This is a genomic window from Streptomyces sp. NPDC045968 (assembly GCF_056430475.1).
The window spans coordinates 431,508-488,942 of the sequence record NZ_JBWKLF010000004.1 but is presented as its reverse complement, the minus strand read 5'-3'; the positions used below and the strand labels follow the sequence as shown (position 1 = coordinate 488,942).

52 protein-coding genes and 2 pseudogenes (2 of these 54 running past the window's edge) are annotated in these 57,435 nt (G+C 70.6%); 35 read left to right on the top strand and 19 right to left on the bottom strand.

From position 1 onward, the window contains the following. On the top strand, positions 1-820 hold the 3' portion of the coding sequence (locus AC07FA_RS15080; RefSeq protein ID WP_479075756.1) for a LysR family transcriptional regulator. It extends 560 nt beyond the left edge of the window; 820 of the gene's 1,380 nt are visible here — the last part of the coding sequence; its start codon lies off the left edge, out of view; it ends in the stop codon at positions 818-820. A 41-nt stretch (positions 821-861) separates the two neighbouring features. On the opposite strand, the gene AC07FA_RS15075 is transcribed toward AC07FA_RS15080, so the two are convergent. Further along, positions 862-1,539, bottom strand: coding sequence for an HAD family hydrolase (locus AC07FA_RS15075; RefSeq protein WP_479075755.1), 678 nt, complete (start codon positions 1,537-1,539; stop codon positions 862-864). 218 nt (positions 1,540-1,757) lie between these two features. Here AC07FA_RS15075 and AC07FA_RS15070 point away from each other — a divergent pair, with 218 nt between their 5' ends. Together AC07FA_RS15070 and AC07FA_RS15065 are read left to right on the top strand one after the other, a co-directional pair. Next, a complete protein-coding gene (locus AC07FA_RS15070; protein ID WP_479075754.1) occupies positions 1,758-2,552 on the top strand; it encodes a phytanoyl-CoA dioxygenase family protein in 795 nt (264 codons plus the stop codon). After that, positions 2,549-3,511: a GNAT family N-acetyltransferase gene (locus AC07FA_RS15065; RefSeq protein ID WP_479075753.1), complete on the top strand. Its 963-nt coding sequence runs from the start codon at positions 2,549-2,551 to the stop codon at positions 3,509-3,511. The genes AC07FA_RS15070 and AC07FA_RS15065 overlap by 4 nt, the downstream gene beginning before the upstream one ends. Before the next feature lie 60 nt (positions 3,512-3,571). Here AC07FA_RS15065 and AC07FA_RS15060 read toward each other — a convergent pair whose 3' ends face one another. Then, a complete protein-coding gene (locus AC07FA_RS15060; RefSeq protein ID WP_479075752.1) occupies positions 3,572-4,381 on the bottom strand; it encodes an enoyl-CoA hydratase/isomerase family protein in 810 nt (269 codons plus the stop codon). A 298-nt stretch (positions 4,382-4,679) separates the two neighbouring features. On the opposite strand from AC07FA_RS15060, the gene AC07FA_RS15055 reads away from it, so the two are divergent. Next, entirely contained in the window at positions 4,680-5,720 is a 1,041-nt protein-coding gene (locus AC07FA_RS15055; protein ID WP_479075751.1) for a hypothetical protein, read from the top strand. A 13-nt stretch (positions 5,721-5,733) separates the two neighbouring features. On the opposite strand, the gene AC07FA_RS15050 is transcribed toward AC07FA_RS15055, so the two are convergent. From AC07FA_RS15050 to AC07FA_RS15035, 4 genes are all read right to left on the bottom strand, one after another. Beyond that, positions 5,734-6,273: a DUF1697 domain-containing protein gene (locus tag AC07FA_RS15050; protein ID WP_479075750.1), complete on the bottom strand. Its 540-nt coding sequence runs from the start codon at positions 6,271-6,273 to the stop codon at positions 5,734-5,736. A gap of 120 nt (positions 6,274-6,393) precedes the next feature. Beyond that, complete coding sequence (locus AC07FA_RS15045) at positions 6,394-6,768, bottom strand: type II toxin-antitoxin system VapC family toxin (RefSeq protein ID WP_479075749.1); 375 nt, start codon at positions 6,766-6,768, stop codon at positions 6,394-6,396. Next, positions 6,768-6,953 (bottom strand): hypothetical protein, encoded by a 186-nt coding sequence (locus AC07FA_RS15040; RefSeq protein WP_479075748.1) that lies wholly within the window; start codon positions 6,951-6,953, stop codon positions 6,768-6,770. The genes AC07FA_RS15045 and AC07FA_RS15040 overlap by 1 nt, the downstream gene beginning before the upstream one ends. Before the next feature lie 74 nt (positions 6,954-7,027). Beyond that, positions 7,028-7,741, bottom strand: coding sequence for an ATP-binding protein (locus AC07FA_RS15035; RefSeq protein WP_479075747.1), 714 nt, complete (start codon positions 7,739-7,741; stop codon positions 7,028-7,030). 121 nt (positions 7,742-7,862) lie between these two features. On the opposite strand from AC07FA_RS15035, the gene AC07FA_RS15030 reads away from it, so the two are divergent. From AC07FA_RS15030 to AC07FA_RS14985, 10 genes and pseudogenes are all read left to right on the top strand, one after another. Beyond that, positions 7,863-8,747, top strand: a complete 885-nt coding sequence (locus tag AC07FA_RS15030) for a helix-turn-helix domain-containing protein (RefSeq protein WP_479075746.1) — start codon at positions 7,863-7,865, stop codon at positions 8,745-8,747. Further along, positions 8,744-8,944, top strand: a complete 201-nt coding sequence (locus tag AC07FA_RS15025; RefSeq protein WP_479075745.1) for a DUF397 domain-containing protein — start codon at positions 8,744-8,746, stop codon at positions 8,942-8,944. The genes AC07FA_RS15030 and AC07FA_RS15025 overlap by 4 nt, the downstream gene beginning before the upstream one ends. 155 nt (positions 8,945-9,099) lie before the next feature. Then, entirely contained in the window at positions 9,100-10,455 is a 1,356-nt protein-coding gene (locus tag AC07FA_RS15020) for a hypothetical protein (protein ID WP_479075744.1), read from the top strand. Between the two features lie 179 nt (positions 10,456-10,634). Beyond that, positions 10,635-10,850 (top strand): annotated as a pseudogene (locus tag AC07FA_RS15015) (MarR family winged helix-turn-helix transcriptional regulator); the annotation flags it as partial. A 680-nt stretch (positions 10,851-11,530) separates the two neighbouring features. Further along, a complete protein-coding gene (locus tag AC07FA_RS15010; protein ID WP_479075743.1) occupies positions 11,531-12,037 on the top strand; it encodes an SseB family protein in 507 nt (168 codons plus the stop codon). After that, a complete protein-coding gene (locus AC07FA_RS15005) occupies positions 12,034-12,681 on the top strand; it encodes a hypothetical protein (RefSeq protein ID WP_479075741.1) in 648 nt (215 codons plus the stop codon). Before AC07FA_RS15010 ends, AC07FA_RS15005 begins: the two co-directional genes overlap by 4 nt. Next, a complete protein-coding gene (locus AC07FA_RS15000; RefSeq protein ID WP_479075740.1) occupies positions 12,681-17,324 on the top strand; it encodes a putative T7SS-secreted protein in 4,644 nt (1,547 codons plus the stop codon). The genes AC07FA_RS15005 and AC07FA_RS15000 overlap by 1 nt, the downstream gene beginning before the upstream one ends. A gap of 9 nt (positions 17,325-17,333) precedes the next feature. Further along, positions 17,334-17,783 carry a hypothetical protein gene (locus AC07FA_RS14995; protein WP_479075738.1) on the top strand — a complete coding sequence of 150 codons (450 nt, stop codon included), beginning with the start codon at positions 17,334-17,336 and terminating at the stop codon, positions 17,781-17,783. A gap of 214 nt (positions 17,784-17,997) precedes the next feature. After that, positions 17,998-18,267 carry a type II toxin-antitoxin system Phd/YefM family antitoxin gene (locus AC07FA_RS14990; RefSeq protein WP_189273361.1) on the top strand — a complete coding sequence of 90 codons (270 nt, stop codon included), beginning with the start codon at positions 17,998-18,000 and terminating at the stop codon, positions 18,265-18,267. Beyond that, positions 18,257-18,742 (top strand): PIN domain-containing protein, encoded by a 486-nt coding sequence (locus tag AC07FA_RS14985; protein WP_479075736.1) that lies wholly within the window; start codon positions 18,257-18,259, stop codon positions 18,740-18,742. Before AC07FA_RS14990 ends, AC07FA_RS14985 begins: the two co-directional genes overlap by 11 nt. Before the next feature lie 200 nt (positions 18,743-18,942). Here AC07FA_RS14985 and AC07FA_RS14980 read toward each other — a convergent pair whose 3' ends face one another. Then, positions 18,943-20,217, bottom strand: coding sequence for a serine hydroxymethyltransferase (locus tag AC07FA_RS14980; protein ID WP_479075735.1), 1,275 nt, complete (start codon positions 20,215-20,217; stop codon positions 18,943-18,945). A 304-nt stretch (positions 20,218-20,521) separates the two neighbouring features. Here AC07FA_RS14980 and AC07FA_RS14975 point away from each other — a divergent pair, with 304 nt between their 5' ends. After that, positions 20,522-22,180, top strand: coding sequence for a hypothetical protein (locus AC07FA_RS14975; RefSeq protein ID WP_479075733.1), 1,659 nt, complete (start codon positions 20,522-20,524; stop codon positions 22,178-22,180). A gap of 59 nt (positions 22,181-22,239) precedes the next feature. Here the strand turns inward: AC07FA_RS14975 and ku are convergent, their stop codons facing one another. Beyond that, on the bottom strand, positions 22,240-23,349 hold the full coding sequence (gene ku / locus AC07FA_RS14970) for a non-homologous end joining protein Ku (RefSeq protein WP_479075732.1): 1,110 nt from the start codon (positions 23,347-23,349) through the stop codon (positions 22,240-22,242). Positions 23,350-23,410: 61 nt separating this feature from the next. Between ku and ligD the strand changes: the two genes are divergently transcribed. From ligD to AC07FA_RS14925, 9 genes are all read left to right on the top strand, one after another. Next, a complete protein-coding gene (gene ligD, locus AC07FA_RS14965; RefSeq protein WP_479075731.1) occupies positions 23,411-24,307 on the top strand; it encodes a non-homologous end-joining DNA ligase in 897 nt (298 codons plus the stop codon). 171 nt (positions 24,308-24,478) lie between these two features. Next, positions 24,479-26,602, top strand: coding sequence for a HEAT repeat domain-containing protein (locus tag AC07FA_RS14960; protein ID WP_479075730.1), 2,124 nt, complete (start codon positions 24,479-24,481; stop codon positions 26,600-26,602). Continuing rightward, positions 26,599-26,922 carry a zinc ribbon domain-containing protein gene (locus tag AC07FA_RS14955; protein ID WP_479075728.1) on the top strand — a complete coding sequence of 108 codons (324 nt, stop codon included), beginning with the start codon at positions 26,599-26,601 and terminating at the stop codon, positions 26,920-26,922. Before AC07FA_RS14960 ends, AC07FA_RS14955 begins: the two co-directional genes overlap by 4 nt. 138 nt (positions 26,923-27,060) lie before the next feature. Then, positions 27,061-27,741: a hypothetical protein gene (locus tag AC07FA_RS14950; RefSeq protein WP_479075727.1), complete on the top strand. Its 681-nt coding sequence runs from the start codon at positions 27,061-27,063 to the stop codon at positions 27,739-27,741. After that, positions 27,738-29,087 carry an ATP-binding protein gene (locus tag AC07FA_RS14945; protein ID WP_479075725.1) on the top strand — a complete coding sequence of 450 codons (1,350 nt, stop codon included), beginning with the start codon at positions 27,738-27,740 and terminating at the stop codon, positions 29,085-29,087. Before AC07FA_RS14950 ends, AC07FA_RS14945 begins: the two co-directional genes overlap by 4 nt. 82 nt (positions 29,088-29,169) lie before the next feature. Then, positions 29,170-30,549, top strand: a complete 1,380-nt coding sequence (locus AC07FA_RS14940) for an FtsW/RodA/SpoVE family cell cycle protein (RefSeq protein WP_479075723.1) — start codon at positions 29,170-29,172, stop codon at positions 30,547-30,549. Continuing rightward, the gene (locus tag AC07FA_RS14935) at positions 30,546-32,003 is read left to right on the top strand and encodes a peptidoglycan D,D-transpeptidase FtsI family protein (RefSeq protein ID WP_479075722.1); all 1,458 of its coding nucleotides are present in this window, start codon (positions 30,546-30,548) and stop codon (positions 32,001-32,003) included. Before AC07FA_RS14940 ends, AC07FA_RS14935 begins: the two co-directional genes overlap by 4 nt. A 40-nt stretch (positions 32,004-32,043) precedes the next feature. After that, entirely contained in the window at positions 32,044-33,147 is a 1,104-nt protein-coding gene (locus tag AC07FA_RS14930; protein WP_479075721.1) for an amidase family protein, read from the top strand. Next, positions 33,135-33,647: a DUF3291 domain-containing protein gene (locus AC07FA_RS14925; protein ID WP_479075719.1), complete on the top strand. Its 513-nt coding sequence runs from the start codon at positions 33,135-33,137 to the stop codon at positions 33,645-33,647. Before AC07FA_RS14930 ends, AC07FA_RS14925 begins: the two co-directional genes overlap by 13 nt. Here AC07FA_RS14925 and AC07FA_RS14920 read toward each other — a convergent pair whose 3' ends face one another. From AC07FA_RS14920 to AC07FA_RS14910, 3 genes and pseudogenes are all read right to left on the bottom strand, one after another. After that, a complete protein-coding gene (locus AC07FA_RS14920; RefSeq protein WP_479075717.1) occupies positions 33,648-34,502 on the bottom strand; it encodes a hypothetical protein in 855 nt (284 codons plus the stop codon). Positions 34,503-34,557: 55 nt separating this feature from the next. After that, positions 34,558-34,816 (bottom strand): annotated as a pseudogene (locus AC07FA_RS14915) (ADP-ribosylglycohydrolase family protein); the annotation flags it as partial. Between the two features lie 119 nt (positions 34,817-34,935). Next, the gene (locus AC07FA_RS14910) at positions 34,936-36,042 is read right to left on the bottom strand and encodes a ferritin-like domain-containing protein (protein WP_479075715.1); all 1,107 of its coding nucleotides are present in this window, start codon (positions 36,040-36,042) and stop codon (positions 34,936-34,938) included. Positions 36,043-36,225: 183 nt separating this feature from the next. Between AC07FA_RS14910 and AC07FA_RS14905 the strand changes: the two genes are divergently transcribed. After that, positions 36,226-37,161: an AurF N-oxygenase family protein gene (locus AC07FA_RS14905; protein ID WP_479075714.1), complete on the top strand. Its 936-nt coding sequence runs from the start codon at positions 36,226-36,228 to the stop codon at positions 37,159-37,161. Positions 37,162-37,199: 38 nt separating this feature from the next. Here AC07FA_RS14905 and hemC read toward each other — a convergent pair whose 3' ends face one another. Beyond that, entirely contained in the window at positions 37,200-38,132 is a 933-nt protein-coding gene (gene hemC / locus AC07FA_RS14900; RefSeq protein WP_479075712.1) for a hydroxymethylbilane synthase, read from the bottom strand. Positions 38,133-38,381: 249 nt separating this feature from the next. On the opposite strand from hemC, the gene AC07FA_RS14895 reads away from it, so the two are divergent. The 4 genes from AC07FA_RS14895 (at position 38,382) to AC07FA_RS14880 (ending at position 43,570) form a co-directional block, all read left to right on the top strand. Then, entirely contained in the window at positions 38,382-39,149 is a 768-nt protein-coding gene (locus AC07FA_RS14895) for a TetR/AcrR family transcriptional regulator (RefSeq protein WP_479075711.1), read from the top strand. 4 nt (positions 39,150-39,153) lie between these two features. Further along, positions 39,154-39,429, top strand: coding sequence for a hypothetical protein (locus tag AC07FA_RS14890; RefSeq protein WP_479075710.1), 276 nt, complete (start codon positions 39,154-39,156; stop codon positions 39,427-39,429). 108 nt (positions 39,430-39,537) lie between these two features. After that, positions 39,538-42,132, top strand: coding sequence for an outer membrane protein assembly factor BamB family protein (locus tag AC07FA_RS14885; RefSeq protein ID WP_479075708.1), 2,595 nt, complete (start codon positions 39,538-39,540; stop codon positions 42,130-42,132). 163 nt (positions 42,133-42,295) lie between these two features. Continuing rightward, positions 42,296-43,570 (top strand): C40 family peptidase, encoded by a 1,275-nt coding sequence (locus AC07FA_RS14880; RefSeq protein ID WP_479075706.1) that lies wholly within the window; start codon positions 42,296-42,298, stop codon positions 43,568-43,570. 63 nt (positions 43,571-43,633) lie between these two features. Here the strand turns inward: AC07FA_RS14880 and AC07FA_RS14875 are convergent, their stop codons facing one another. The 5 genes from AC07FA_RS14875 to AC07FA_RS14855 are packed head-to-tail and all read right to left on the bottom strand — an operon-like array spanning position 43,634 to position 49,377. Beyond that, positions 43,634-44,878 carry a styrene monooxygenase/indole monooxygenase family protein gene (locus tag AC07FA_RS14875; RefSeq protein ID WP_479075704.1) on the bottom strand — a complete coding sequence of 415 codons (1,245 nt, stop codon included), beginning with the start codon at positions 44,876-44,878 and terminating at the stop codon, positions 43,634-43,636. A gap of 39 nt (positions 44,879-44,917) precedes the next feature. Continuing rightward, entirely contained in the window at positions 44,918-45,568 is a 651-nt protein-coding gene (locus AC07FA_RS14870; RefSeq protein WP_443038145.1) for a GTP-binding protein, read from the bottom strand. Continuing rightward, positions 45,549-45,962: a DUF742 domain-containing protein gene (locus AC07FA_RS14865; RefSeq protein WP_382727395.1), complete on the bottom strand. Its 414-nt coding sequence runs from the start codon at positions 45,960-45,962 to the stop codon at positions 45,549-45,551. Before AC07FA_RS14865 ends, AC07FA_RS14870 begins: the two co-directional genes overlap by 20 nt. After that, positions 45,959-46,438: a roadblock/LC7 domain-containing protein gene (locus tag AC07FA_RS14860; protein ID WP_479075703.1), complete on the bottom strand. Its 480-nt coding sequence runs from the start codon at positions 46,436-46,438 to the stop codon at positions 45,959-45,961. Before AC07FA_RS14860 ends, AC07FA_RS14865 begins: the two co-directional genes overlap by 4 nt. Further along, positions 46,435-49,377 carry a sensor histidine kinase gene (locus AC07FA_RS14855; RefSeq protein WP_479075945.1) on the bottom strand — a complete coding sequence of 981 codons (2,943 nt, stop codon included), beginning with the start codon at positions 49,375-49,377 and terminating at the stop codon, positions 46,435-46,437. Before AC07FA_RS14855 ends, AC07FA_RS14860 begins: the two co-directional genes overlap by 4 nt. Positions 49,378-49,740: 363 nt before the next feature. On the opposite strand from AC07FA_RS14855, the gene AC07FA_RS14850 reads away from it, so the two are divergent. Beyond that, positions 49,741-50,526 carry a protein phosphatase 2C domain-containing protein gene (locus AC07FA_RS14850; RefSeq protein WP_479075701.1) on the top strand — a complete coding sequence of 262 codons (786 nt, stop codon included), beginning with the start codon at positions 49,741-49,743 and terminating at the stop codon, positions 50,524-50,526. Positions 50,527-50,592: 66 nt separating this feature from the next. Here AC07FA_RS14850 and AC07FA_RS14845 read toward each other — a convergent pair whose 3' ends face one another. Further along, complete coding sequence (locus AC07FA_RS14845) at positions 50,593-51,090, bottom strand: MarR family winged helix-turn-helix transcriptional regulator (RefSeq protein WP_479075699.1); 498 nt, start codon at positions 51,088-51,090, stop codon at positions 50,593-50,595. 234 nt (positions 51,091-51,324) lie between these two features. Here AC07FA_RS14845 and AC07FA_RS14840 point away from each other — a divergent pair, with 234 nt between their 5' ends. Together AC07FA_RS14840 and AC07FA_RS14835 are read left to right on the top strand one after the other, a co-directional pair. Then, positions 51,325-52,149: a lysozyme gene (locus tag AC07FA_RS14840; RefSeq protein WP_479075698.1), complete on the top strand. Its 825-nt coding sequence runs from the start codon at positions 51,325-51,327 to the stop codon at positions 52,147-52,149. Between the two features lie 208 nt (positions 52,150-52,357). Then, a complete protein-coding gene (locus tag AC07FA_RS14835) occupies positions 52,358-53,122 on the top strand; it encodes a polysaccharide deacetylase family protein (protein ID WP_479075696.1) in 765 nt (254 codons plus the stop codon). 115 nt (positions 53,123-53,237) lie between these two features. Here the strand turns inward: AC07FA_RS14835 and lon are convergent, their stop codons facing one another. Next, positions 53,238-55,661, bottom strand: coding sequence for an endopeptidase La (lon, locus tag AC07FA_RS14830; RefSeq protein WP_479075695.1), 2,424 nt, complete (start codon positions 55,659-55,661; stop codon positions 53,238-53,240). Between the two features lie 162 nt (positions 55,662-55,823). Between lon and AC07FA_RS14825 the strand changes: the two genes are divergently transcribed. The 3 genes from AC07FA_RS14825 to AC07FA_RS14815 all read left to right on the top strand — a co-directional run. Continuing rightward, positions 55,824-56,408, top strand: coding sequence for an isochorismatase family protein (locus tag AC07FA_RS14825; RefSeq protein ID WP_479075694.1), 585 nt, complete (start codon positions 55,824-55,826; stop codon positions 56,406-56,408). 65 nt (positions 56,409-56,473) lie between these two features. Further along, positions 56,474-57,088 (top strand): RNA polymerase sigma factor, encoded by a 615-nt coding sequence (locus AC07FA_RS14820; protein ID WP_479075692.1) that lies wholly within the window; start codon positions 56,474-56,476, stop codon positions 57,086-57,088. Continuing rightward, positions 57,085-57,435, top strand: partial view of a zf-HC2 domain-containing protein gene (locus AC07FA_RS14815; RefSeq protein ID WP_479075691.1) — the 5' end (the start) only. 606 nt of this gene lie beyond the right edge of the window; the window shows 351 of its 957 coding nt (coding positions 1-351); its start codon is at positions 57,085-57,087; its stop codon lies off the right edge, out of view. Before AC07FA_RS14820 ends, AC07FA_RS14815 begins: the two co-directional genes overlap by 4 nt.

The window sequence follows — 57,435 nt, the reverse complement described above, 5'->3', positions numbered from 1 at the left end:
CGACCTGCACGACCTGGCCGACGCGGAGTGGGTGGCCACGGTGGGCGGCGACGCCTGCGACGACCAGGGCTGGGCCTTCTCCCTGCTCTCGCCCGCTCCCCGCGTCAGCTTCACGGTCCGCTCGCAGAGCGCCGCCCTGGAGCTGGTCGGCCGCGGGTACGGCGTCGCGCTGGTCTCCCCGCTCTCCCCCGAGCCGGAGCACGAACTGAGCCTGGTGCTGCGCCCGTTGCGCCAGCGGCTGGTCCGCAGGCTCTCCCTGGCCGTCGACCCGCTCGTCGTCCCGCTGACGCTCGCCCATGAGCTGTGCACCTGGCTGCGGTACGGCTACGCGCAGCGCGCGGCGAAACGCAATCCCCTGTACGCCGCCTCCGCCTCCTTCCCTCCGCTCACCGAGGGGCCGGGACGTCCGATACGGTCCCGCCCCGAGGCCGACGCGTCGTCCTCCGGCTCCGACGAAGCGCTTCCCGTCCTGCTGTCCGAACTCCACTGGGCGGGGGCGGACTCGGACAACCGGTTCGAGGCTGAGCACCTGCATCTGCTCCGGGTCATCGACCGGATCGGCAGCCTGAACCGCGCCGCCGCCACCCTGCTGGTCACCCAGCCCGCGCTGACCCGGCGTATCCACCGCCTGGAGAAGGGCTGCGGGCTGCCGCTCGTCTACAGCACGGCACGCGGCACCTCCCTGTCCGCCGCCGCCCGCCGGCTGCTGGACTGTACGGGGCCGGCCGAGAGCCGGCTCGACGAACTGGTGGGCCGCATGCGACAGATCGCGGCGGCGCAGCAGATCGGCACCCCGACCAGTAACCGGGCCGCCGCGTAGGGGGCCTTTCACCAACCGGCCCGCCGCGTAGGGCCCTTTCCTCAAGCCCGTCCCGCGGTTGAGGACATCCCGGCGATCAGCCGGACCAGGGCGTCCTCGGTCTCCGCCGCCGCACTGTGGTGCACCGTGGCCATTCCGAGCGCGGACGCGGCGCGTACGTTGCGGCCCAGGTCGTCCACGAACACGCACTCCTCGGGCCGGCGGCCCAGCAGGCGGGCGGTGTGCCGGAAGATCTCAGGCTCCGGCTTGCGCATCCCCACCTCGCACGAGATCACCACCGCGTCGAAGAGCTCGTCCCAGCCCTCGCGGTCGTACCGGTGCCCCCAGGAGTTGGACAGCAGCGCCACGGGCACCCCGGCACCGCGCACCCGGCGCAACAGCCCCGTCATGACCGGGTCCATGGCGAACGGCGCGAACATGCGCTGCACGAGGCCACCGGCCGTCACCGGCGTCCCGTCGGTGCGTCGCAGGAGCGCCGCCAGCGCGGCCTCGAAGTCCGTCACGGACAGCTCGCCCCGCTCGACCCGGTGGAACGGATTGGGACCGCCGTCCGGCACCGCGTCCGGCCCCAGCAGCCGCCCCAGGACCGCGGCGAACTCCCCGGCGGCCACCTGCTCGGCGGCGGCCCACACCGCGATCGCCTCGTCGAAGGACTGCGTCAGTACGCCGCCCCAGTCCACGATCAGCGCCGAGACGGGCGCGGACCCCGTTCCCGCCATGCGAATCCTCCAGCCCCCGGGTAACAGTCCACCCACCCTAGGGCCGGACAAGCCCCTTCCGAGCCCCTTCAAGCCCCCTGGCCCCTATGCCATTTGGGGCCTGCTCCGAACCGTCCGCGGCCGTTCCGTTGCCGGTGCACCGGCGCCTTGCACATAGTCGAGTCACACACAGAGTTCTTGACGTCGCACGCCCGTGCGCGTACAGAAAGGTGGAGCCGATGCCCCTCAGCCCGTCGATCGCAGACCTCGCCGGCGAACTGGAGGAGCGCGGCGTCATCCAGCTCGACGACCTGGTGCCCGAACCAGCCCTCGACCTGATGCGCCGCGGCTGCTCGGATCTGATCCGGCGGACCGAGGACATGCGCTACAGCACCTTCGGATGGCAGCTGGAGTCGGACGGCGAGGGCGGCGGATGGGCCGCGCGCGCCTCCGGAAAGGAGTGCATCCCGGGCAAGGTACGGGTCGTGGGCATGGCCCACGAGCACTCCCCCGAACTCGCCTCGATCCCGGAGCTGATCAACCTCAACGAGGGCCTGGTCAGGCCGCTGCACGGTGTCGCGGGCGACTTCTACAACACCTACCTGTGGGCGAAGCCCTCGCAGGTCGGCTCGGAGAAGCCGTGGCACCAGGACGCCCTGTTCCTCAAGGAGGAGTTCTACGAGAAGTACGAGGACGTCTACACCATCTGGATCGCGGTGGACGACGCCCGCGAGGACAACGGCTGCCTGCAGTTCCTGCCCGGCTCGCACCGCGAGCGGATCGCGTACAAGCCGGACGGCATCAACCAGGACGACCTCTTCGCCTCGCCGCGCGAACCCACGCTCGACATCAAGAGGCTCTGGCCCGAGCTGACCCCGGTCACACTCCCCCGGCGTGCCGGATCGGCGGTGCTGTTCGGCGGCTTCACCGCCCACACCTCGTCCCCCAACACCACCGATGACGAGCGCCGGGCGGTCAGTTACGTCTACTCGCTCCCCCGCCGGGACAAGGGCGGCGCGGGCGCCGCGCGATGACGGCCCTCACCGGCCGGGCCCGGGAGGCACCCGCTCTGGTCCCGCTCGACCCGCGCGCCCACACGGACGCCGTGTGGCAGCTCGCCCGCGACCGGGATCTGGCCGCACTGGGCAGGGCCGAGACGACACGGGCCTGGATCACGGGCCGGCTGACCGCCCCGGGCCTGAACCCCCGGACCGACGCCCGGCTGCTGCCGGGCGCCGACGGCAGCCCCGTTGGCGCGGTGTGGCTGAGCAGCGCCTCGGGGATCTCCGGGTGGACGGCGGAGCTGGTGCTCGGCCCGGGCGCCACCGCCGACGACGGGGCCCGGCTGCTGGAGTTCGCCGAGCGCCGTTGCGGCGAGCAGCTGGCCGGTGGCGAGGGCGAGGTGTCCTGCTTCGTCTCGGAGGGCGAGAAGGCCGCCCGCGCCGCCCTGCACACCCGCGGTTACGGCTCCCCGCACCCGTACTACCGCATGGCGGTGGCGCTGGACGACGGGCTGCCGCCGACCCCCGGTGTGCCGGGCGCGGTGGTACGCCCGCTCGACGGCGAGCAGGACCTGCGCACGTTCCACGCGGTGAAGAACAAGGCGTTCGCCGCGGAGGAGGCCGGCAAGAGCGAGGACGGGTTCGACACCTGGCTGGAGTGGTGGAAGACGGACCCGGGGGTCGATCCGGCGCAGTGCGCGCTGCTGGAGACGGACGGCTCGGCGGTCGGCTTCGCCAACATCACCGACCGCATGCTGGACAGCCGCAACGCGGCGTACGTCCGGCAGATCGGTGTCGCGCCGCAGGCCCGGCAACGGGGCCTGGGATGTCTGCTGCTGCTGTCGGTGATGCACGCGTCACGGAGCCGGGGGCGTACGGCCATGGTCCTGACCGTGGACACCGCCAACACTCCCGCGCTCGCCCTCTACCAGCGTCTCGGCTGGCAGGTGGAGGCCCGCTTCGACGACTTCCGCCGCACCGTGAAGCGCTGAGGACCCTGCACCGGTCCGGGGAGTCAGGGGCGCCGGCCCGTGACTCCCCGGACCGCACGGTCAGCTCCGCCCGATGATGCGGCGCATCCGGACCTGCGCCTCGCCCGCGGCGAACGCCTTGCGGTGCGAGTCCTTGGCCTCGGCGCGGAGCCGCTCCAGCCCCTCCACGAACGGTGCGTTGACCCTCGGCCGGGTGCCCTGCACGGCCTCCGGGGTGTAGCGCGCCAGGGTGCGCGACAGCTCCAGCGCACGGCCCAGCGTGTTCTCCACGGGCTGCACCTCGTGGAGCAGGCCATCGGCCAGCGCCCGGTCGGCGGGCCACTCCTCGCAGGTGTAGAGCATGCGCTGCATGACGGTGGTGCCGACGGTGTACCGCAGCATGAATCCGCCGAAGTTGCAGGCGATGCCCACCTTCAGCTCGGGCATCACGAGCCGGGCGTTCTCACTGCCCACCCGGTAGTCGCAGCACAGGGCGATCTGGAGGCCGACACCGATGGCATAGCCGTCGATCGCGGCGACGACCGGCTTGGAGATCCCCGCGATCGTCGCGTACAGATCGGTGATGTCGTCGATCCAGCCGTTCACCTCGTCGCCGCCGGTGAACATGGAGACCTCGTTGAAGTCGCCGCCGACGCCGAAGGAGCGCCCGGGGCCGCCGTACAGCAGGACGCACCGCACCTGGTCGTCCGCGTCGATGTCACGCATCAGGGCGGTGAGTTCCCGCATCCGGGCGCGACTGAAGGGGTTCTGCTCGTGCGCTCCCGTGAATTCCGCGAGAAGGACTCCGTCGTCGTGCTTGGAACACGCTATGGACTCACCGGACTGGTTGGAAACGCTCGATTCACTGGGCTGTGACGTCTGATTCACCATCGGACTCTTTCCCTCGGGTCGGCCCCCATGGCCTGCGGTCACCGTCGAATGGCTGGATCACACCGCCGAAAAGCTCCTTGCACCTCACCGGCCAATTCCCCATTGGCCGAATTCACGCCCATGGCAAATCGCAAGGAAGCCTAAGGACGGTGTCAGGACCAGTCAACGCCCAATTCGGTCAACCGTCCTGGATTCAACGGAACTTCCTCAGTAGAGCCGGCGAAGAGGCCCGGAAGAGCCGGCGGAAAGACGATCTCCCTGCGTGCGCTAAGTCTCCGCCGACGGAAGGAGCGCGAAGGTGGCGCCACTCACCATCGTCCTGGGCACCGGCCGTTGCGGCTCGACCATGCTCTCGGATCTCGTGAACGAACACCGCGAGGTGCTCAGCCTCAGTGAGTTCTTCGCCTGCCTGGATCCGTGGGGCTTCACGGGCGGGGAGCTGGACGGCCGGGCGTTCTGGGACCTGCTCAGCACCCCGCGGCTGAAGCCGAACACACTGATGCGCAAGGGCGTGACGGTCCCCGAGTACCGCTACCCGCTCGGTCTCGGCCGCTACGCCGCCGGAGACGTGCCCGCCCTCTCGGTGATGACACTGCCCCCGCTCACCGACGACCCGGACGCGCTGCTCGACAGCATCCACGACGAGGTGACCGGCTGGCCGGTGGCCCCGCTCCCCCGTCAGTACCTGCGGCTCTTCGCCTGGTGGGCCTCGTTCCACGGCCGCGAGGTCGTGATCGAGCGCTCGGGGGCCGCGCAGCGCTTCCTGCCCGATCTCCTCACGTACTTCCCCGAGGCGCGCTTCGTCCACATGTACCGGCACGGCCCCGACTGCGCGGTGTCGATGAGCCGGCACCCCATCTTCCGTCTCGCGGTGAAGATCAGGGAGATGCGCAAGATCCTGGGGGTGGACCCGTACGCGGTCCACGACCCCGAGCACCCGCAGAAGCTCCCGGAGGAGCTCCGCGCCTTCGCACCGGACACCCTGGACGCCTCGGCGCTCGCGCACGCCGATCTTCCGCTGGAACGGTTCGGGACGATGTGGTCGTACAGCACCGGCGCCGTCAAACACCTCGTCGGGCTGCCCGAGGACCGGCTGCTGCACATCTCCTACGACCGGATCGTGGCCGACCCGGTCCCGGAACTCACCCGCTTCGGCCGGTTCACCGGCATCCCGGAGGCGGAGGCCTGGGCGGCCCGGGTGGCCGGCCGGGTGGACGCGGGCCGCAGAGGAGCCTCCGCGGCGCTCTCCCCGGAACAGACCGAGGAACTGCACCGCGCCTGCGCCCCCGGTATGGACCGCCTCGCCGCGTTCGTGGGCGAGCCCCTGCCGGCAGTCTGAGCCCGGTCCGGCGTCAGCCCTTCTTGGCCGCGGCGAGGATCTTCCCGACGGTGTGGAAGAACCGGGTCGTCGCGTCCTTCCCGAGAACCCGCTCCTGGAAGCCCTTGGCGGCCGGAGCCCTGCCGCCGATCAGATGCCAGACGACGAACGCCTCGTACGGCCGGGCACCGATGATCTCGATGTCCTTCTTCGGGGACATCAGCGGCAGTTCCAGCGCCGGATCGATCCGCTCGGTCGTGAACACGACACAGCAGCGCATGGCGTCGGTGACCGTGACGTCCTTGAACGGATCGAGCGCGAGGAGTTCCTCCAGCTCGGGAACCGTACGCAGACAGACCGCCACCTCGTACCCGAGCGCGTCGCCCAGACCCCGGCGAATGGTTGCGCCCAGCACCTCCCGGTCGTCCTCCTCCGACTCGAAGAAGACGTTCCCGGACTGGATGTGACTACGGACCGAGGCGAAGCCCATCTCGGTGAACAGCCCGCGCAGGTACTCCATCTTCACCGAGCGGCCGGGAACGTTCAGGCCCCGCAGAAACGCGATGTACAGCACACCCAACCACCTTGCCCCACCTTCGGAAACACAGCTGGCCCGACGGTACCGCCGCACAGGCCGCACGCTTGCGGAGTCTTCGTAGCGAGTCACGCTCCGTTCGCTCCGGAGGACGGCCGGTCAGACCCGCATCACCTGTACGTCGTACTGCGGTATCCACGTGTTCCGGGTGACCAGCACCATCCTTTCGGCCTGCGCCTGTGCGATCAGCATCCGGTCGAAGGGGTCGGTGTGCACCATCGGCAGCCGGCCGGCCCGCACCCCGTGGGCGGCGGTGACGGGCACGGCGGCGAAGGGTGCATCGCGCACCTGCTCGGCCAGTTCGCCGGGGCCTTCGACCGTCCCGAGATACTGCCTGATCGTGATCTCCCACGCCGACACGGCACTGACGTGGACACCGGGCCGGGTGTCCAGGAGCTCCTTGACTTCGGGAGACAGCTCGGGCGAGTCGTCCAGCCACCACATGACCACCCGGGTATCGAGCAGAAGTCGCATCAGCGCACTCCGAAGGCTTCGGCGATGGAGACGGGCGGGTCGTCGAAGTCAGCGGCGATGCGGATACGGCCCCGGAGCGAGCCCCGGCCCACGCGCAGCACCTTCGGCCGTGGAGGGGGCGCAGGGGGCGTCCTCGGCACCGGCTCACCGGCGTGACTGATCACGACCAACCTGCCTTCGGTCATCTGCATCAGAATGCCGGTAAAGCGCGGCCCGGCGCTGCGCACGGCGCGCCGCCGGAACCTCGTCCACAGCCCCCTCATGACGCGGCCACCGGCCCAGTGGTCCGTACGGTCACCGGTTCCGCCGCATCGAGACGCAGTGCCGGACCGCCGTCGTCGAGGGCGATGACGACAGCGAGCCCTCCCGACGCGTACCGCTCACTCCGAACCGTTCGCACCAAGTGCCAGGCGCCCCAGGCGCGTACGCACTGACCGGGGCGGACGGTGACCGCCGCGATCTCCAGGTCCGGGGGTGCGGGGTCGACGCCGGGGGCCAGCAGTTCCGCCCAGACGGTCTTGCCGATCCCGGCCGGGCGTTCGTCGACGCCCCAGCGATGGGCCAGGGCCTCGACGAGCAGGAGCCCGCGCCCGGTGGTGTCCATCTCACGGAGCTGCTGCACCTCCGGCCGCCCCGCCCCCGCGTCGCTCACTTCCAGGCGAAGGCGTTCGCCCTTGTCCCTGCACACGATGCGTACGCCTACCAGCCGGTCGCCGGGCACGGGAACCCGAAGCGCATTGGTCACAAGCTCAGAAAGCACCAACTCGCCGTCAGCCAGCGTGCCGTGACCGGCTCGCCACTCCCCGAGCTTGGCCCGCAGGACAGTCCGAGCTCTGGGGACGCTGCCGTGGCAGCGAGGGAGCCTGAAGGTCACTTCGTTCGGTGTAGCCACGGCAGCTCCAAGAAGATCGATGCTCGGCCGGAATCCCCTACAGGTATGGGGAGTTCGCGTCGGACGACGCCGCCTCCCCATCACCAGCAGAATGAACGAGCCACACATCAATCTGCAACGTTGCCGATCGATGTAGCGGCTTTTTTCCCTCGTTCGGGTAACCTCGCCGCGTCTGAGCGGCCACTTTGATAGAGGTGTTCACATGTACGCGAAGAGCACTACTGCGAACCCATCAACCGTTCTCGGCCGCCAACTCGGTGATGAGTTGCGGAGGTTGCGGGAGGCGGCAGGCATGACCACCGCACAGTCGGCCGAGGCTCTTGACTGCACCAAAGGGAAGATCAGCCGGATCGAGAATGGCCGCGTGGCGCTCCGGCTCCCTGACCTCGCAGCGATGCTGCTCGCGTACCAAGTCTCGGACGACGAAGTCCGAGAGCGGCTGGCATCGCTCGCACGGAAGGCCAACCGGAGGCGCAGGGAAGGGTGGTGGAACGAGTACGGCGATGTGCTCGCAGACACCTACCGCGACCAGATCGAGATGGAGGCCATCTCCGACAGCATTCGCACCTATCAGGTGCAGCTGGTTCCGGGTCTCCTTCAGACAGCCGCATACGGGCGCGCAGTGACTGTGGCTTCGCGCGCATGGCAGACCCCGGAGGAGATCGAGCAGTTCGTCGAGGTGCGGCTTGCCAGGCAGAAGCGGCTGACCGGCGAGGCACCCATGGAGCTGTGGGCGGTACTCGCCGAAGGCGTCCTCCGCCAACAGGTGGGAGGGCCTGACGTGATGCGAGCGCAGCTGGAACACATGGCGGCAATGGCCGAGCGACCGAACATCACCGTGCAGGTGCTGCCCTTCGAACGTGGCGCCCACTCGGGTATGTTCGGCCCATACCTGCTGCTCAGCTTCCCGCAGGCGTCGTCCCTCGACCTCGTCCTGTCGGAATCACCAACGGGCAACGTCTGGACCGAACGGGAGCCTGATGTGGCGCGCTACCGAACTCTCTTCGACGACGCGCGCACAGCGGCACTGCCACCGACAGAATCACTCGCACTGATCCATCGCATCGCCAAGGAGTATCAGCCATGACCCCTGCTGGAATAGCGCCTGACGTGGCCGGCGCGACATGGCGCACGAGCAGCTACAGCGGTGGGCAAGGTGACTGCGTCGAGGTCGCCGACAACCTCCCCCACCTCGTCCCCGTACGCGACAGCAAGCGCCCCGCCGGCCCGGCCATCGGCTTCAGCCCCGACGCCTGGCGCACGTTCATCGGTCAGCTGGTCTGAACCGCTCGGGCCGAGGGAAGGCAGCGGCTGCACCTGCCGCTGCCGCTCTCCCTGAAGAAGCTGGACGTGGGCCCCCGCACGGCCGACCTGGCGGACTGAAACCGGCCCTCCTCCCCCCGTACAACCATCCGCCGATCTCCGCTGTCTTGATCCCCGTGAAGAAGACGCTCATCGCCTCCGCCGCCGCACTCGGCGCGCTCGCCGCCGTCACCGGCCCGGCCGCGGCGCCCGCCGCGGCCGCCTCCGACGCCCTGTGGCTCTGGTCCGACCCATACGAGATCACCCTCGCGGGCCCGTCCGAGGACGGCTCCCCCGCACCGTCGCAGTCGCTGACCGTGCAGATCAGCCACGACAACACGGCGACCACCGTCCCGGCCGGCACGCTCACCGTCGACGCCTCCGGAGTCGCCTCGTTCGCCGAGGTCACCTGGCCCGCGAACTGCCGCCCGGAGAACGAGACCACCGCCGTCTGCACCACCCCCGAACTCCCCGGCGGCGCCAACGCCCCCGCCGCGCGGATCGGCCTGACCACCAAGCCGGGCGCCACCGACGGCAACGACGGCTACGTCCGCTACACCGCCCAGGCCGGCGGCATGAACGCCTACCCGAGCGAGACCTACGTCGCCGTCAACGACGGCCCCGCGCTCGGCCTCACCCAGGCCGAGTACCGCACCGGCATGGCACCCGACCAGCCCTTCGACTCCTCCGTCGTCCTCGGCAACCAGGGCAACCGCACCGCCGACCGCACCCTGCTCACCGTCTTCACCTCCCGCGGCATCCGCCTCGGCATGTCCGTCCCCTCCAACTGCGAGTCCACGAACGCCGTCACCGGCCGTACGTTCCTCTGCGTCCTGGACGAGCGGACGACCCCGGGCTCGTACCACTCCCTCCCGCTGAAGTTCCGCACCAAGGACATGGCCCTCTTCGACCGCGTCGACTATTCGGCGCAGCCCTACTCCGAGCAGGCGCTCGCCGAGGCCCGCGCCGGCCGCGCCTTCACCCCGGGCGCCGGCCCGGAGCTGAACCTCACCCCGGCCGCCGCCCCCTCCGACGAGCTCCAGCCGTACCGCAGCTTCACGGTGAAGACCGTCAACCAGGCCGACTACCGGCTGACCGCCTCCACCGTCTCCGGCGCGGCCGGCGACACCGTCCCCGCCACCGTCACCGTCCACAACGCGGGCCCCGCCTGGGTCGCCTCCCTCGGCGCGGGCGAACCCGCCGCGACCGTCGACATCGACATCCCCGCCGGCACCTCGGTCGCCTCCGCCCCCGACGCCTGCTGGTCCCAGTCCGAGACCCGCTACCGCTGCAACACCCCCATCTACCTCACCGAATCCGGCAAGGCCGCCACCCACACCTTCCCCTTCACCCTCCACATCGACGAGGTCATCCCGAACGCCACCGCCCGCGCCGCCCTCTACAACGACGCCTACGAACCCGCCGTCCGCACCTTCGACCCCGACCTGTCGAACAACACGGCCACCCTCACCGTCAACCCCTCGACGAGCTGACGCACGCCCCCTCCGGCTGCCCGGCCCGACCCCTGCGCCGGCCCTGTACGAGCCGGGCAGCCGACCCCCGCACCGCCCCGGTAACCCCACCCGCACCACCCGTGGGCGACTGGCCTGACTTCCCTGACGCCCACCACTCGCACCTCCCCCACCCCCGACCTCTCCTACCTCCTCGACCAGACCAGACCACGATGGTCGTCACCGTCGACGCGCTCGAAAAGGCCGGCCTGGCCGAGCGCCGCCCCTCCCGCACGGACCGCCGCGCTCGCATCATCGCGGTCACCGAGGCCGGCGCGAAGCTCGCCGAGCGCAGCCAGGCGATCGTCGACCAGGTCCACCGCGACGCCCTCGAATCCCTCCCCGCCGGCGACCGCGAAGCCCTTCTCTCCGCCGTACGTCTTCCACCCCTTCCTCCCCTCCACCGCCCTCGGTGTCATCCTCAAGGCCGCCGCGTTCGACCACATCGACTACCCCGACGCCAAGCAGGCCCTCCAGATCGTCCGCTGGAGGATGGACCCAAGCACCGGGCAGCTGTCGATCGAACGGTCTACCTGATCACCAGCCTCGACGCCGGCGCCGCAACCGGCACTGAACTCGCCTCCTGGATCAGAGGGCACTGGGGCATCGAAAACCCCCTGCACCCCGTCCGTGACCGGACCTTCCGCGAGGACGACTCCAAGATCCGCACCGGCCACCTGCCCCGCACGATGGCCTCCCTGCGAAACCTCGCCGTCGGCGTCCACCGCCAGAACGCCCAGACCACCATGGCCGCCGCCCTCCGCCGTGCTCCCGCGACTACCGTCGCCCCCTGACCGCCCCCGGCCTCCCCTGACGAACCCGGACAAGATCACTTCACGCCATGACCCTGATGCCTCTGCGCCGTGGGTGCAGCTCACCAACCGTGGCCGATTTCAGTGTCCGCAATAGTGAAGAGCGACTCCGGCCCGCAGAGTCAGGGCCCTCCTCCCTGCCGATCCCGGTCTGCGCCTCGGCCCGGCACGGCGCTCCACTCGACGACTGGCCGGCCACTTTCATGCGTTGCTTCTGAGAAGCGCACCATGACAGCATTCGACGGGTGTTCGACAACGGGGATGACATAGCGAAGCCCGCGCGGCGTTCAAAGATCGCCGACTTGGCCGACTGGCCGGCTACCGAGGCGCCACCGGTACCGCCTGAGGCGCCCGCGCCGGCCTCTGCCGTGGCGCCCACAGATGATCCGTCGGCTGCGTCCCGTCACGAATTCGCGGTGCTGCTGGGTGAGTTCCGGCGTACAGCGGTGCTGGTGCCGTTCGACGCGTACGACAGCCTCTGGACGGCGGAGCAGAACGGCGTCCGGTGGATCTGCGCGTTCTCGGACGAGGAGGCCCTCGCACGCTTCGCGCGCGCCCGGGGGGATGCCGAGCGGGAGTGGACGTACCGGACGGTGCTGGGTGCGCGCTTGCTGGATGTGATGGTGCCGATGCTGCCGGGCCCTGCGGGAGTGGCACTGGATGCGGGCAGTGAGGACGGCGGGATGTTGTTCCCGCCGGTGGCGGGCATTGTGCCGGAGGCGGTTGCGGTGGATCTCGGGGGGATGCGGTGAGCGGGGAGACTCCTGATCTTGATGTGCCGCCGGAGGCGTTGGCTGCGATCGCGAAGGGGATCGATCTGGCGCACACGGAGTTGAAGGAGCTCGGGTTCGTCGGCCAGGCGTCGACGGGTCGGGGGTTCTCGGACCTCGCCTTGTCGGGGCTGGAGTTGGGGCACGGCGGGCTGACGTCGGAGTTCGAGACGTTCTGTAACCGCTGGGAGTGGGGTGTGCGGGCCCTGACGCAGAAGGGGAACGGCTTCGCGCTCGGGGTCGGACTGTCGGCGGGTTCCTTCGCGGAGCAGGAGCAGTACGTCAAGGACTCCTTCAAGGTCGGTGTGAACTCCCTGAACGGCAATCCGCACCTGTCCGAGGACGACGTCAAGAAGATGAGCTGGGACACGATCAGCAGCCAGACCGCGTACGACAATCCGGACTACAGCGCGGAGTCGATGATCGAGGCCCACGGTGAGGTCAAGCAGAACTGGCAGAACACCGTCTACGACGTGGAGGACTCCGCGCTCGACTCCATGGAGCGCAGCGGGCTGATCGACCCGGCGGTCCGGGCGGCGGCGGATGAACGGCTCAAGGAGCAGCTTGATCCGTCGCAGGAGACGATCGATCAGGCTGAGCAGCCGCGGTGGGGGGAGAGTCGCTGATGGTGGACTGGGGAAAGCTCGGCGGAGACCTGTACGACGGGGCCGGCAACCTGGTCGACAAGGGCAAGGAGCTCGTCGGCGAGGGCATCGACAAGGGCACCGATGTGCTCGGCTCCGGTCTGGAGAAGGTCGGTGCCGACTCGTGGGCGGACTCGGTCGAGGACTGGGGCGATGAGACCGCATCGTCGCTGGGTGCGGAGGTCGGGGAACAGCAGCTCGGGCAGACCGAGGAAGCGAACGAGCTGATCCACGGCAGGCCGGAGAAGATCACCGCGACGGTGAAGAACCTCCGGGACTTCCAGAAGGCGTTCGATCTCGTCGGCGGCGGGATGAAGCGGCTCGACTCCGGTCACTGGAAGGGCGTGGCCGCCGATACGTTCCGGGAGAAGTTCCAGACGCTGCCCACCGACTGGCTGCGCGCGGCGGCTGCGTTCGAGGATGCCGCCACGGCGCTGGAGACGTACGCCGCGACGGTGACCAGCGCGCAGGGCAAAGCCCGTGAGGCGATCGCCCTCTACAAGGAGGGCAAGCAGGACTACGAGACGGCTGCTGCCGCGTTCCGGAAGAAGGCGGCGGCGTACAACGCGGTCCGCGACACCGAACACCCGCTGCCGCATCCAGGGGAGTTCTCCGATCCGAGCGTGGCTAAGCGCCAGCATGCTCAAGAGATCCTGGATGGTGCCCGCCGGGCGCGCAACGAGGCCGCCGAAGCGGCCAAGGGTGCGATCACCGCCGCGATGGCGCACGCTCCGAAGGAACCCACCGGCCTGGACCGGGCCAAGCAGGAGTTCCTGGACTACGGCGTGGGTCAGGGCATCGAGCTGGCCCACTTCGGTGGCGGTGTCATCAAGGGCACCGCGGGACTGGTGAACTTCGTCCGCTCGGTGAACCCGACCGACCCGTACAACCTGACGCACCCGGCCGAGTACTACAAGGGCGTCAACATGACGCTCGCCGGCCTCGTCTCCACCGCCGCCAACCCCGACCGGGCACTTAAGAACGCCTGGGACGCCGCCAAGGGCGACCCCTCCGAATTCATCGGCCGACTCGTCCCCGAGCTGGTCGGCACCAAGGGCGGGGGTCTGCTCAAGGGCGGCCTGCGGGCCGGGATGAAGGACCTGGCCGACAGCCCGAAGGGCAAGAACCGGCACGGACACGAGAAGAACCCCGACTCCAACGCCAAGAAGTGCAGCGACGTCAAGTGCGCCGGAGACCCCGTCGACATCGCGACCGGGCGCATGCTGCTCCCGCAGACGGACATCGTGCTGCCGGGGTCGCTGCCTCTTGTCTTCGAGCGCGTATTTGATTCCTCCTACCGAGCAGGCCGCTGGTTCGGATCTGGCTGGTCGAGCACGGTCGACCAACGCCTTGAGATCGACTCCGAGGGCGTGGTGTTCAGCTGCAACGAGGGCAGCCTGCTCGCCTACCCCCACCCGGCGCCCGGCGCCCCCGTCATGCCCACGCACGGCCGGCGCTGGCCCCTGGACCGGGTGGACGACGGCTACACCATCACCGACCCGGAGACCGGCAGGGTCCGGCACTTCGTCGACCACCCCTCCGGGGAGCTGGCGCTCCTGGCTCAGATCGACGACCGCAACGGCCGCTGGATCACCTTCGAGTACGACGACACGGGCGCTCCGACGTCGATCGTGCACCACGGCGGCTACCACCTGAAGCTCACCACGAGCGAGGGCAGGGTCACCGCGCTGCACCTGGTCGGCGCCGCACCTGACGGCACCGACCAGGAGATCCTCCGCTACGGCTACACCGACGGCCACCTCACGGAAGTCACCAACTCCTCCGGCAAACCGCTGCGCTTCGACTGCGACGAGCTGGGCCGCATCACCGCCTGGACGGACACCAACGGCAGCCGGTACGAGTACGTCTACGACGACCAAGACCGCTGCGTCTACCAGACCGGCACGAACGGACACCTCGAAGCCCGCTTCACCTGGGAGGACACCGACCCCGAGACCGGCCTGCGCATGACGTCCATGACGGACGGCATGAACCACACCACTCGCTATGTGATCAACGACCGCTCCCAGGTCGTCGCCGAGATCGACCCACTCGGAGCGGTCTCCCGCTACGAGCACGACCGCTACCACCGGCTGCTGTCGGTCACAGACCCACTGGGTCACGTCACACAGTCCGTATACGACGAGAACGGTCACCTCACGTCGGTGGTGCGACCCGACGGACGGGAACTGGTGGTTGATTACAACAACCTCGGCCTACCCGTACGCATCAGAAGCACGGACGGAACAGTCACCCGACAGACATACGACGAGCGCGGCAACCGCACATCGGTCACTGATCCCACTGGCGCAACGACGCACTACCGTTACGACCAGAACGGGCACCTCGTATCTCTGACCGACGCCCTGGGCCACAGCTCCTCCATACGCTGCAACACGGCGGGCATCCCGATAGAGACGACGGACCCTTCGGGTGGAACGACTTCGTGCGATCACGACGGATTCGGTCGCCTGCGGCTCGTCACCGATCCGCTCGGAGAAGCCACTGTCTTCGAGTGGACGATCGAAGGAAATCTCGCCCGGCGAAAGGAGGCGGATGGCAGCACCCAAGCCTGGACGTACGACGGAGAGGGTAACTGCCTCACGCATACCGATGCCCTGGGTGGCAAATCTATCTTCGAGTACTCAGATTTCGACCTGATGATCGCCCGATCCGGCCCTGACGGTATACGGCACGAGTTCAGTCACGATACGAACCTACGCCTTGTTCAAGTTAAAAACCCGCAAGGGCTGACGTGGCAATACACCTACTATCCGACAGGAAAGCTCCTATCGGAAACCGATTTCGACGGCAGGTCACTCACCTATACGTATACCGCCAACGGTCATTTGAGCGGCATGTCCAATGGGTTGGGCCATAAAACAGAATTCGAACGCAACGCACTGGGTCAAACACTCCGCAAGGAGTCCATGGGCTCCGTAACGACTTACGAATACGATATATTCGACGAGCTGGCAGTAGCGACTGATTCCGACGTCACACTGACACGACTGCGTGACCGCTACGGGCGCCTGAAATCAGAGACCGTAGACGGCCGGACGATCGAGTACGATTACGACGCGCTCGGGCGGCAAATCGGGCGAACGACACCGAGCGGAGCAATCAGCCGGTGGAAATATGATGCGACGGGCCGACGGAGTGAGTTCACCACCTCCGGCCGCACTTTCCTATTCGAATATGACACTGCCGGACGTGAGGTCAACCGTCGAATCGGTGAAATGCTCACAATTAACCAGGCACGCGACTCGGTGGGGCGACTGATCGAGCAGCAGGTGAAGACTCGGGGTCGTAATCTTCGGCACCGCTTCTTTTCGTACCGCCCAGACGCCAACCTCATCGGAGTACGTGACCACATCAGCGGCTTCAAGAGCATCACGCTTGATCCGGTAGGCCGAATAACTGAGGTTCGAGCCCCCAACTGGACCGAGCAGTATGCGTACGATGCGGCCGGCAACCAAGTCGAGGCATCCTGGCCCTCCTCGCATCCCCAGCCCGAGTCCATCGGCACGCGCAGCTATGTCGGCACGCGGATACGTCGCGCGGGTAACTTCCGTTACAAGCACGACGGGCAGGGAAGAGTCGTACTACGCCAGAAAGTCTCTCTCTCCGGCAAGTCCGAGACCTGGCAGTACGGGTGGGATCCACACGATCGTCTGACTTCGGTCACCACACCCAGTGGCGAGGTTTGGCGCTACGGGTACGACCCGCTGGGCCGCCGGGCATCCAAGCGCCGGCTTGCGGACGACGGCCGACGTGTACTGGAAGAGACGACATTCGCCTGGGACGGCGCGAACCTGTGCGAACAAGTAACGAACAACGCGGTGCACTCCCGCGCTGTCGCGCTCACCTGGGATCATGACGGACTCCACCCCATGGCTCAGACAGAACGCATTCTTGACGCCTCCGGAAACGAGATCGACGGACGTTTCTTCAGTATCGTCACGGATCTCATCGGGACACCCTGCGAACTGATTGATGAATTCGGTGAAATAGCCTGGCACACACGTAGCACTGTATGGGGCACGACCGCCTGGGAAAAAAACAGTAAGGCGTACACACCCCTCCGATTCCCCGGTCAGTATTTTGATACTGAAACTGGCCTGCACTACAACCTCCACCGCTATTACGACCCCGAAACGGCCAGATACCTTTCAACAGACCCACTCGGCCTAGCACCCGCCCCCAACCCGTCCACCTATGTACAGAACCCTCACACCTGGAGCGACCCGTACGGGCTCGCACCGTGCAACAAATTCTTCGACAAACGCGCTGAAGCATTCAACGCAGCACGGGAGAGAGCGGGCATTCCCAACAGTCAACAGCCGGTGAAGCAATGGGAGGTCGGTGGCGATGAAACACAACGCCACCGGTCGAGCAATTACGTGTACGATCCGAAGAACGCGGGCGCACATGGACGCTACTATCAATATGAAACACCTCAGGGCACACGAGTAATCGCCGAGCATACAGCTGACCCCCATGCCCCCTACCCTCATTTTCATGCCGGACAACCGAAGGGTGGGGGCGGCCACAATGTAGACATGATGGGCGAAAGATACCAACAGGTCGGAGAAAAACACCACATGTATTACACAGGGCAGTAAGGTGGGCAAGTGAGCGAAGCATTGAGAAAAAAGATCCTACTCGCAAAAGAAAAAAAGGAGAGGGATGAAATTGAACACGCCCTTCCGAAGGGTACATTCCTGAACTTTGTGGATCCCGGAGAAATTCCCGATTGGGTAGCTACTGAATTTTCCCGGTTTACACGGCAAACCACTCCGCCCGACTACACGTTCACTACCGAGTCGCTTCACGATCTTGCCGCTTGGGTAAAATCTGTGGCTGAAGACCATGGATTCCCGGAAACCTTGATCACTCATACAGGGTTGCAAAACTTCCCCTGGCTGAAGTTCCGATGTCTTTCTTCGAACTGGCCGGAGAGTCTGCTGGAGGCGATCGGGCGAGACCTCACAATCATTTCGGAGGACGGGGAGAAGATGCTCGTGATCTTTGAAGAGGAGCACGAATACATCGCCTTCGTTACGTCCCACCCGGAAATCTGAGCCAAGCCGCGCGGTCAACTGACGCGCCAGAATGGGATGCACCCGCACTCCCACCGGAACAAATATAAAATCGATGTCCGGCACGCCGTGGACGCAATCAACTACAAAATGGGGAAGTGCCGGTGAATGCAGTCGAATTCTCGCACGCAACGATCGCCCCATCCCCCGTAGCACCCGGTAGCACACCGCGACTCGCCCCGCGTACCTTGGACCCATGAGCGCACAGCCCGAGATCACCCAGCGTGATCTCCGCAACCGGTCCAAAGAGATCATGGACGCCGTCCAGGGTGGTCAGTCGTTCACCGTCACCCGGGACGGGCACCAGATCGGTGAGCTGATTCCGTTGCGGCGGCGCCGCAGGTTCGTACCCCGCGAGGAGTTCGCCGGCATGTCGCGTACCGCTCCCGACATCTCCCTGGACGCCTTCCGCGCCGATCAGGACCGTACGGCCGAGCAGGGAACGGACGATCCCTATGCCCGCTGAGGAAGCCGCTGCGGCGCCGCCCGTCGCGTACCGGCAAGGGCTGCTCGACACCAACATCATGATCCTGCGCAAGTGGCTGGACCCCGCCGAGCTGCCCGCCGAGATGGCGATCAGTGCCATCACTCTCGGTGAGCTCTCTGCCGGGCCCCACGAGGTCCGCCGTAACGAGGAGCAGTCCGACTACGACGAACACGCCGAGCGCGCCAGAAGGCTCGATGTGCTCCAACGGGCCGAGAACGAGTTCGACCCCATCCCCTTCGGGGTGGAGGCCGCCCGTGCCTACGGCAGGGTGTGCGCCGCCGTGATCAGTGTGGGCCGCAAACCACGACGTCGCATCGCGGACCTGATGATCGCGGCGGTCGCCGTCGCCGAGGAGCTTCCGCTCTTCACCACGAACCCGGACGACTTCAAGGGACTGGACGACCTCCTCACGGTCGTGCCCGTCACGCACCCCACCGTGCTTCACGACCGATAGGGCGGTGGTGGGGCGGACTCAATCTGTCCCGCACCGCCTCACACGCTCTGTCCCGGGCGGCACGCGAGGTGCTCCTCGGCGCGACACCTCCTGTCTCCCTCAGGATGGCCGATCCCGACGGTGCCGCCTCGGCGCTCCGCGAATCCGTCCGCTTCACGGTGCTGCGCCCGGAGCGCTGAGGCAGTCGCGCCGTCGGCCGGTCAGGTCACCGGCAGTCCCGGCGCCGGGTAGGCGTCCATCAGGGTCTTCACCTCGGCGCGGATCTTCGTGATCGTGGTCTCGTCGCCCGTGCGGGCCGCCTCGACCGCCAGGTCGATCCAGTGTGCGACGGCGCCCATCTCGGAGGCGGGGATGCCGCGCGAGGTGAGGGCCGGGGTGCCGATGCGGATGCCGGACGGGTCGAAGGGCTTGCGGGTGTCGTACGGGACGGTGTTGTAGTTCACCACGATGCCCGCGCGGTCCAGGGCCTTGGCCGCGATCTTGCCGGGGACGGTCCTGGCCGTGAGGTCGATCAGCAGGAGGTGGTTGTCCGTGCCGCCCGAGACCAGGTCGAACCCGCGCGCCGCCAACTCCTCGCCCAGAGCGCGGGCGTTGGCGACCACCTGGTGGGCGTAGCCGCTGAAGTCGGCGCCGGCCGCTTCCTTCAGGGCGACCGCGATCGCGGCCGTGGTCTGGTTGTGCGGGCCGCCCTGGAGCCCCGGGAACACCGCGCGGTCGATGGCGCGGGCGTGCTCCGCCCGGGACAGCAGCATCGCGCCGCGCGGGCCGCGCAGCGTCTTGTGGGTGGTGGTGGACACCACGTCCGCGTACGGGGCGGGCGAGGGATGCGCGCCACCGGCGATCAGGCCGGCGATGTGGGCGACGTCGGCGACGAGAACGGCTCCGGTCTCCCGGGCGATCTCGGCGAAGCCGGCGAAGTCGATCACCCGGGGGACGGCCGTGCCGCCGCAGAAGATCACCTTGGGGCGCTCGGCGAGGGCCAGGTCGCGTACCTCGTCGAGGTCGACGCGGCCCGTGTCGCGGCGTACGCCGTACTGCACGCCGCGGAACCAGGTGCCGGTGGCGGAGACTCCCCAGCCGTGGGTCAGGTGGCCACCCATCGGGAGGGACATGCCGAGCACGGTGTCGCCGGGCTTCAGGAACGCCAGGTAGACGGCGAGGTTGGCCGGGGAGCCGGAGTACGGCTGCACGTTGGCGTGGTCCATGCGGAACAGCGCCTTGGCCCGTTCGACGGCGAGCGTCTCCACCTGGTCGATGTTCTGCTGGCCCTCGTAGTAGCGCTTGCCCGCGTAGCCCTCGGAGTACTTGTTCTGGAGCACCGTGCCGGATGCCTCCAGCACCGCGGCGGAGACGTAGTTCTCGCTGGGGATCAGGCGCAGGGTGTCCGCCTGGAGCTGCTCCTCGGCGGTCACCAGGGCGGCGATCTCCTGGTCCGCGGAAGCGAGGGCGGGGTGGCGGGTGTCGGGTGCGGTCATGGGGTCCTCCCGGGTCGGTCGCATCGCTGCGGCATGGACCCGGATGCCCAGGCGGACGGCTCTCCGGCGGTGACGCTCCCGGGCACGCCCGGGGTGTGCCGCTCCCTCGTGGTCGATTCCACACAGGACCCCAGCCGGGGTACGCGCCAGTCGCGGCCCTGCGCACTCTACTGGTCGGGGGCAGCGGCGGCACGGACATCCAGGACGTGCAACGCCGTCATGGTGTGCCGATACGGGGCATGGACCGTGAAAAAAGTGGGCAGATTCGGCGGGACTTGGGCTGATTCGACGGTTGGGGGACCGTATGTCTGCTGGAGATCGTCAGCACGTCGGGCCGGAGCGGGAGCCGTGGCAGTCGCCGGGCGGGCCACCCGCGCCCCCGCCGCCTCCGGCCGGTCCGCCGTCGATCGGGCCGCCGCCGCCGGGTGCGGTGCTGCGTTCGGTGGCCGTCGCTCTGCTCAACCTCACGGGCCTGGGGCTCGGTTACGCCGTGATGGGGCGCTGGTACAGGGCGGCCCTGTGCTGGGCGGCGACCGGCGGGCTGCTGCTGGCCGCGCTGCCGGCCGAGGCCGACGGGGTGCCTGCGGGGATCGTCGTCATTTTCCTCGTCGTGCTCGTGCTCGCCGCCGTCGACGGGGCGTGGACCGCCCGGCGCTCGGCCGTGGGCGGCTCGTGGCGGCCGCTGGTGGCGGCCGTGCTCGGCGTGGTGCTGCTGGGGGTCCCGGCGGGCGGCGTCGCGGTGTACGGCTCCGAGCGGGACGAGGCCGTCGAGCAGATGCTGCTCGACCGGCTGGAGAAGGGGGACCGGGCCGTCGCCGCCGCGTCGGAGCGGCCGTTCGCCCGGGGCCGGCTGGAGTACCGCTCCGCGCTCGCCGTCTATCGCGAGCTCGGCGAGGAGCATGCCGGGTCGCGGGCCGGGAAGCTGGTGCCGTCACGGCTGAAGGCGTACTACGAGGCGGTCTCGGCCCCGTACCGGACCAAGAACCACTGCGAGGCTATCGACCCGCTGACCCATCTGCGGACCGTGTCCGACTCGGTCGACGCGAAGCTGCTGGGCACCCTGGCCACGTGGCCCGACGGGCCGCTCGCCGAGTCGCTGTACGGATGCGGTGTGTCCAAGCTCGGCGACGGAAGCGACGCGAGCGCCGCTTCGGACGGCGGCGAGCTGGGTGACCTCCTGCGTACGCTGCCCGGTTCCGCACCGGCCAAGAAGGTCGGACCGGCCGTCGCGGGGAAGATCGAGGAGCAGGTCGAGGCGGTGCGCGGGGACGAACCGTGCATGGCCACCGAGGTGCTGCGGCGTATCGGTGCCACGGCGGCCGCGATGCCCGACGAGGCCGTGTCCGCGCTGAGCGCGAAGGCCGACGACGGCGTCAAGGACGGTGTCTACGCCTGTGGCGTGGACGAGTTCAGGCACAAGAAGTTCAGCGAGGCACGGAAGACCCTGACCGGTTTCGCCGACACGTACAGGAAGGACGGGCGCGGACAGCACGCCCGGGACATCGCCATCGCGGCGGAGATAGCCGAGGACCGGCCGTCGGCGGGCAAACGGCTGCCGCCCCGGAAGAAGCCGGGCGGGCCCCGGATGGAGCTCGTCATCAGCAACGACGCTCCGAACGCGGTGGAGATCCTCTACACCGGCCCGGTCTCCGGCTCCGTCGAACTGAAGGGCTGCGGCAGTTGCGAGCGCTACAGCGCGTCGGCCGGACCGGAACAGGCCTGCCGGGCGAGCGGTAAGAAGTACCCGAAGGCGACCCTCCGGCTCCCGGCGGGTGACTACCACTTCCTGTACAAGCACGGCACGGGCGCGTCGGCGGACGTGGACAGCTACGCGTCGGGTTCGAGCGTCCAGCCCGGTTACACGTACACGAGTTGCACGTACGTCACGACGGAGAGCGATCCCTACCCGGGGCTCGACCTGCCCTCCCTGCCGGACCCGGCCGGACCGGCGTCGGCCGGCTGACCGGGCGCCCCCCGTCGCGGGCGCCCGGGTGGCCGGGCGCCCGTCGCGGGAGCGCCGTCTCAGGCGGAGGCGCGCTTCCTCGGGGTGGTCTTCTTCGCCGTGCCGCCACCGCTGGACGAGGACTTCTTGGCGGCCGTGGACGACTTCGATCCGGAAGCGGTCTTGCGGGCGGCCGTCTTCTTCGCGGCCGTCTTCCTGGGCGCCGCCGTGGACTTCTTCGCGCCGGACGACTTGGGGGTGGACTTCTTCGCCGTGCCGTCGCCGGAGCGCGTCACCGTCTTGCCCGTCGGGGTCCTGTGCGTGGTCTTCTGCGCGGTCTTGCGGCCCTTGATCGGGTGGACGTCCGCCTCCCGCTCACCGTCCTCCCCCTCGGCACCCTCGTCCTCGCCGCGGGACTTCTTCGCCTCCCGGACGCTGTTCTCCAGCGCGGCGATCAGGTCGATGACCTTGCCGCCCCCTCCGCCGCCCCCGGACGCCGGAGCCTCCATCGTCTCGCCGGACGCCTTGGCGGCGATGAGTTCCTCCACCGCCTCGCGGTAGTCGTCGTGAAGCGTGTCCATATCGACCTCGCCGAGGGTGTCCATCAGGGCGTCCGCCAGGTCGAGTTCGGCATCGCGCACCGTGACGTCGGCCTCGGGTGCGACACCTTCGGGGGCGCGGATCTCGTCGGGCCACAGCAGGCCGTGCATGGCGATCACGTCGTCGACCACGCGCAGCATGCCGAGCCGTTCACGGCCGCGCAGGGCGAACTTCGCGACGGCGACCTTCTGGCTCCGCTTGAGGGCCTCGCGCAGCAGGGTGTACGGCTTGGCCGCCGGGACGCCGTTCGCGGAGAGGTAGTAGGCCGCGTCCATCTGGAGCGGGTCGATCTCGGAGGCGGGCACGAAGGCGACGATCTCGATCGTCTTGGCGGTCGGCAGCGGGAGCGCGGCCAGGTCGTCGTCGGTGATCGGGATCATCGAGCCGTCGGCGTCCTCGTACGCCTTGCCGATGTCCGCGGCCGTCACTTCCTGCTCGTCGAGTTCGCACACCTTGCGGTATCTGATCCGGCCACCGTCGGCGAGATGGACCTGCCGGAAGGAGATCGAATGGTTCTCGGTGGCGTTGACCAGCTTGATCGGAATACTGACCAGCCCGAAGGAGATGGCGCCGTTCCAGATGGACCTCACGGTTCACCCCTTTTGTGTCCATAACAATCATTTGGATCAGGTTTCGTGTGATTCTTATCGTATGACGCCGATCACGGAGGTGGAGGGGCGGCGGCTGGCGCTCAGCAATCTCGACAAGGTGCTGTATCCGGCCACCGGGACCACCAAGGGCGAGGTGCTGCACTACTACGCGGCCACGGCGGCGGAGCCGTTGCTCGCGCATCTGGACGACCGGCCCGTGTCCTTCCTGCGCTATCCGGACGGCCCCGAGGGGCAGCGGTTCTTCACCAAGAATCCGCCGCCCGGTACGCCCGACTGGGTGCGGACGGCCGAGGTCCAGCGCCATGAGGGGCAGAACGCGCGCCAGGTCCTCGTACAGGGCCTGGCCTCCCTGGTGTGGGCGGCCAACCTGGTGGTGGAGTTCCACACCCCGCAGTGGCGGGCCACGGCTCCGCGGATCGCCGACCGGCTGGTCCTCGACCTGGACCCCGGGGAGCCGGCGAGCATCGTGGAGTGCTGCGCGGTGGGGCTCTGGCTGCGGGAACGCCTCGCGGCGGACGGGCTGAGCGCCTACGGCAAGACGTCCGGGTCCAAGGGGCTACACCTCCTGGTCCCCCTGGAGCCGACGCCCTCCGAGCGGGTGTCGGCCTACGCCAAAGGGCTGGCCGTCGAGGCGCAGAACGCGCTGCCCGAGCTGGTCGTGCACCGCATGACCCGGGCGCTGCGCCCGGGAAAGGTCTTCGTCGACTTCAGCCAGAACGCCGCCGCCAAGACGACCGCCACCCCCTACACCCTGCGGGCCCGCACCGAACCGACCGTGTCCGCGCCCGTGACCTGGGACGAGATCGAGGGCTGCCGGGCACCCGGCGACCTGGTCTTCCTGGCCGGCGACATGGCCGCGCGGCTGGAACAGTACGGGGATCTGCTCGGCCCCCTGTTCGACGCGGATCTGGCCCGTCCGCTGCCGGGTGCCGTCTGACCCTTGCCCCGGCGTCTCTGAAACGCCCTGATTACGACCCTGTGACTCTCCCAGGAAAGGCCACAAGTGGAGGGTGGATTGCCGGGAGCGTGGTGCACACTCTGCCCAGGCGCTGCTTGAGACCGCGGTGTCTGCCGTCGGGTGCAGGGGCGTTCGCGGGGAGGGGATGGCGTGTTCGCGGGGATCGACGAGGTCGAGTGGGCTTCGATGGAGCATGCCTACGGGCCGGCCGACGATGTGCCGGGGCTGCTGCGCGGCCTCGCGTCCGCCGACCCGGCGGAACGTGAGAGCGCCCTCGACGGCATGTACGGGGCCGTCCACCACCAGGGCGATGTGTACGGGTGCACACTCGCCTGCATCCCCTTCCTCTTCGAGCTGGTCGTGGACCCCGGAATACCGGACCGGGGCTGCATCGTCGAGCTGCTGACGAGCATCGGTGGCATCGATCTGGACGAGGACGACGAGGCCGAGATCGACGAGGAGGAGATCGAGGGCGCCGCCAACTACGCGATGGCCGCAGCGGCCGTCACCGCGAGTGCCGGAGTCTTCTTCGAGCTGATCGCCGACGAGGACCCGGGGGTGCGGCTCGCCGCCCCGCTGGCGCTCGCCACCCTGCACAGCCACCCTGTGCGGGTGCTCGACCTGTTGCGGGAGCGGCTGCCGGTGGAGCCCGACGACGAGGTGAGGATGGCCCTGGTCGAGGCGGCCGGACGGGTCGCGCTGCGCCATCGTCCGCTCGCCGGCCGGGCCGCGGAGTGGCTGAGCCGGCTGTCGTCGAAGGAGTACGGGCCGGGTCTGCGGCTCGCGGCACTCGCCCAGCTGGCGCGCTGCTCCCCCGGCTCCCTGCCGCGCGATGTCGTGGCGGTCGTCGCCGGGCTGATGCGGGAGCTGCGGTCCGTCCCGCCGGTACAGGAGCCGCCCGCGGAGACCGGACCGCCGGCCCCGGGCGGTGACCCGGCGCCGCTTACCGGCACACCGACGCTGGTGGGCCAGTTGCGGGCCCTGTCCGCCGAGGAGTCGGCGGGGCGCAGCGCGCCCTGGTCGGCCGACCTGCTGCGGACGCTGCACGTCGGCCTGGACGACCGGGTCGCCGAGCGGACGGCTCTGCTGACCGACCAGCTGCGCAGCCCGGACCGGTGGCAGCGCGTCGATGCCGTACGGATGAGCAGCGGGCTGATCAGGGCCTGGCGCGGATCGTACGAGGAGCTGGTCTCCCTGATCGGCGCCCAGCTCGCCGATCCGGAGACACGGCTGGCCGATGCCGCCTCCCACGTACTGGAGGAGCTGTTCGGCCTGGCGGCGCCCGCAGCGGACGCGCTGGCCGAGCGGATGGCGGCGGATCCGGAGGCCTGGGTGAAGCAGTGGGCGAGCGGACCGCCGGGGCTCGGCTCCACCGTGAAGGCGCTGGCCCGGCTGGGTGACGCCCGGGTGGTGCCCGCACTGGCGGCGGCCCTGGAGCGGCCGGAGATCCCGCACGACGTGGGCTTCGCCATCGGGCACCTCGGCGCGGCGGCAGGCCCGCTCGCCGGAGCGCTGCGGCGCAGGCTCGCCGAGGTCCGTCTCGACGAGAGCGCGTACGACCGGGCGAGTCCGCTGCTCGGCGGGCTGACGGCGCTGCGGGCGGGCGAGGCCGCGCCGGAGGTGCTGCGGGTGCTGCGGGGTGCGCCGGAGTACCGCGGCGAGTGGCTGCGTACGGCGGCGCTGCGGGCGCTCGGCTCGTTCGGGCCGGCCGCGCGGAGTGCCGTCCCTGACCTGCGGGCGCTGCTCCGCCGCCCGGGGACCGCGGCGGCGACGGAGGCGGCCGAGGCGCTGTGGGCGGTGGCCGGGGACGCCGACACCGTGCTGCCGGTCCTGATCGAGGGTCTGTGGGCGGAGCAGGTCCACGACCGGCGGGCGGCGGCGAGCGCGCTGGGCAGGCTCGGTGAGCGGGCCGCGGCGGCCGCCCCGAAGCTGCGCGCGCTGCTGCGCCACGAGGAGCTGTGGCTGCGGGTGGACGCGGCGATCGCTCTCTGGGAGGTGACGGGCCGGGCCGGCGATGTGGTGCCCGTACTCCTTGCGGCGTGGGAGAAGAACCGTCACGTCAGAGTCCGGGTCGCGGAATGCCTGGCGCGGATGGGGGCTGCTGGTGCAGGGTCGGAAGCAGCACATGTGCTGAGCGCCGAGCTCGCCTCCGTACGCCGTCACAACGCGATGGACGGCGGGTACGGCAGCCACGACACATATGAGGACGAACAGCTGCTGGCACTGTGCCGGCGGACGCTGCCGGGGAACACGGGGAAGGGAACCACGCCATGATCATTTTCGGTACACGGGGGTATCTGTACCAGTTGGCCATCCTGACGATGGTGTGCGGCTGGTGCGGCAATCCCGCCGCGCACACGCTGCGCAAGAGGGTCACGAAGTTCACGCTGTTCTTCGTGCCGCTCTTCCCGTTCTCCACGAAGTTCGCGACGCAGTGCACGTTCTGCGGCGGGGAGCAGCAGATACCCAAGGAGCAGGCCGAGCAACTGCTCGCGCAGCACGCCGCGGGTCAGGACGGCAATCCGTTCGGCCAGGCGCAGCAGCAGCCGGGGTACGCGCCTCCCGGCTCGGGCCAGAACCCGTACCAGCGCTGATCCACCGCCGCCCCTTCACCCGTACCCCCATGAATCGGGCACGGGAAGCTCTCTTCCGCTTATGGTCGACGGGCGGCGGGCCGCCTCTCCCGGGGTCCGTCCGCAGTGCCCGGACCGGCCGGAGAGAAGAGGCACAGCGTGCGCCCGTACCGCGCCCTGACGGTGGCCTCCGCCGTCGTCGCCGGGGTCACGCTCGTGACGGGATGCGACGACAGCGGCGGCCTGCGGAGTGCGGGGGCGACCCCGGCCGCCATCGGTCCCGCCCGGTTGTGGCCTCGGCTGCCCGCGGCCTCCACCGCTCCGTACGACTACGGGGAGGGCGAGACCGCCCGCATCCCCGGCATCAGGGTGCCGGGCGGGGACGTGCGCCGGCTGGACCCCGTGGCCGTGGTGCAGGCCGGCCTGAAGGCCCGGCCGGACCGGTCCAGCGGCACCGACGAGCTTCCGGCGCAGACGGTCCGGCGGATCGAGGAGTGCCGCACCGAGCCCGGTGCGTGCCCCGTCCTGGAGCCGTACTTCCGCGATCTGACCGCCGACGGCGAGGACGAGCTGGTGCTCGCCGTCCGGATGCCGGGCCGCCAGCTCTCCGTAGGCGTGTACATGCGGGACGGGGGCGGGCTGACCCGCATCATGTCCATGTCCGACGCGGTGATCAGCGTGGAGATCGCGGGCCGCGACCTGATCGTGCGCGCCCCGTCGGCGATCACCGGGTACGAGTACCGCACGTCCTGGTCGTGGGACGAGCGGCAGCGCGCGATGCTGCCCACCCGGGACGAGATCCTGCGCAGGCCGTCACCGCCGAGGACGGCGCCGCCATGAGACGCCGCAGACCGCGCGCACCCGCCTGGACGGCGACCCTCACCGCCAAGTCCGCCGCCTTCCTCACCCTGATGTGCTGCACGCTCGCCGCGCTGCTCGGCTTCCTGGTGCACACCACCGTGAGCGGCCAGATCGTGGGACAGGCCCGCGAGAAGGCCCTGTCCCGGCTGGACGAGGTCACGCGGGCGTACGAGGCGGGCGAGGCGCTGCCCCCGGGCTCCGGGGTCGATCCGCCGGGCCTCCCGGAGTCGTTGCGCGCGCTCGCCGCCGACGGGGAACGGGGCACACGCGTCGCCGAGGACGCCGGCCGCCCCGCCATGTGGGCGGCGGGCCCGGCCGACGGCCGCGCGCTGGCGACCCGGATCGACCACAGCCAGAACGCCCGCACCCTCAACGGCCTCGACCGGGCGATCATCGGCTCCTCCCTGCTGGCCACCGGCGCGACGCTCCTGGTGGGCGCGTTCGCCGTCACCCGGGTCACCCGGCGCCTCCACCAGACCGCACGGGTGGCGCGGCGGATCAGCGCGGGCGATCTGGACGCCCGGGTCGCGGACCCCCGCGCGGCGGGCCCCGCGCGCACCCGTGACGAGGTGGCGATCGTCGCCGGCGCACTGGACGCCATGGCGTCCACGCTCCAGCGCAAGCTCCAGACCGAGCAGCGGTTCACCGCCGACGTGGCCCACGAGCTGCGGACCCCGCTGACGGGACTGTCGGCCGCCGCCGAGCTGCTGCCGGCCGGACGGCCGTCCGAGCTGGTACGGGAACGGGTCCGTACGATGCGGGCCCTGACGGAGGATCTGCTGGAGATCTCCCGCCTCGACGCCCGCACGGAACACGTCGACCTCGCCGTGCACGATCCGGTGCCGGTCGCGGAGCGCGTGGTGCGGACGTCCGGCACGGCGACCGCGGTCCGGGACGTGAGCGCGGGACCCGTGCGGGTGGAGACCGACAGGCGCCGGCTGGAGCGGGTGCTCGGGAATCTGGTCGCCAACGCGCACAAGCACGGACGGCCCCCGGTGACCCTGACGGTCGACGGGGCGGTGGTGACCGTACGCGATCACGGTCCCGGTTTCCCGGAGTACCTGGTGACCGGCGGGCCGCAGCGCTTCCGCACGGAGGGCGGCGGCAAGGGGCACGGCCTCGGGCTGACCATCGCCGTCGGGCAGTCCGAGGTCATCGGCGCCTCGCTGGTCTTCCGCAACCCTCCGGAAGGCGGCGCGGAGGCCCGGCTCACCCTCCCGGAGTACGTGGTGCTCGACGACGGGCCGGGGACCGCGGACGGCACCGGGGCCGCCACGGCGCCCCCGTCCGCCGCACGCGAGAACGATCCGGATGAGACCGCGTAGCGCGCCTGTCCCGACCGTCCCCCGGGACAGGCGCGCTATGACATAAGGGAAATAAGGCCCACCTCTTGCTACGTTGCGTGGCATGACCGCAACGAGGGCGGACGCTCCCCCGCCCGAGCTACGCCTGCCCAAGCGGCGCGGGATGGAGCTCTGCCTCCTCGTCGGAGCCGTCCTCATCTCCGTCTACGGCTACGCCGCCGTCGGGCTCGCGAAGAACGGCGCCGTACCGCCCGATGTCGCCGGCTACGGCGCCGGGCTCGGCCTGCTGGCCCTCGTCGCCCATCTCGCCGTCCGCTTCCGCGCGCCGTACGCCGATCCGCTGCTGCTCCCCATCGCCGTCCTGCTCAACGGTCTCGGCCTGGTGCTGATCTACCGGCTCGATCTGGAGACCCCCGACGACCAGGCCGCGCCCACCCAGCTGATCTGGTCCACCCTCGGCGTCGCGCTCTTCATCGCCGTCGTCGTCCTGCTGCGCGACCACCGGGTGCTCCAGCGGTACGCCTATCTGTCGGTCGCCGCGGCACTCGTCCTGATGATCGTGCCGATCTTCTTCCCCGCGGTGAACGGCGCCAAGATCTGGATCAGGGTCGGCGGATTCTCCTTCCAGCCCGGCGAGTTCGCCAAGATCCTCCTCGCGGTCTTCTTCGCCGCGTATCTCGCCGCCAACCGCAACGCCCTCGCCTACACCGGCCGCAAGCTGTGGAAGCTCCAGCTCCCCACCGGCCGGGTGCTGGGGCCCATCGTGGCGATCTGGCTGCTCAGCGTCGGCGTCCTGGTCCTCGAACGCGACCTGGGCACCTCGCTCCTCTTCTTCGGCCTCTTCGTGATCATGCTGTACGTGGCGACCGGCCGTACCGGCTGGATCGCCGTCGGCATGGTGCTCGCCGCCGTCGGCGCCTTCGTCGTCGGCTCGTTCGAACCCCATGTGCACAGCCGGGTGGAGGACTGGCTCGACCCGTTCGCCTCGATCGACGCGGGGCAGGGGCCGAGCCAGCTGGCCCAGTCGCTGTTCGCGTTCGCCGCGGGCGGGATGCTCGGGACCGGCCTCGGCCTCGGACACTCGATCCTCATCGGCTTCGCGGCCAAGTCCGACTTCATCCTGGCGACGGCCGGCGAGGAACTCGGCCTGGCCGGGCTGACCGCCGTCTTCCTGCTGTACGCGCTGCTGGTGGCCCGCGGATACCGCGCGGGCCTCGCGCTGCGCGACCCGTTCGGACGGCTGCTCTCGATCGGCCTCGCCTCGATCCTCGCCCTCCAGGCCTTCGTGATCGCGGGCGGCGTGATGGGGCTGATCCCGCTGACCGGGATGGCCATGCCCTTCCTGGCCCAGGGCGGTTCGTCCGTCGTCACCAACTGGATCATCGTCGCCCTGCTGATCCGGGTCAGCGACGTGGCCCGCACCCCGCACCCCGACCAGGCGGAGACCGGGGTCGTCGCACCGGTCATGGAGGACGAGCTGTGATCCGCTACATCCGGCGCGCCGCCGCCTTCTGTCTGCTGCTGCTCGTGGCCCTGCTGGTGAACGCGGCCCGCATCCAGCTCTTCGAGGCCGACGAACTGGACGACAACTCCGCCAACCGCCGCTCCACGATCGACCGTTACGACCAGGCGCGCGGGAACATCCTCGTGGGCGAGGAGGCCGTCACCGGCTCCAAGGACACCGGCGAGCAACTGGCGTACGAACGCACCTACAAGCACGGCCCGCTGTACGCGCCGGTGACGGGGTACGCCTCACAGACCTACGGCACCACCCTCATCGAGAACGCCGAGGACGACATCCTGTCCGGCACCGACTCGCTGCTCGCCCCGCTCCCCCTGTGGAACGACATCACCCGCGGCCGGCAGCCCGGCGGGAACGTCGTCACCACCATCAAGGACTCGATGCAGCGCGCGGCGTACGACGGTCTCGGCGGGCGGCGGGGCGCGGTGGCCGCCGTCGAGCCGTCCACCGGCAAGATCCTGGCCCTGGTCTCCACACCCTCGTACGACCCCGAGCGGCTCTCCGGTACGGGCTCGGCCGTCACCGACGTGTGGGCCCGGCTCACCACGTCCAAGAGTCAGCCGATGCTCAACCGGGCCATCCGCCAGACCTATCCGCCGGGCTCCACCTTCAAGATCGTGACGGCGGCCGCGGCACTGGACTCGGGCGTGGTGAGCGATCCTGACGAAGCGACGGACACCCCGTCCCCCTATGTGCTGCCCGGCACCTCCACCGTCCTGCCCAACGAGGCGAGCGGCTGCGGGAAGGCGTCGCTGTCCGAGGCGATCCGGGTCTCCTGCAACACCGTGATGGCGCACCTGGGGGTGGAGGTCGGACTCGACGGGATGCTGGAAGCGGTGGGGAAGTTCGGCTTCAACGACTCCGGGCTGAAGATCCCCTCGGGCGTGGCGAAGAGCAACTTCGACACGGAGATGAGCGACGACCAGCTGGCCCTGTCGTCGATCGGGCAGTTCGACACCACGGCGACCCCGCTCCAGATGGCGATGGTCGCCTCGGCGGTGGCGAACGGCGGCGACCTCAGATATCCGCACCTGGTGGACCGGACGACCACCCATGACGGGGACCCGGTCCAGCAGCAGGGCTCACGCTCGTACCACCAGGCGATGAACCCCACGACGGCGATGCGGCTGCAACGGATGATGATCGACGTGGTGGAGAACGGTACGGGGACGAGCGCCGCGATCGACGGGGTGACCGTCGGCGGCAAGACCGGCACCGCCCAGCACGGCATCGACAACTCCGGTACGCCGTACGCCTGGTTCATCTCCTGGGCCCAGGAGAAGAGCTCGGGCCGGCCGGCCGTCGCGGTCGCCGTGGTCGTCGAGGACGCCTCCGCGAACCGGGCCGACATCAGCGGCGGCGGCAGCGCGGCACCGATCGCCCGCGCTGTGATGCGGGCGGCCCTCGACGGCTGAACCCCGGGCGCTCCACGGGGCCTTGCGGAAGACTGGCGGGATGAGCGAGGAACGGACAGGGCGGGCCGATCAGGCGGTGGCGGCGGTGGCGGCGGCCCTGGACCGGATCGACCGGCTCGATCCGGAGCTCGGCGCGTTCATCGAGGTGTGGCACGAGGAGGCGCTCGCCCGGGCGCCCGCCGCCGCCCGGCTTCCGCTGGCGGGGCTGCCGTTCGCGGTGAAGGGGCGGTCCGGCATCCGCTCCTTCGCGGCCCGGCGGCTGATCGCGGCCGGCGCGGTGCCGGTCGGGTCCACGTCGGTGCCCGGCCCCGGTACGGTCTGGCAGACCTGGGGGCTGGGCGCGCACGGCCGTACGGTCAACCCCTGGCGCGCGGACCGGACCCCCGGCGGTTCCTCGGCGGGCTCGGCCGTGGCCGTGGCGGCGGGCCTGGTGGAGCTGGCGACCGGCAGCGACGGAGCGGGTTCCGTCCGCATCCCGGCGGCGTGGTGCGGGGTGTTCGGGCTGAAGACGACGAACGGGCTGCTCCCCTCCCCGGACCGTTCCGGGCTCGCGGCGGCCGGGGTGCTGGCCCGCTCGGCGGCGCGGGCGGAGACGTATCTGCGCCATGTTCTGGACGGGTACGAGCCATGGGCGGCGCGGCTGCCGGTGCCCGCTCTCTACAGCGAGGATCTCGGGTACGCGCGGGTGGACCCGGAGGTCGCTGCGGTGGTCCGGGGCGCGGTGGAGCGGCTGGCGGCCTCCGGTGTCATACGTCTCGGTCCCGGCGGTTGCGAGCTGCTCGACCCCGGACAGGCGTGGCTGGAGGTACGCGGCCTGGCGCCCTCGCCCGCCGCCCTGGCCGTGCGCGCGGAGAACGACCGCAGGCTCGATGCCTTCTTCGCCCGTACGCCGCTGCTGCTCACCCCGGCCACCCCGAACCGGCCGCACGGGCACGAGGGCCCGGGCGAGGTCTACTCGACCGCGTCGACCTGGGCGTTCAACCTCAGCGGGCACCCGGCGGCCAGTGTGCCCGCCGGGTTCACCTCGGACGGCTGCCCGGTCGGGCTGCACCTGGTGGCGGGGCGCGGGGCGGACGTCTCGCTGCTCGGAATGGCCCGCGCGGTCGAGGAAGCGCTGCCTACTGTGCCGCCATGGACACCATAGACACGCTCGATTCGGAACAGCCCGGCCACGAGCTGGCCCAGGTGAACATCTCCCGGCTGCGGTTCCCGCTGGACTCCCCGGAGCTCAAGGACTTCATGGACGGGCTCGACCCGGTGAACGCCGTGGCGGACGCGGCCGAGGGCTTCGTCTGGCGCCTCCAGGCCGAATCCGGCAACGCCACGGACATGGCCGTCTTCGGGGACGACTGGCTGATCGTGAACATGTCCGTGTGGCGGGACGCGGAGGCGCTGACCGCGTTCATGTACGCGGGGCGGCACCGCGAACTGATGGCCCGGCGCCGCGAGTGGTTCGAGAAGGTGGAGGAGTCGATGACGGCCCTGTGGTGGGTGCCGGCGGGTGACCGCCCCTCGGTGGCGGATGCCGAGAAGCGCCTGCTCCACCTGCGTGAACACGGCCCCACCGAGCGGGCGTTCACGCTGCGGACGCGCTTCCCGGCACCGGCTTCCACCGCCGCCGCTACCGAAGCCGCTCTGGGCTGATCAGCCGATCGGCTTGCGGATCTCGGAGCGGACCTTCGCCGTCTCCTCGGCGACCTTGGCCAGGTCGATGGACTTGGCGTCCTTCAGCACGGTCTCCGGCCTGACCACGGCGACCATGGCCGCCGTGTTGGGGTCGCCCCAGGCGCACATGGGAATGTTGCTCGTCATGCCGCCCTCCTTGGACTCCACGACCTGGCACTCGATCGTGATGTCGTAGCCCTTGGGCTTGAACTCCTTGGCGGGCACGACGACCTTCGAGCCCTCCGCCTCCGCCGCCCCCTCCATGATCTTGCCGCGCATGAAGCTGGGGGCGGCCAGGCGCCCGTGCATGCCGGAGAGGACGAGGGCGCTGGTCGTGTCCGCGGTGTACTGCGCGACGACGGCCTTCCCCTCCCGGATGCTGGCGTCCGGGGTGTTCTCGATCTTCTTGCCCTCGGTCTCGGACATGTCCTGGGCGAGGGTGAACTCCTCGTCCAGCACCTTCTTGGGCACCACGAGCCGGTACTCGGCCTCGGGGAACGCGGCGTCCGCCCCCTCGTCGACGAGCTGGGCGACGCCGAAGGCGATGCCACCGGCGACCACCAGCGAACCGGCCACGATGCCGACGATCAGCCCGGTGCGCTTCTTGCGCGGCGGCGGCTGCGGCGGCCACCCGCCCATCCCGGGCTGCATGCCCGGCTGCGCCCCGGGCTGCCCGGGTATCCCCGGCTGCCCCCACGCACCCTGCTGGCCCTGGGGCTGCTGCGGGTAGCCGTAGGGCTGTTGGGGCGGTCCGGGGGGCTGCTGGCCGTACGGATTCTGCGGAGGCTGGGACGGCCCGTACGGGCCCTGGGGCGGCTGAGGCGGCATGGTCATGCGCTCAAGCTACGTGACAGGCACGAACACGATTTCGACGAGGACCGTTTCGGTATCAGGTCGAGAGGAAACCGGAACGCCCGAGCGGCTCCCTGCGCCGCGTCCACGCGTCCGGCACCCCACCGGTCCCGGTGGCCGCGGCCACGACCCCGCCGGTGATGGCACACGTCGTGTCGACGTCGCCGAACCCCTCCGCCGTCGCCCAGAGCGCCGGCGGCCCACAGGGCGAAGGGGACCGTGTCGTCGGCGCGGATGCGCTGCCCGTTGCCGAGCAGATCCGCGGCCTTCCAGGGCTCGGTGGCGAGCGGCAGACGCCAGCCCTTCGAGGCTGCGGCGGGCGGCGGCCGCCGCCGCCGGGCCGGCTGCTGAATGAGGCGTCATGAGGCCATCGTCCCGCCCCGGCAGCCGGGTGGTCCAGCGGATTCGGGACCGCTCAGCCCGCCCGCCCCTGCGTGATCGCCTCCGCGACCTCCGCCACCCGTGTCTGCTCCTCGGCCTCGAAGCGGTCGCGGTCCAGTTGCTCGGCGATCTCCTCGTCCTGGGCCATGAGCAGGTCCAGGTTCGAGTCGCCGAGTTCGAACACGCCCATGTCCACGTACGCCTTCTGGAGCCGTTCGCCCCACAGTCCGATGTCCTTGACGCACGGGACGATGCGGCTGAACAGGAGCTTGCGGAAGAGCTGGAGGTACTCCGAGTGCTCGGAGAGGTCCTTGGCTTCCTGCTTGCCGATGCCGAAGTTCTCCAGCACCTCGACACCGCTGAGCCGGTCGCGCATCAGGTAGCAGCCCTCGATGACGAACTCCTCGCGCTCGCGCAGTTCGGCGTCGCTCAGCTGCGTGTAGTAGTCGCGCAGCGCCATCCGCCCGAAGGCCACGTGCCGGGCCTCGTCCTGCATGACGTACGCGAGGATCTGCTTGGGCAGCGGCTTGGTCGTCGTGTCGCGGATCATCCCGAAGGCGGCGAGGGCCAGCCCTTCGATGAGGACCTGCATGCCGAGGTAGGGCATGTCCCAGCGGGAGTCGCGCAGGGTGTCGCCCAGCAGTCCCTGGAGGCTGTCGTTGATCGGGTAGAGCATCCCGACCTTCTCGTGCAGGAACCGCCCGTATATCTCCGCGTGCCGGGCCTCGTCCATGGTCTGGGTCGCGGAGTAGAACTTGGCGTCCAGGTCGGGCACCGATTCCACGATGCGCGCCGCGCAGACCATCGCTCCCTGCTCACCGTGCAGGAACTGGCTGAACTGCCAGGAGGTGTAGTGCTTGCGCAGCTCGCCGCGGTCGCGCTCGGTCATCTTCGCCCAGTGCGGGGTGCCGTAGAGCGTGAGGGCCTCGTCCGGGGTGCCGAGCGGGTCGGCGGGGTCGACCTCCAGGCTCCAGTCGATGCGCTTGTTGCCGTCCCACTGCTTGTCCTTGCCCTTCTGGTAGAGGGCGAGCAGGCGCTCCCGGCCGTCGTCGTAGTCCCAGCTGAAACGGGCGGCTCCGGAGGCCGGCACCTGCCAGGTCGGCTCGTCGGGTGCGGTGGTGTACAGGTCATGTGTCGACACGGACGGCTCCTTCGCCTTGCACGGGTCGCATCGCCAAGTCTCGTGGCTGTGGCGCTCGTTGGCAGGTTCACACGGTGATAGACGCCGGGTCAACAAGTCGTGCGCAAGGGATTGACGAGCTTGCTGACAAGCAGTCTCATAAGAGGTGACCGCCGGTAACCCACGTGCGAGGTGCCCTCAGCCATGCCGACAGCGACCGAACGCGATGTGCAGTTCCTCCGTGACGCACTCGGGCCCCTGCGGGACCGCGAGCAGATCGCCGAGCGCCTTCTCGAATCCTCGGCGAAGCACTCCTTCGACCCCGACACCGAACTCGACTGGGCCTCGGCCGTCGAGGAGGGCAAGTGGTTCTGGCCGCCCGAGCTGATCTCCCTCTACGACACCCCGCTCTGGCGGAGGATGTCGGAGGAACAGCGGATGGACCTGGCCCGGCACGAGGCCGCCTCGCTCGCCTCGCTCGGCATCTGGTTCGAGATCATCCTGATCCAGCTGCTCGTCCGGCACATCTACGACAAGCCGGTGACCAGCAACCACGTCCGCTACGCCCTCACCGAGATCGCGGACGAGTGCCGGCACTCCCTGATGTTCGGCCGCATGATCACCTGGGGCGGCGCCCCCAACTACCCCGTGCCGCGCGTCTATCACAACCTGGCGCGCATCCTGAAGACCGTCTCCACCACCCCCGGCTCGTTCGCCGCGACCCTCCTCGGCGAGGAGATCCTCGACTGGATGCAGCGCCTGACCTTCCCGGACGAGCGCGTACAGACCCTGGTGCGCGGCGTGACCCGCATCCACGTGGTGGAGGAGGCACGGCACGTCCGGTACGCCCGCGAGGAGCTGCGCCGCCAGATGGTGACCGCACCGCGCTGGGAGCGTGAGCTGACCCGGGTCAGCTGCGGGGAGGCGGCGCGCGTCTTCTCCGTCTGCTTCGTCAACCCGGAGGTCTACGAGCACGTCGGCCTGGACCGGCGGGAGGCCGTCGCCCAGGTGAAGGCGAGCGGACACCGCGCCGAGGTCATGCAGTCGGGCGCCAAGCGGCTGACGGACTTCTTCGACGACATCGGCGTACTGAACGGTGTGGGACGCAGGCTCTGGAAGCGCTCGGGCCTGCTGGCCTGAGCGCGCCGCGGGCCGGACGAGAGGCCCGCGGCGCTCGCTCAGTGCGCGATGCCGTCGATCAGCTCTCGCGCGCCCTGGCGCAGCAGCGCGACGGCGACCGAGGTGCCGAGGGTGGCGGGGTCGAGGCGGCCGGCCCACTCGTGCGCGTTGAGGACCGTCTTCCCGTCGGGGGTGAACACCTTGGCCCGCAGGGAGACTTCACCGTTCCCCTCGACCTGGGCGTACCCGGCGATGGGGCTGTTGCAGTGCCCTTGCAGGACGTGGAGGAACATGCGCTCGGCCGTCGTCGCGCGGTGCGTGTCGGGGTCACCGAGCGGGCTCACGAGGTCGATGAGCGCGGTGTCGTCCTCCCGGCACTGGAGGGCCAGCACTCCGGCCCCGATCGGCGGACACATGACCTCGGGAGACAGGACCTCGGCGATCACGTCGGTGCGGCCGATGCGTTCCAGACCGGCGACGGCCAGGAGCAGCGCGTCGGCCTCACCCGCGGCGAGTTTCTCCAGGCGCCGGTTGGCGTTGCCGCGCATCGGCACGCACTCGATGTGCGGATGCGAGGCGGCGAGCTGGGCGATGCGCCGCACGGACGAGGTGCCGATCCGGGTCCCGGCCGGAAGCTGGTCGAGGTGCAGGCCACCGGGGTGGATGAGGGCATCCCGGATGTCGTCGCGCCTGAGGAACGCGGCGAAGGTCGTTCCGGCGGGCAGCGGCCGGTCGGCGGGGACGTCCTTCACACAGTGGACCGCGAGGTCGGCCTCCCCGGCCAGCAGCGCCTGGTCGACCTCCTTGGTGAACGCGCCCTTGCCCTCGACCGCGCTGAGGTCGCCCATCCACTTGTCACCGGTCGTCTTCACGGCGACGACCTCGGTGCGGATGCCGGGGTGGAGCGCGGCCAGTTCCGCGCGGACGCGCTCCACCTGGGCGAGCGCCATGGGCGAGTCGCGGGACACGATACGAATGAGATCAGCGGCCATATCGCCCACGATAGACCGTCGGATACGAGATTCGGCGGCCAGTGATGATGCCCATGTCGTGGCGCCCCCAAGCACGTTGGTGCGATCGGGCAGTTGTCCGACGAGGTCGTCGAGGTCCGGGAGAGGGGCGCTCGGGGCCCGCGTGGATACCGACAGGCCGTCGGCAAGGACGGGCGCACCGGAGCACGCCCCGCAGCCCGCCCTCCACGGCACGGTCACCCGATGGGCTGACGGACTAGGCTTCCCGGCATGACCTCCGCCGCTGAAGCCCCGACGCCACCCGCGTACCGAAGGCTCGGCGTGGAGGTGCGCCGCGCCCAGATCATCGGCGCGGCACTCGGCCTCTTCGCGCACCGGGCTCCCGACGAGGTCTCGCTCGACGAGGTGGCCGCTGTCGCGGGAGTCTCGCGGCCCCTCGTCTACCGGTACTTCCCCGGCGGCCGTCAGCAGCTGTACGAGGCGGCGCTCGGGTCGGCCGCCGCCGAACTCACGCTGTGCTTCACGGAGCCCGCCGTCGGGCCGCCCACGGAACGGCTCTCGCGGGTCCTGGACCGCTATCTCGCCTTCGTCGACGAGCACGACGCCGGATTCAGCGCCCTTCTCCAGGGCGGCAGCGTGGCGGAGACCTCCCGTACGAGCGCGATCGTCGACGGGGTCCGCCGGGCGGCGGCCGAGCAGATCCTGCTGCATCTGGGCAGGGGCGGCGGCCAGGGGCAGCAGCCGGCGGGACCGCGCCTGCGGATGATGGTGCGCACCTGGATCGCGGCCGTGGAGGCCGCGTCCCTGATCTGGCTGGACGAGGAGAAGCAGCCCCCGGCGGACGGCCTGCGGGGCTGGCTCGTGGACCATCTCATCGCGCTGCTCGCGGCGACGGCGGCCACGGACGGCGAGACGGCCGCCGTGGTGGCGGACCTGCTGCCGCTGGAGACCGCCGGCGGACCGGCCGGGCGACTGGCGGATCTGGTGATTCCGGTGATGGCCGGTGCGGCCCGCCTGCTGCCCGCTGCGTCAGACTGACCCGGTGAGAAGCGAGAACACCCTCTTCAGAGGCGGCCCCCTGGACGGCCGGGTGCTGCCCGTCCTCGTCGGTGCGACCGGCCATCCGCCCAAGTGGTACGAGGTCCCGGTGCCGGACGCCGAGGGCGGCCCGGCCACCGTCCACGCGTACCTCCGCGTCGCCGCCGGACACACCAAGCGGCTGGGACTGCCGCGCGGCTGGGTGTACGAGTACGCCCCCGAGGGCCGCGAGCGCCAGACCCTCAAGTGGCCCTGGACCAAGCCGGGCAGCGGGCGCTGAGTCCTCCCGCCCGGTGGTGCGGGCCGGGTGTCCGGGCCCGGGAACCGGGGCCGGACCCTCTAAGATCGACGCTCTGGTGCCGAGGCACGGTTACAAGGGGGGTGCGCCATGGAGGCGCTGCGTCAGGACGATCCACGTCACTTCGGCCCGTACACCGTGCTGGCGCGCTTCCGTGAGACGGCGAGCGCCGTGCAGTACGTGGTCAGGGACACCGGCACCGCCGAACTCGCCGTCGTCAGCGCGGCGCGCCCCGAACTCGCCGCGGTGCCCGCCTTCCGGCGCCGCTTCCAGGCGGAGGCGCGCACGGCGGAGCGGCTGGCCGGCGGATGGGTGCAGGCCCCCCTCGCCGCCCCGGACTCCGGTGAACTGTGGACGGCGTGGCCGTACGTACCCGCGCTGACGCTCGCTCAGGCCATCGACATCGCCGGGCCGCTCCCCGAGCGTGCCGTGCGGATACTGGGTGCGGGCGTCGCCGAGACCCTGTCCCGGGTGCACGCCACCGGGGCCGTCCTCCAGGGGCTGGCCCCGGGGACGGTGCTGCTGGCCGAGGACGGCCCCCGGCTCACCGCGTTCGGGCCGCTGGGCGCGGCGGCGGCCGCCGAGGCGAGGCCGGGCGGGCAGCTCTCCGTACGGCTCGGTTATCTGACCCCGGAGCAGGTCGGGGGCGAGGAGGCCGGTCCGGCGTCCGACCTCTTCGTCCTGGGGCTGCTCCTCGCGTACGCGGCGACCGGCACGACCCCGCTCGCGGACGGCCCCGCCGATGAGGCCGCCGACCGGATCGCGCACGGTGACGCCGAACTGGACGCCGTACCCGACGCGTTGCGCGAACTGATCGCCCGCTGCCTGAAGAAGGACCCGTCCGAGCGCCCGTCGGCCGGCTCGGTGGCCGCCGACCTGGCACTGGAGGGCGCGGCCGCCCTGGCCAAGGGCGACTGGCTCCCCGGGCCGCTGTCGGAGGCGGTGGCGGAGCAGGAGAGCTGGGCGCGTGCGCTGACACCGCCGCCTGCGGAGGGGCTGGCCGACGAGCCGGCGGGCGGTGAGCCGCAGGACGCGGTGGTGCGGGCCGCCGTCGTGGCGGCTCCGGGTATCTCCTCGGTCGCGCCCGGCGGAGGCGTCGTCGAGGACAGCACGACCACCCGGTTCACGGCCATCGGCGACAGGCCGCCGCACACCGACCGGCCCACCACCCAGCTCGCCGTCTCCCGCGAGCAGACCGCGCTCCCGCCCGCCCCGGCTCCCTACCCGCACCCGCAGACCGCCCACCCGCAGAGCGGCGCACCCTTCGCCCCCGCCCCGCAGGCACCCCTCGCCCTGCCCGCGCAGACCCCCGCACCGACCCAGCCGCCTGCCGCCCCGGCCGGTCCGGCCGGTCTCGCGAGCGACCGCAGGGCGCTGCTCACCGTCCTCGCCGCCGGGGCCGCCGGGCTGTTCGTGGGAGCGGGCGCCGTGCTCGCCCTCGGTTCCGACGACTCCGCGCCCCCGGCCGACGACAAGCCCGCGCCGAAGCCCCGCCGTACCGTCCCGGGGCTCCCGCCCGAGCCGCGGTGGATGTACACGCACCCGGCGTCCGAGCCCGCGCCCCTGACCTCCGCGATCTGGCGGGACACACTGCTGGTGCTGAGCGGCGAGAACGGGGCGACCGGCGTCAGCCTGCGCACCGGACGCAAGGTGTGGCAGCAGGCGGCCGCCGCCGGCGGCCAGGAGGTGCTGGCCGCCGGGGAGGACCTCTGCTTCATCGCGGGCCCGGCCGAATTCCTCTGGCTCTCCCCCAAGGACGGCAGGATCGCCCACCGGGTGGCGTACGCGACCGGCTTCACCGACGCACCGGGCCTCAAGGTCGCCCCGCTCACCGGCCAGTCCGGCTCCGTCGTCTGGTTCACCGGCTCCCACACGGTCACCGTGAAGGCCAAGAAGCCGAAGAAGGGCAAGAAGCCGGGCAAGGACACCCAGGTCGTCCGGGCCCACCTCTTCGCGTACGACATCGTGCGGCGCAAGGAGCTCTGGCGCGTCGCGGTGCCCGCCGGGCGCTCCCCCGGCACGCCGGTCTACCGGCTCATCGCCGTGCGGGCCGCCGACCTCGTCGTACGCCAGACCGCCGCGACGCTCACCCCCGCCGAGGTCAAGGCCGGGAAGGGCAAGGGATCGTTCCGCTGCTTCGACCGGAAGACCGGAAAGCTTCTGTGGACCCGGCAGTTCGGCACGGTCAGCCCGGAGGGAGCGGCGTCGGGCGACGAGGAGGGGAAGCTGTACGGGGCCGTCGGCGACGATCTCCAGGCGTTCGAGACGGCCACCGGCAAGCCGCTCTGGCGGCTGAACGGCACCGAGGCGTCCGTCTTCGGCACCCCCCTGCCGGCCGGGGAACTGCTCCACGTCACCAACCGGAATCAGGAGGTCGGCGTCGTCGAGCGGAAGACCGGACGACTGCGCTGGCGGCGATCGACCGAGGTACCGCTCGGCGGCAACGCGCCCTCCCTCGCCCTCAGCGGCAGCGGAAAGACTCTGCTCGCGGCGGATGTCACCCAGGTCACCGCGTTCGCCGCCGTCGACGGGCGGCGGCTGTGGAAGTTCCAGGACATCGGGGTGCAGGACCCGGCGAAGGACCCGAAGGGTGCCACGGCCCTCGCCCCGTACCGGGTGCGCACGTCGGGCGGGACCGCCGTCGTGCAGCGGGGCAGGGCGTTCTACGCCTTCCCGGTGGCCTGACCGGCCGGCCGGCGCCTCGCCCGTACCACCGTCCGGGCGAGGCACCGGCCGCCACGCCGCGCGGTGCTTGCATCACCTGACACCACGTGACCGGATGAAGAGGATTCGGTCATTTGTGGGGTAATCCCATGATGGGCCCCACTCCGTCGTCGGAGGTGATGTCGTGCCCGGCAGAGTTCTGCGTGCGCTCTGCACGGCGGTGCTCGCGGCGGTCGTATCGGCCGCACCCGCCACCGCCGAGCCTGTCGACCCGAGCCCGGCTCCGTCGGACACGGCGGACAGCGTGGACACAGCGGACGGAGCCGATGAGTCGACGGTCGACGCCGACGAGGCGTTCTCGACGGACGATAACGACACCGACACCGAAGCCGACAGCGACAGCGGCAGCGGCAGCGGCAGCGGCACCAAGAGCGTCGCGGAGCTGCTGAAGGAGCTTCAGACCCGCTACCGCGAGGCCGAGGAGGCCGGCGAGACGTACAACGGCACCACGGTGGAACTGAAGAAGCGCACCGCCCGGGCCAAGAAGCTGGCGGCCGATCTGGCGCAGGCGCGGATCGCGCTCGACCGGGGCCGCGGCGACGCGGGCCGGCTGGCCCGCGAGCAGTACCAGGGCCGGTCGGACTTCTCCGCGTACATGCAGCTGCTGCTGGCCCGTGACCCCGCCAGCGCCCTGGACCAGAGCCACGTCATCCAGCGCGTGGCGGCGGGCCGGGCGGCGGCCGTGGACCGGCTGGCCGAGGCCGAGAAGCGGGCCGACCGTCTGGCGACCGAGTCCCGCAAGGCGCTCGACAAGCAGCGGACGCTCGCCGCCGAGCAGAAGAAGCAGCGCGACCTCGTGCGCTCCCGGCTGAAGGACGTCGAGGCGCTGCTGGCCTCGCTCTCCCCCGAACAGCTCGCCGCGGTCGCCCGGCTGGAGAAGGAGGGCACGGACACGGCCCAGCGCGAACTGGTCGCCTCCGGGGCCCTCAGCTCGACCCGGCCGCCGTCCCGGCAGGGCGACGACGCTGTGCGGTACGCGGTCCGCCAGATCGGCAAACCGTATGTGTGGGGCGCCGAGGGGCCGACGTCGTTCGACTGCTCCGGCCTCACCTCGCAGGCCTGGTCGTCGGCCGGGCGGCCGATTCCGCGGACCTCGCAGGAACAGTGGCGGCAGCTGCCCCGGGTCCCGATCACGTCGCTGCGCCCGGGTGACCTGGTGATCTACTTCCCGAAGGCGACCCATGTGGCGCTCTACATCGGCAACGGCATGGTGGTGCAGGCGCCGCGTCCCGGGACCACGGTGAAGGTCTCACCGGTCGCCTCGAACCCGCTGCTGGGCGCCGTACGCCCGGACCCGGACGCCGAACCCCTGAGCACGTACACACCGCCGGAACTGCCGGAGAACGCCACGGCGGGCGACGACACGGGGTACAGCTCCGCCACCGCCCCGGCCGCGTAGCGCACGCTGTCGGGAGACCGGGCTGTCACGTCGACCTGAACGACGTGACAGCCCGGTCGTGGGTCAGCCGGCCGCGGAACCCGTGACCTCGGCGAGGTACGCGTTCGTCCGGTCGGGCTCGAAGAAGAAGTTCTCGAAGTCCGCCGGATCGTTGAAGCCGTTGGCGAAGCGGTCGGCGACCGGCTGGAGCTGACCGGCGGCACCGATCAGGTTCAGCACGTGCTCCGGCGGAACGCCGAGCATCGCGTTGGTCCACTTCACGACGTGCTGCGCGGTGTCCCAGTAGCGGTCGAACGTGGACTGCATCCAGTCCGCGTCGAACTCCCGGTCGCCGTGCTCGATGATCGATTCCAGGTAGGCGTTCGCGCACTTGGAAGCCGAGTTGGAGCCCTGGCCGGTGATCGGGTCGTTGGCCACGACCACGTCCGCGACGCCGAGGACCAGACCGCCGCCGGGCAGCCGGCCGATCGGCTTGCGGACGGTCGGGGCGTAACGGCCCGCCAGTGTGCCGTTGGCGTCGGTCAGTTCGACCTTGGTCGCGCGGGCGTACTCCCACGGAGTGAACTTCTCCATCAGCTCCAGGGTCTTGGCGAGGTGCTCGGACGGGTCCTTGATGCCCTGGAACGCGTCGAGCGGTCCGCCCGGTACGCCCTCCCAGAACAGGATGTCCGCGCGGCCGGAGGTGGTCAGGGTCGGCATGACGAACAGCTCGCCGACGCCCGGGACCAGATTGCAGCGGACCGCGTCGAAGTCGGGGTGCTCGGGACGCGGGCCCATACCGTGCACATAGGCCACGGCCAGGGCGCGCTGCGGGGCGTCGAACGGCGAACGCGAGGCGTCCCGTCCGAACATGGACACCAGCTCGCCCTTGCCGGCCGACACCATCACCAGGTCGTAGGTGCGGGAGAAGTAGTCCAGGTCGGAGACGGCGGCGCCGTGGATGACGAGCTGACCGCCACGCTGCGCGAAGGTCTCCATCCAGCCGGCCATCTTCACGCGCTGGTCGACGGACTGGGCGAAGCCGTCCAGCTTGCCGACCCAGTCGATGGCGCGCGAGGAGTCCGGCGCCGCGACCGACACACCGAGGCCCTCGATGCGCGGGGCCTGCGTCTCCCAGAAGTTGAGCTGGAGGTCGCGCTCGTGCTGGAGCGCGGTGTGGAACATGCACTGCGTCGACATGACCCGGCCGGTCCGGATCTCGTCGGCCGTGCGGTTGGACATGAGGGTGACTTCGTACCCTCTCGACTGCAGCCCAAGGGCGAGCTGGAGCCCGGACTGGCCGGCTCCGACTATGAGTATCTTCCGCATCGCGGTTCTCCGTTACGTGTTTCGTACGCGTGGCAGCTGTTACGCCGGGGTGGCATCAAGAGCGTGACCCACCAGGGCCAGCAGCGACTCGATGACAGTGATCCTGTTACGCGCGTCCATGATCACAACCGGCACGTGCGGGGGCACGGTCAGGGCCTCCCTGACGTCCTCCGCCTCGTAACCGGGCGTTCCCTCGAAGTGGTTGACCGCGACGATGTAGGGAAGTCCGCAGCTCTCGAAGTAGTCGAGCGCGGGGAAGCAGTCGGCGAGACGCCGGGTGTCGGCGAGCACGACCGCGCCGATCGCGCCGCGTACCAGGTCGTCCCACATGAACCAGAAGCGCTGCTGACCGGGTGTGCCGAACACGTACAGGACGAGGTCGTCGTCGAGCGTGAGGCGGCCGAAGTCCATCGCCACGGTCGTGGTGACCTTGTCGGGCGTGGCGGTGAGGTCGTCGGTCTCCTCACTGGCCTGGGTCATCAGCGCTTCGGTCTTCAGCGGCGTGATCTCGGAGACCGAGCCGACGAAGGTCGTCTTGCCGACGCCGAAGCCGCCCGCGACCACGATCTTCGTCGCGATCGGGGCGCGGGTGTGATCCAGCTGCCAGGCCTGGAGCGATTCCTCGGCCTGCTCCGCCGGCCCCGGCTGACGCGGGGCGAAGAGCGTCGCCTCAGAGACGGCGGAGTCCATTGAGCACCCTTTCGAGCAGTGCGCGGTCGGGCTGGCCGGTGCCGTGACCGGTTCCGTACACGCGGATCTTTCCCTGGTCGGCCAAGTCGCTGAGCAGCACGCGGACCACGCCGAGCGGCATCTTCAGCAGGGCCGAGATCTCCGCGACCGTACGCATACGGCGGCAGAGTTCGACGATGGCTCTGAGCTCCGGCATGACGCGCGAGGCGAGGTTGCCGTTGGTGAGCTCGCGGCGCTCCTCGGGTGCTTCGAGGGCGGCGACGAACGTCTCGACGAGGAGGACGTGGCCGAAGCGGGTGCGCCCGCCGGTGAGGGAGTACGGGCGGACTCGGGCGGGCCGTTTGTCGGCGCCGCGGACCGGGAGCCTTCGGGCGGGTTCAGCAGCGGGCGTCACTGGGCGCTCTCCATCGATTTGCGCAGTTCACTGCGGAGTTCGGGGGTGAGTACGTGTCCGGCGCGGCCGACGAAGAGCGCCATGTGGTAGGCGACGACGCTCATGTCGCAGTCGGGGGTGGCGTGCACGCCGAGCAGCGAGCCGTCGCTGATGGACATGACGAAGACGCTGCCCTCGTCCATCGCGACCATCGTCTGCTTGACGCCGCCGCCGTCCATCAGCTTGGCGGCTCCCGTGGTGAGGGAACCGATGCCGGAGACGATCGTGGCCAGGTCGGCGCTGGAACCCCGGGGACCGGTCCTCCTGTCGGCCGCGGGGGCGTTCAGATGGCCCGGGTCGGAGGAGAGCAGCATGAGTCCGTCGGACGAGACGACGGTGACCGAGTGGACCCCTGGCACCTCCTCCACCAGATTGCTCAGCAACCAGTGAAGATTCCGGGCCTCGGTGCTCAGCCCGAATGTGCTGGGCGCAGTCAACTGCGTGCCTCCTCGACTGTGTCCCCCGTCTTATCGTTTCGACCGTCGGTACGGTCGGTCGGCTCCGTGTGGTCGGTCTGCGGGGCGTGGCCGTCGGCCACGGCGATGCCGCCGCCGATGGTGTCCTCGGCGATCTCCGCCTCGACGTCGCGGCGGCCGTCCTTGGCGCCCTGGTGGAAGCCGCCGAGCCGGCGGCGCAGGGCGTCCTTGTCCAGGCTGCCCTTGCGCTCGGCGGCGGGGGCGCCCGCGGGCTTGACGATCCTGGGGGTGCGCTTGGGCAGCCCCTTGTCCGTGACGACGCCCTCGCCGTCGCTCCGGACCTCACCCTGCGGCTGCCGGGGGCCGGGAAGGGTCTCGGCGGCGGGCGCGGGGGCCTGGACCTGGGTCCGGGTGGGCGCAGGTGCCGTGAACGGCGCGGGTGCCTGTGCGGGCTCGGTACGGGGTTCGGGGGCCGGCGCGAAGTCGTTGTCGGCGGCGCGCTCGTGCCGGTCGGGGCCGATGGCGTACGGGTCGGGGGCCTCCGGCGAGGCCGGGAGCCTGACCTGCATCGTCGTCTCGGCCTCGGCCTCGGACGCGACGGCGACCGGCCGGGGTCCGGGCATCTCGGGTGCGCCGGTGGGCTCCGTTACCGGCTCCACGGCCTGGGCGGGTGCCGCCTCGGCGGGTGGGGCCCCGGCTTCCCGGATCGTCTGCTCGGCCGCCGCGATCAGCGGATCGCCCGGCAGTTCGCCCGCCCGGCGGGGCAGGGCGTTGGAGTTGGCCTCGGCCACCGAACCCGGCAGGTTCAGCGTGGGCGCGTCCCCCGCCTTGTGCACCGGCGGCGGTGAGGCGGCCGGCGGCGCCTTCGGCAGCAGGGCCTGCGGCAGGACGACGACCGCCGCCACCCCGTTGCCCTTCTGCTCGCGCAGCTGCACCCGTACGCCGTGGCGCGCGGCCAGGAGCGAGGTCACCTGGAGGCCGAGCCCGGCACCGTCGGCGCTCTGCTCGCCCGCCTCGAACGAGGCCGGGTCGGCCAGCCTGGCGTTGAGCTCGCTCATGCGGACAGCGGACATGCCGATGCCCTCGTCCTGCACGGAGAGCATCACCTCGCCGCCCTCCAGCAGCCAGCCGGAGAGCTCGACATGGGAGTCCGGGGGTGAGAAGGAGGTCGCGTTCTCCAGGAGTTCGGCGACCAGGTGGCTGAGGTCGTCGGCGGCGAAACCGGCGATCTGGGCGTGCGGCGGCAGGGACTGGATCGTCACCCGCTCGTACCGCTCGATCTCGCTGACGGCGGCGCGCAGGACGTCGACCAGCGGGATCGGTCCCGCGTGACCGTGGCCGTGGTCGGCACCCGCGAGGACCAGCATGTTCTCGCTGTGGCGGCGCATGACGGTGGCCATGTGGTCCAGCTTGAAGAGCGTGCTGAGGCGCTCGGGGTCCTGCTCGCGCTCCTCCAGTCCCTCGATGACGCCGAGCTGACGCTCGACGAGGCCGAGGGTGCGCAGCGAGAGGTTGACGAAGGTGTGGTGGACCGTGTTCTTCAGCCGCTCCAGCTGGGCGGCGAGATCGGCCGCGTGGACCTGGAGCTCGGCCCGCTGGACGGTGAGCGCCTCACGGCCCGCGATCAGCTCGCCGCGCTCGCTGCGGAGACTCTCCAGTTGCCCGGTGAACGTGTGGTGCAGCCCGTACAGCTTGCCGTGCAGCGCGTTGATGGACCGGACGACCTGGGCGAACTCGTCGTTGCGCCCGGTGTAGCGGATCGCTTCCGCGGTCTCGGGCTCGCCCGCGAGCCTGGCGGCGCCGATCCGCAGGACGGCGAGCGGCTGGGTGAGGGTGCGGGCGACCGCGGTGGAGACGCCCACGACGATCAGGAAGCAGCCGCCGAGCAGCGCGAGGCGCAGTTCGAGTGCGGTGACGTCGTCGTCGCGGAGCTGCTCCAGGCGCTGGACCTGGGCGGTGCCGAGCGCCGACTCGACCCCCCGCATCCGGTCGATGCGGGCGGAGAGGGCGGCCGCGACCTTCTTGCGGTCGGCCTTCTGGTCCGCGTCGGACAGCTCGGGCCGGTCGGTCAGCCTGGAGAGGTACTTCTCCGCGCTGTTGACCTCGGGGCCGGTGACGGTGGAGGAGAGCTTGTCGCGGGCGACCGGGTTCGCGGCCTGGTCGAAGTCGGCGAGCGAGGCGAGTTCACGGACCCGCGCCTGCTGGGCGGCGGAGCTCAGCTCGTCCCGGTCCCGGTCGCTCTCGGTGGCGCCGTCGGCCCGGACCTCCACCGGCAGCCCGGTGAACGGGTCGGTCCGCGTGACCGGCTCGCTGCGCGGTACGGCGAGAGCGGCGAGGAGCAGCCCGCGGGTGGCCGACGCCTGCTCGACGGCGCCGCCGAGTGCGAGCGGCGCGCGGGTGGAGTCCGCGGCGCGCGGCGGGGTCTTGCCGGCCAGTTCCTCGGCGAGGCCGTGGAGCTTGGCGATGACCTCGGAGTACGCCCGGTGGGCCTCCATGGCCGAGCCCTTGCCCGAGAGTGCGTCGCGGCGCAGCGAGGGGATCGTGGAGAGTTCCCGGCGCAGACCCGCGGGGGCGGCGGCGCGGATCTCGTCGACCTGCTGGTCGACGCGGGCGGAGGGGCCGGCCGAGCCCTCGTCGGCGCCTTCGGCCGTCGGTTCCTGGCGGCCCGCCGCGATGTAGGCGGTGACCTCGTCGCGCTCATCGGCGAGCGAGTGCGCGAGCGTGATGGCCTGCTGGTTCAGCTCGGCGAGGGTGACCAGTTGCTGGGACTCGTTGAGATCGGACGAGGCACCGAGCGCGGCGGGGGCGCCCGCCGCGAGGACGGTGATGCCGACGACGGCGACTCCCGCGACCAGCCGACTGCGTACCCGCACGGTCCGCTTGTCGGCGCCCGGGACCGGAGGGGTCGCCCCGGAACCGTCGCGCGTGCTGCCCTTGCTCCGCGGCCGCTTCTTCTGCACCGGTGCTCGCAATCTTGACTCGTCCACCCATGAAGCAGAGGTGACGTACGGTCACGTGAAACGGCGCCCACCCCTGGTACGGCTTCTGACCATTCCAGTGCTTTTGAGAGGGGGGCGCGCATCAACCGCTCCGCCACTCGAACGAGTGAACATCACTCCGGAGTTGGCGAACAAGTCTCCCCAGAGCCGCTGTCGGCCATGCACGGGCCACCAGGTGGAAGTTCCGCCCAGGCTTTGGCAGGATGCCCGCCCGCACCCGCCACGGAGCGTTTCCTTCCGCTCACAGCGGCCCGGTTGACCTGCTGGTACGGGCCAACGCCCGGATCGTGCAGGGCTCGTGAAGGCATCGTGCAGACTGGTCGTATGCGCACGGAACTCGCGACCGAACCCGGCAGCGCGGAACGCCCCAACGAGGACTGGGTGTCCGCCGCACTCCCCGCGTCCGGACAGGGCGGGACGCTGGTCCTGCTCGACGGTGTGACACCACCGCAGGGTGACGACGGTTGTGTGCACTCGGTCCCCTGGTTCACCGCCCGGCTGGGCGGGGCGCTGGCCGAACTGTCCTCTTCGCGACCGGATCTGACGCTGACGGAGGTGCTCGCCGAGTCCATCCGGCGCACCGCCGACACGCACCGTTCCCCCTGTGACCTTTCTCACGTGAGGACGCCGCAGGCGACCGTGGTGCTCGCCCGCTGGGGCGAACGCGAGATCGAGTACCTGGTCCTCTCCGACTCGGCGCTCCTCCTGGAGTCGCCCGACGGGGCCGTACGCGCGGTGCTCGACGACCGGCTCGACCGGCTGCCGCCCGGCTCCCTCGCCTCCGAGGCGATCACCGACGCCCGGGTCCGTAACAAGGAGGGCGGCTTCTTCACCGCCGCCGCCGACCCCAAGGTGGCGTCCCGGGCGGTGACCGGCCGGGTGCCGCGCACGGAGGTCCGGGCCCTGGCCGCCCTGACGGACGGGGCGAGCCGCTGGACGGAGAAGTTCCGGGAGGGCGACTGGACGGCCACCCTGGAGCTGCTGCGCAAGACGGGGCCCCAGGGACTGATCGACCGGGTGCGGGAGCTGGAGCGGGCGGACACGGACCGCAGATATCTGCGCCGGAGCAAGACCCATGACGACGCGACGGCGGTCTTCGTCGAGTTCTAGACCGCGCCCGCAGGACCTGTCGGCGGACCGCCCAGGGCACCGCCCGCTCGGATCGGCCGACCCCGGTCAGTCCTCGGCGCGCGCGTTCAGCTGGTGCAGCAGCCGGGCCAGCTCCGCCACTTCGGAGCGGTCCCAGTCGGCCAGCTTGCGTACGTAGCGTTCGCGGCGGGCGTCGCGCACGCTGCTGAAGCGGACGAGGCCCTCGTCGGTGAGATGGACGAGCCAGGCGCGGCCGTCCGCCGGATCGGGTTCGCGGGCCACCAGGCCGAGGCTCTCCAGAGCGCGCAGCTGACGGCTCATGGTCGCCTTGCCGACGCCGACGTAGGCGGCGAGGTCGGTGGCCCGCTGCGGGCCCGCCGACTCCAGCCGTACGAGGAGGCCGTAGGCGGCGGACTCCAGGTCGGGGTGCACCTCTCGGGCCATCTCCCCGGAGTTGGCCCGCGCCCTGCGCAGAAAGACGGCCAACTCCCGTTCAAGCGCCAGGAACTCGTGGTCCACACCACTCCCGCCGACCGCGCCGGGTTCACTCCCGCGTTCGCTCCCGTGCACGTCAGCACCCCTCATACGCTTTCCCGCCGATGAAAGTTTCTTCCGCCGCCGGTCATCGCCGCAGCTCGGTCAGTATTTCGCAGGATTAGACCAACGGCAGCGGCCGGGCCCTCTTCCGCCTCGCGGGTCTACGTGCGTAGCTTCATAGATGCCCACGGTGACATGTCCACACCATGGCAGCCTTCCAGGGATGTCCCGCACGCGTCCCTGGGTCAGCAGTCCCCCCACCGAGGCCCCGGAGGCACTCACATGCCCGTGCACAGATCCGGTTCGTCCCGCCGCTCGCGCTTCGCCGCGGCGGGAGCCCTCCTCGCAGCACTCTCCCTCCTCCTCACCCTGCCCGGCGCTGCCACCGCCGCCGAAACCCCCGCCCGCGGTACGGCCAGGATGGGCCAGGGAGTCATCGCCCACGACGGCCAGGGCGGACTCCCCCGCGACACCCGCGCCGTCCAGACGGAGGGCGTGGACGTCAGCAGCCACCAGGGCAACGTCGCCTGGTCGACCCTCTGGAACAGCGGCGTGAAGTGGGCCTACGCCAAGGCCACCGAGGGGACGTACTACAAGAACCCCTACTTCGCGCAGCAGTACAACGGCTCCTACAACGTCGGCATGATCCGCGGGGCGTACCACTTCGCCACCCCGGACACGACCAGCGGGGCGACCCAGGCCAACTACTTCGTGGACAACGGGGGCGGCTGGTCGGGGGACGGCAGGACGCTGCCGGGCGTACTGGACATCGAGTGGAACCCGTACGGCGCGCAGTGCTACGGCAAGTCCCAGGCGGGAATGGTCTCCTGGATCCGCGACTTCGTGAACACCTACAAGGCGCGCACCGGGCGTGACGCGGTGATCTACACCGCGACCAGCTGGTGGCAGACCTGCACGGGCAACGACTCCGGCTTCGGCGCCACCAACCCGCTCTGGGTGGCCCGCTACAACACCACCGTCGGCGAGCTCCCGGCCGGCTGGGGCTATTACACGATGTGGCAGTACACGTCGTCCGGCCCGACCGTCGGCGACCACAACCACTTCAACGGCGCCCTCGACCGCGTACAGGCCCTCGCCTACGGCTGATCGGCCCCCACCGCTTCACGCGGCGGCCCCGGTGACGCACACGCGTCGCCGGGGCCTCCGCCGTCTCGGGCCGCGACCCTCCCGACCTGCGCTTCCACCGCTCACGTCCAGCACCTCACCCTTCTATACACTGCGTGTATACGCGCTATGTATAGTCCTCGGCGTGCCGCGCGGTCCGTGTGCGGCCGGTCTTGAGGAGTGACCTGCTGTGCCCAGAAAGATGACGTCGTCCGGCGCCGGGTTGGCTGCCGCCCTGGTGACCGCGCTCACACTCGCGCTCAGCGGCTGCTCGATGGAGACCACCGCACCCGGTTCGGCGCGCCAGGAGGCCGCGGCCGATGCCAAGGGGTCGTTCGGGCAGGTGGACTGCCGCAAGGCGAAGTGCATAGCGCTGACGTTCGACGCGGGCCCGGCCGAGGACACCCCGCGGCTCCTGGACACCCTCAAGGAGAAGAAGGTGCCCGCCACCTTCTTCCTGCTCGGCAGGAAGCACGTGGTCAGGTACCCGGACACCGTGCGGCGCATCGCGGCCGAGGGGCACGAGGTGGCCAACCACACCTGGTCGCACGAGATCCTGACCGACCGCGAGCCCGCGAAGATACGGGCCGAGCTGGAGAAGACACAGGACGCCATCGCGGCGATCACCGGCAGGAAGCCGCGGCTGATGCGCCCGCCGCAGGGCCGCACCGACGACACGGTCTCCGGCATCTGCAAGGAGCTGGGGCTGTCGCAGATCCTGTGGAGCGCGACCGCGAAGGACTACTCCACGAACGACTCGGCGCTGATCAGGAAGCGGATTCTCGACCAGGCTGACAGGGACGGCATCATCCTGCTGCACGACATCTACAAGGGCACCGTGCCCGCGGTACCCGGCATCATCGACGCGCTGAAGGAGCGCGGCTACACCTTCGTGACCGTCCCCCAGCTGATGGCCCCGGCCGAGCCGGTGCCTGGCACCATCTACCGGCCCTAGGCGGTGCCGGCCCAGCGCGTGTCCGCTCAAGCGGAACGGCCCGCCCTCCCCATCGGGAGAACGGGCCGTCCGTACCGGCCGTGCACGTCATGCCACGCCCGTCACTGCATGACACTCACGCCGCGGCCGGGACCCTCTGCTCCCGGAGCCCGGCCGAGGCCGGGGCGAGGGCGATCTCCAGCACCTGGCGGACGTCGGTCACCGGGTGGACCTCAAGGCCGTCGAGGACCTCGGCCGGTACGTCGTCCAGGTCGGCCTCGTTCCGCTTGGGGATCACCACGGTGGTGATCCCGGCACGGTGCGCGGCCAGCAGCTTCTGCTTCAGGCCACCGATCGGCAGTACCCGTCCGGTCAGCGACACCTCACCCGTCATCGCCACATCCGTACGGACCAGCCGGCCGGACAGCAGCGAGGCCAGCGCCGTCGTCATGGTGATACCGGCACTCGGACCGTCCTTGGGCACCGCACCCGCCGGGAAGTGGATGTGCACCCCGCGGTCCTTCAGATCCGCGACCGGCAGCTCCAGCTCGGCGCCGTGCGAGCGCAGGAAGCTCAGCGCGATCTGCGCGGACTCCTTCATGACGTCACCGAGCTGACCGGTCAGGGTCAGCCCCGACGCCCCGGTCTCCGGATCGGCCAGCGACGCCTCGACGAAGAGCACGTCACCGCCCGCGCCGGTCACCGCGAGTCCGGTGGCCACGCCCGGTACCGCGGTGCGGCGCTCGGCCGGGTCCTGGGCGGACTCGGGCACGTGGTGCGGGCGTCCGATCAGACCCCGCAGATCCTCGTCGGTGACGGTGAACGGCAGCTCGCGGTCGCCCAGTTCGTGCTGGGCCGCGACCTTGCGGAGCAGCCGGGCGACGGCCCGCTCCAGATTGCGGACGCCGGCCTCGCGGGTGTACTCCCCGGCCAGCTTGCGCAGCGCGGACTCGTCGAGCGTGACCTCTTCCTCCTCCAGACCGGCCCGCTCCAGCTGGCGCGGGAGCAGGTGGTCGCGGGCGATGACGACCTTCTCGTCCTCGGTGTAGCCGTCCAGCCTGACCAGCTCCATGCGGTCGAGCAGGGCCTCCGGGATGGCGTCGAGCACATTGGCCGTCGCCAGGAAGACGACGTCGCTGAGGTCGAGTTCGACCTCCAGGTAGTGGTCGCGGAACGTGTGGTTCTGCGCCGGGTCGAGGACTTCCAGGAGGGCGGCCGCCGGGTCGCCCCGGAAGTCCGAGCCGACCTTGTCGATCTCGTCGAGCAGGACGACCGGGTTCATGGAACCGGCCTCCTTGATGGCGCGGACGATCCGCCCGGGAAGGGCGCCCACGTACGTACGCCGGTGGCCCCTGATCTCCGCCTCGTCCCGGACACCGCCGAGCGCGACACGGACGAACTTGCGGCCCATCGCGTGCGCGACGGATTCACCGAGCGAGGTCTTGCCCACTCCCGGCGGACCCACCAGCGCCAGCACCGCGCCGCCGCGCCTGCCGCCCACGACGCCCAGCCCCCGGTCGGCGCGCCGCTTGCGCACCGCCAGGTACTCGGTGATCCGCTCCTTCACGTCCTGGAGGCCCGCGTGCTCGGAGTCGAGAACGCGCTGGGCACCGGGGATGTCGTACGCGTCCTCGGTCCGCTCGGTCCACGGCAGTTCCAGGACGGTGTCGAGCCAGGTCCTGATCCAGGAGCCCTCGGGGCTCTGGTCGGAGGACCGCTCCAGCTTGTCGACCTCCTTGAGCGCCGCCTCGCGGACGTGCTCGGGAAGGTCGGCGGCCTCGACGCGCGCCCGGTAGTCGTCGGACTCGTCCTCAGGGTCTCCGTTGAGCTCCGACAGCTCCTTGCGTACGGCGTCGAGCTGGCGCCGCAGCAGGAACTCGCGCTGCTGCTTGTCGACGCCCTCCTGGACGTCCTTGGCGATGGACTCGGCCACATCCTGCTCGGCGAGGTGTTCGCCGAGCCACTGGATGGCGAGCTTCAGCCGGGCGACCGCGTCCGCGGTCTCCAGGAGCTGCACCTTCTGGGCGGTGGTCAGGAAGGGCGAGTAACCGGAATTGTCGGCGAGCGCGGAGATGTCCTCGATCTGCTGCACCCGGTCCACGACCTGCCAGGCGCCGCGCTTCTTGAGCCAGCTGGTGGCGAGTGCCTTGTACTCCTTGACCAGCTCCGCGGCGGAGCCGGGCAGGGGGTCCGGGACGAGCACGTCGACCTTGGTCCCCTCCACCCACAGCGCTCCGCCGGGCCCACTGGTCCCGGCACCGATCCGCACCCGGTCACGGGCCCGGATGAGCGCACCCGGGTCTCCGTCCGAGAGCCGGCCGACCTGCTCGACGGTGCCGAGGACGCCGGTCCCCGTGTAGGTCCCGTCGATACGCGGGACGAGCAGCACCTCGGGCTTGCCGCCACCGGCACGCGCGGCGGCCTGTGCGGCCTCCACGGCTGCCCGCACCTCCGTGTCCGACAGATCCAGCGGCACCACCATTCCGGGCAGCACTACCTCGTCGTCGAGCGGCAGCACAGGCAGGTCGATCGGTGTGAACGCCTTGGACTCCGTAGCCATGATCTCCCCTTCGGCAGTCAAGTTGAGCTATGTGGACTCAATGCTCCTGAGCGCCGGAATGTTCCCCAAGCCTTGTTCGCTCTCAGCGATCACCCGGCCGGTGCCGGTTCACGGCTCGAAATCACGTGGAGCGTGGCGGGCCGGGATGGCGATGATGGCGCCATGACTCCTCCCGGCTCTCCCCTCCAGGCGCTACTCGTGGTGGACGTCCAGTCCACCTCCGTGACGGGGGCGGGTGCGGTGCCCGGCGCGGCCCTGCTCCTGGACCGCACGACCGGCCTGATCGCACGGGCCCGTACGAGCGGGGCGCTCGTCGTGCACATCCAGAACGACGGGCCCGCCGGAGCGGGCGACGAGCCCCACACGCCCGGCTGGGAACTCCACTTCCCCGTCGAGACCGGCCCCGGCGAGTTCGTCGTCCGCAAATCCAGGGACGACGGCTTCGAGGGGACGACGCTGGGCGGCCTGCTGGCCGGCCACGGGGTACGCGGACTCGTCGTCTGCGGCCTGATGTCCGAGATGTGCGTCCAGGCAACAGCCCGTGGGGCCCTGGAACGCGGTTATCGAGTTGTCCTCCCGTACGACGCCCACGCGACGCACAACATTCCGGCGGCCCCCGGAATCAGCGAGGAGATACCGGCGGCCACGGCGTCACGGGTCGCCGCCTGGGCCATCAGCAACGAGGCCGAGGTCACCTCGCGCGCCGCGGACGTCGCGTTCGCGGCGCCGGCCTCGCCGGTCCGCTGAATCTCCCGGCCACGGAATCTCCCGGCCGGTGAACCGGACACGCTCCGCCCGTCGATAGAGCAGGTGTGAGGCTGCTGCGCCCTTCGGGGACCGACGGGGACGACGAGGACGGCGCGCTGCTGCGCGCCGTCGCTCAGGGGGACGCGGGCGCACTCGGCGCGCTCTACGACCGGCACGCGGGGTGGCTCCATGCCCGGCTGAGCCGCCGGTGCGGGGACGCGGAGACCGTACGGGAGGTGCTCCAGGACACCTTCGTCACGGCCTGGCAGTCCGCGGGCTCGCACCGGGGCGCGCGGGTCGGCGGCTGGCTGTGGGTGATCGCGGCCCGCCGGCTGGTCGACGCGCAGCGGGCCGGGGCCAGGGCGGCACGGTTCGGGTCCTGGTCCGGGTCCGGTTCCGGGGCCACCGGGTGGGAGGCCGCCGTGCCGTCCGCCGAGGAACGGGTGCTGGCCGGCCTGGAGTACGGCGATGTGGGCACCGCGCTGGACCGGATCTCCCCCGAGCTGCGGGAGGTACTGCGCGCGACGGTCATCGACGGCCTGACCACCCGCGAGACCGCCCGGCTGCTCGGCATACCGGAGGGCACCGTCAAGACGCGCGCCATGCGCGCCAGACGCGAACTCCGCGCGGCCCTGGACCTGTTGGCCTCGGAACGCGATCCGCTGGGAGGTACGGCATGAGGCATACGCACGCATGGCACGTGGACGGGGAGCTCGCCGCCCGGTACGCGGCCGGCACGGTGACGGAGACCGACGCCTGGTCCCTGGAGAAGCACGTCGAGGCGTGCGGGAACTGCGCGGCACGGGTGTCGTCGGCGGTCGGGACCCGGGACGGCGTGGGAGCGCTCCTGGCGGACATCCGGGCGGACGTCCTGGCGGAGGCGGGCCCCCGGGCCGCCCGCACGCTTCGGCCCGGCGCCGGCCTCATGGGCACCCGCCCGCTCCGCGCCACGCCCGGCTCCCGCGTGGCCCGCGTCGCCCGCGCGCTCCGCGCCACGCCCGGTTCCCCCGTGGCCCGCGTGCTCTGG

Bases quoted from the DNA above. Each gene is read 5' to 3' on its own strand.
- AC07FA_RS15075 (WP_479075755.1), bottom strand. From the start codon at position 1,539: ATGGCGGGAACGGGGTCCGCGCCCGTCTCGGCGCTGATCGTGGACTGG.
- AC07FA_RS15070 (WP_479075754.1), top strand. From the start codon at position 1,758: ATGCCCCTCAGCCCGTCGATCGCAGACCTCGCCGGCGAACTGGAGGAG.
- AC07FA_RS15065 (WP_479075753.1), top strand. From the start codon at position 2,549: ATGACGGCCCTCACCGGCCGGGCCCGGGAGGCACCCGCTCTGGTCCCG.
- AC07FA_RS15060 (WP_479075752.1), bottom strand. From the start codon at position 4,381: ATGGTGAATCAGACGTCACAGCCCAGTGAATCGAGCGTTTCCAACCAG.
- AC07FA_RS15045 (WP_479075749.1), bottom strand. From the start codon at position 6,768: ATGCGACTTCTGCTCGATACCCGGGTGGTCATGTGGTGGCTGGACGAC.
- AC07FA_RS15040 (WP_479075748.1), bottom strand. From the start codon at position 6,953: ATGACCGAAGGCAGGTTGGTCGTGATCAGTCACGCCGGTGAGCCGGTG.
- AC07FA_RS15035 (WP_479075747.1), bottom strand. From the start codon at position 7,741: ATGGGGAGGCGGCGTCGTCCGACGCGAACTCCCCATACCTGTAGGGGA.
- AC07FA_RS15030 (WP_479075746.1), top strand. From the start codon at position 7,863: ATGTACGCGAAGAGCACTACTGCGAACCCATCAACCGTTCTCGGCCGC.
- AC07FA_RS15025 (WP_479075745.1), top strand. From the start codon at position 8,744: ATGACCCCTGCTGGAATAGCGCCTGACGTGGCCGGCGCGACATGGCGC.
- AC07FA_RS15000 (WP_479075740.1), top strand. From the start codon at position 12,681: ATGGTGGACTGGGGAAAGCTCGGCGGAGACCTGTACGACGGGGCCGGC.
- AC07FA_RS14990 (WP_189273361.1), top strand. From the start codon at position 17,998: ATGAGCGCACAGCCCGAGATCACCCAGCGTGATCTCCGCAACCGGTCC.
- AC07FA_RS14985 (WP_479075736.1), top strand. From the start codon at position 18,257: ATGCCCGCTGAGGAAGCCGCTGCGGCGCCGCCCGTCGCGTACCGGCAA.
- AC07FA_RS14980 (WP_479075735.1), bottom strand. From the start codon at position 20,217: ATGACCGCACCCGACACCCGCCACCCCGCCCTCGCTTCCGCGGACCAG.
- AC07FA_RS14975 (WP_479075733.1), top strand. From the start codon at position 20,522: ATGTCTGCTGGAGATCGTCAGCACGTCGGGCCGGAGCGGGAGCCGTGG.
- ligD (WP_479075731.1), top strand. From the start codon at position 23,411: ATGACGCCGATCACGGAGGTGGAGGGGCGGCGGCTGGCGCTCAGCAAT.
- AC07FA_RS14955 (WP_479075728.1), top strand. From the start codon at position 26,599: ATGATCATTTTCGGTACACGGGGGTATCTGTACCAGTTGGCCATCCTG.
- AC07FA_RS14945 (WP_479075725.1), top strand. From the start codon at position 27,738: ATGAGACGCCGCAGACCGCGCGCACCCGCCTGGACGGCGACCCTCACC.
- AC07FA_RS14940 (WP_479075723.1), top strand. From the start codon at position 29,170: ATGACCGCAACGAGGGCGGACGCTCCCCCGCCCGAGCTACGCCTGCCC.
- AC07FA_RS14930 (WP_479075721.1), top strand. From the start codon at position 32,044: ATGAGCGAGGAACGGACAGGGCGGGCCGATCAGGCGGTGGCGGCGGTG.
- AC07FA_RS14925 (WP_479075719.1), top strand. From the start codon at position 33,135: ATGGACACCATAGACACGCTCGATTCGGAACAGCCCGGCCACGAGCTG.
- AC07FA_RS14920 (WP_479075717.1), bottom strand. From the start codon at position 34,502: ATGACCATGCCGCCTCAGCCGCCCCAGGGCCCGTACGGGCCGTCCCAG.
- AC07FA_RS14905 (WP_479075714.1), top strand. From the start codon at position 36,226: ATGCCGACAGCGACCGAACGCGATGTGCAGTTCCTCCGTGACGCACTC.
- hemC (WP_479075712.1), bottom strand. From the start codon at position 38,132: ATGGCCGCTGATCTCATTCGTATCGTGTCCCGCGACTCGCCCATGGCG.
- AC07FA_RS14895 (WP_479075711.1), top strand. From the start codon at position 38,382: ATGACCTCCGCCGCTGAAGCCCCGACGCCACCCGCGTACCGAAGGCTC.
- AC07FA_RS14885 (WP_479075708.1), top strand. From the start codon at position 39,538: ATGGAGGCGCTGCGTCAGGACGATCCACGTCACTTCGGCCCGTACACC.
- AC07FA_RS14875 (WP_479075704.1), bottom strand. From the start codon at position 44,878: ATGCGGAAGATACTCATAGTCGGAGCCGGCCAGTCCGGGCTCCAGCTC.
- AC07FA_RS14870 (WP_443038145.1), bottom strand. From the start codon at position 45,568: ATGGACTCCGCCGTCTCTGAGGCGACGCTCTTCGCCCCGCGTCAGCCG.
- AC07FA_RS14850 (WP_479075701.1), top strand. From the start codon at position 49,741: ATGCGCACGGAACTCGCGACCGAACCCGGCAGCGCGGAACGCCCCAAC.
- AC07FA_RS14845 (WP_479075699.1), bottom strand. From the start codon at position 51,090: ATGAGGGGTGCTGACGTGCACGGGAGCGAACGCGGGAGTGAACCCGGC.
- AC07FA_RS14840 (WP_479075698.1), top strand. From the start codon at position 51,325: ATGCCCGTGCACAGATCCGGTTCGTCCCGCCGCTCGCGCTTCGCCGCG.
- lon (WP_479075695.1), bottom strand. From the start codon at position 55,661: ATGGCTACGGAGTCCAAGGCGTTCACACCGATCGACCTGCCTGTGCTG.
- AC07FA_RS14825 (WP_479075694.1), top strand. From the start codon at position 55,824: ATGACTCCTCCCGGCTCTCCCCTCCAGGCGCTACTCGTGGTGGACGTC.